Raw genomic sequence first — 57,671 nt, forward strand, 5'->3', positions numbered from 1 at the left:
AACCTGCGACCAATTGATTAAAAGTCAACTGCTCTACCAACTGAGCTAACGACCCACTTTTGCGTTGCTTTCGGTTTGTTTGATATCCCGTGGCAACGGCGGCATATATTACTGATTTCAGATTTGAGCGCAACAAAAATTTCGATGTAGATCACTCAACTGCTTATGATTCGCACGACACGACCAGAAATAATGCGACTTCTGGTCGTGTGTTATGCATTACATCGCGTTCAGACGTTTTTGCGCCTGTTTAGCGCCATCAGTACCAGGGTATTTACTGATAACCTGCTGGTACACGGCTTTCGCTTTCGCGGTGTCACCTTTATCCTGCATGATGACGCCGACTTTAAACATCGCATCCGCAGCCTTCGGTGACTTCGGATAGTTTTTCACCACCGAAGCAAAATAGTACGCCGCATCATCTTTCTTACCCTTGTTGTAGTTTAACTGACCCAGCCAATAATTGGCGTTTGGCAGGTAAGTTGAATCAGGGTAATTTTTGATGAAATTCTGAAATGCCACCATCGCGTCATCCTGGCGGGATTTATCCTGTACCAGCGCAATAGCTGCATTGTAATCAGTGTTTGCATCGCCGCTTTTCACCGGCGCGCCAGCATTCGCAGTACCTGCATCAGCTGTTGGCGTCGTTGATGCCGCAGCACCGCTTTGATCGCCGCTGGTTGATTGCGCCGCTGCACCACCGCTGCTGAGGCTATCGATCTGCAACAGGATCTGCTTTTGCCGCTCCACGACCTGATTCAATTGATACTGATTTTCCTGAATCTGACCACGCAGGGAGTCAATATCGGACTGATTATCAGAGAGTTGTTGCTGGAGTTGGGTTAAAAGCTGGCTGTGAGCATTAGAAATACGCTCAAGTTGAGTGACGCGGTCTTCGACCGAGCCTGAGCCGACACTACTGATTGGTGCCTGAGCAAAAGCGGCCCAAGGGGCCGCTATACCAACCAGTAACGACAGACTCAATAGTTGATGTCTGAAGTTACTGCTCATGCAATTCTCTTAGTAAACCAGTACCGCACGACGGTTTTTGGAGTATGCCGCTTCGTCATGACCCAGTACTGCAGGTTTTTCTTTACCGTAAGAAACGATGGAGATCTGGTCTGCAGAAACGCCTTTACCCTGCAGGTACATCTTAACGGCGTTCGCACGACGTTCACCCAGGGAGATGTTGTATTCCGGAGTACCACGTTCGTCCGCGTGACCTTCTACGGTGACTTTGTAAGACGGGTTGCTACGCAGGAAGTTTGCGTGTGCATCCAGCATTTGAGCGAAGTCAGAACGGATATCGTACTTGTCCAGATCGAAGTAAACGATGTTGTTCTGCTGCAGCTGTTGCATTTGCAGACGAGCCTGCTCTTCGGAAGACATATTGCCGTTGCTGCCGTTCGCATCCATACCAGTGCCGGCACCCAGCATGCCTTCGCTGCCGTCATTGCTGGCGTTCTTGTTGGAAGAACATGCCGCAATTGCCATAACAGGCAGAGCAATCATCAGCCCTTTCAGCACTTTGTTCAGTTGCATTTCAATGATTCCTTTACTATTCAATTAATTATTATCACAGATACGGCGACCAGGCAGGGAATTTGACCTGTCCATCAGTTGCCGGAAGACGCGCTTTGAAACGCCCATCTGTAGAAACCAAATTCAGCACGGATCCCATCCCCTGAGAAGAGCTGTAGATTACCATAGTGCCGTTAGGTGCCAGACTTGGCGTTTCATCCAGGAACGTTGACGACAGTACTTGTACGCCTCCCGTTACCAGATCTTGTTTGGCAATGTGCTGCTGCCCACCATTGGAGCTGACCATTACCATAAACTTACCGTCGCTGCTGACATCCGCATCCTGGTTCTGCGAACCTTCCCAGGTAATACGTTGTGGCGCACCGCCGTTGATATTCACTTTATAAACCTGCGGACGACCGGCCTGGTCAGAAGTAAATGCCAGGTTCTGGCTGTCCGGGAACCAGGTCGGTTCGGTGTTGTTGCTGCGACCGTCAGTCACCTGACGAATCTGACCAGAAGCCAAATCCATTACGTACAGGTTCAGGCTACCAGTTTTCGACAGAGCGAATGCCAGCTTGCTGCCGTCTGGCGAGAATGCAGGCGCACCGTTATGACGCGGGAATGAAGCCACCTGACGTACAGCGCCATTTGCCAGCGTCTGAATAACCAGCGCGGAACGACCGCTTTCGAAGGTGACATATGCCAGTTTAGAACCATCTGGTGACCACGCAGGAGACATCAGCGGCTGCGGTGAGCGATGAACCACAAACTGGTTGTAACCGTCATAGTCAGATACGCGCAGTTCATACGGGAACTGACCGCCGTTGGTCTGAACAACGTAGGCAATTCGGGTACGGAACGCACCTTTAATGCCGGTCAGTTTTTCAAACACTTCATCACTGGCGGTATGACCAGCATAACGCAGCCATTGCTTGTTAACTTTATAGGAGTTCTGAGCAAGTACAGTACCCGGCGCACCGCCGGTATCAACCAGCTGATAAGCAACATTGTAAGAGCCGTCAGGATTTGGAGTGACCTGACCTACAACGACAGCATCAATGCCCAGCGCACACCATGCAGCAGGTTGAACTTCCTGCGCACTACCCGGCTGCTGTGGCAGACGAGCGCGATCTAACGGATTAAATTTACCGCTGTTACGCAAGTCAGCAGCAACGATGCCACCAATATCTTCGGGTGCCGCGCCAGGCCCTGCCCACTGGAAAGGAACTACACCAATAGGACGACCGGAATCTACACCGCTGTCGATCACAATGCGGACTTCAGCGTGCAGAACTGATGCCCACAGTATGAGAAAACCAAATGCTACTCGTAATGCCTGCTTCATCATATCTCCCTTATCTGGACAGATAGCCCACGATAATTTAGCAGAATGTTAACAAACTCAAATACACAAAACTACCAGAACCCAGCGACAACCGATGTTTGATGTTAACCGCCGTGACGGTCAACATCGCGATTACGGCTTGAAGTCCAATGGTGCGTTTTTGAACACTTCATATACTGCCTGGCTTGGTGGTTTCGGGATCTTCGCAAGTTTAGCTGCTGCCAACGCAGCCTGACAAAGTGCGGGATCGCCACCTTCAGGTTTGATATCCAGTAACATGCCATCTGGCGCCAGTTTTATGCGCAGCGTACAGGTTTTGCCTGCATAGGACGATGCGTCATAGAACTTACTTTCGATAGCAGATTTAATCTGCCCGGCATAGTTATTGATATCTGCGCCTGATGCGCCATTGTTTTTAGTATTACCACTCCCGGCAGGCGAAGCATTGTTCCCTTTCGCCCCACCGCCGGTTTTCGGTGCATTCTTACCAGAGCTTAGCTCACCGAAAATATCATCTGCCTCTGCGGCAGCTTTTGCTGCAGCGGCTTTTTCAGCTGCTGCTTTTGCCGCTGCGGCTTTTTTGTCTGCGGCGGCTTTTTCTGCCGCTGCTTTCTTCTCAGCTGCAGCCTTTTCAGCAGCCGCTTTTTCTGCTGCTGCTTTTTTCTCGGCTGCGGCTTTCTCTGCTGCCGCTTTCTTATCAGCAGCCGCTTTTTCTGCCGCTGCTTTCTTCTCAGCTTCGGCCTTCGCTTTTTCGGCAGCTTCGGCTGCCGCTTTTTTTCTCGCTTCTGCTGCGGCTGCTTCTGCCGCTTCCGCTTTCTTCTTCAGCGCCGCAGCTGCTGCCTCGGCTTTTTTCTGTGCCTCAACAGCGGCTTTGGCAGCTTCTGCTTCCGCTTTTTTCTTCGCGTCTGCAGCCGCTTTCTTCGCTGCTTCTGCGGCTGCTTTGGCATCCGCTTCAGCCTTCGCTTTAGCATCTGCTGCCGCTTTCGCTGCCGCCTCTTCCGCTTGCTTCTGCTTTAACTCGGCCTGTTTAGCGGCTTCTTCAGCCTGCTTCTTCTGTTCCTGAGCAGCTAACCGCTCTTTCTCAAGTTGCTTCAGGCGTTCCTGTTCAGCCGCTTGTTTCTCACGCAGTTCTTCAGCTGCCTGCTGTTCCTTCATCTTGCGCTGCTCTTCGGAACGCTTCGCGCTTGATTCCTGGCTTTGCATACGCTTGTACTGCTCAACTACCGCACCTGAATCAACCATTACGGCATCGATGGACGAACCACCGCCGCCACCGGCTGAAGCTTCTATATTCTCATCGAACGAACTCCAGATCAGCGCCGCAAATAAGATGACATGCAGCACTGCTGAAATAATTATCGCCCGCTTGAGCTTGTCGTTTTGTTCGGTTGCCTTTGACACTCTCGGTTCCCAAAAACTGTTCGCCTGTTACCCGCTCTCTTTCAAGCAAGGAAAACGCAGATGCTTAGATAGGCTGCGTCATTAAACCAACCGATTTCACACCCGCACTGTGTAACAAGTTCAGTGCTTTAATTATTTCATCGTAAGGCACATCTTTTGCGCCACCGATCAGAAAGACCGTTTTCGGGTTGGCCTTGAAACGGCTGGACACTTCCGCCACCACCTGCTCTGGTGGTAAACGCTCCAGGCGATCTTTCTCAACCACCACGGTGTACTGACCAATACCAGACACTTCAACAATCACTGGCGGATTATCGTTACTGCTCACCGCCTGTGATTCAGTAGCGTCTGGCAGATCGACCTCCACGCTCTGGGTGATGATGGGCGCTGTCGCCATAAAGATCAGCAACAGCACCAGCAGTACGTCCAGCAACGGTACAATGTTGATTTCGGACTTGAGATCGCGACGACCTCGTCCACGCGCTCTGGCCATGGCTTACCCCTTGTTGCTCTCGCTAACGGTAAACGCCTGGCGGTGCAGAATCGCGGTAAACTCTTCCATAAAGTTGTCGTAATTCAGTTCCAGTTTGTTTACGCGCTGGTTGAGGCGGTTATAAGCCATTACCGCCGGAATTGCGGCGAACAGACCAATTGCCGTCGCAATCAACGCTTCTGCGATACCGGGCGCAACCATTTGCAGTGTTGCTTGTTTTACCGCCCCGAGGGCGATAAAGGCGTGCATGATCCCCCAGACCGTACCAAACAGACCAATATACGGGCTGATGGAGCCAACCGTACCGAGGAACGGAATGTGCGTTTCCAGATTTTCAAGTTCACGGTTCATGGAAATACGCATCGCACGCGACGCCCCTTCCACTACGGCTTCCGGCGCATGGCTATTGGCACGATGCAGGCGCACAAATTCTTTGAACCCGCTGTAAAAGATTTGTTCCGAACCAGTCAGATTATCCCGTTTTCCCTGGCTCTCTTGATAGAGGCGGGAAAGTTCGATTCCAGACCAGAATTTATCTTCAAACGCTTCAGCTTCGCGTGCTGCAGCGTTAAGAATACGGGTCCGCTGGATAATAATGGCCCAGGATGCGATTGAGAAACCAATCAAAATCAACATGATAAGTTTAACCAGAAGGCTAGCCTTCAGGAACAAATCAAGGATATTCATGTCAGTCACTGCTTAAACTCCGCGACAATAGACTTGGGAAGCGCACGAGGCTTCATTTTGAGTGGGTCAACGCAAACAACCAGAACCTCAGCTTCATTCAGCAAAGTATTCTCGGCGTTGACAATACGTTGCGTGAAAACCAAAGAGGTGCCACGCATTGATGTTATTTCAGTCTGTATTTCGAGCATATCGTCGAGCCGCGCAGGTGCGTAATATTCCACCGTCATTTTACGTACCACAAAGGCAACGCGTTCAGCCATCAGCGCCTGTTGACTGAAGTGATGGTGACGCAGCATCTCTGTGCGTGCTCTTTCATAAAAAGCGACGTAACTGGCGTGGTACACCACACCACCGGCATCGGTATCTTCATAGTAGACGCGAACCGGCCATCGAAACAGCGTTGTATTCACTTTACATCCCGGTAATGCAACAAAAGTTAGAACTTTTAAACGCTGCTACTATACGCGTGCGATTGAGGTTTGGGAATGAGGGCAAGTTAAGGGAGCGTAAAAATTTATGGACTGTTGAAGGTCCATAAATTTTTAAAGAGAATTCTGATTTAAAAGAAGAAGAAAATCAGCCCGACAATGAGAACAATATCGGCAAGCAGTGGGCAAAAAATCCCTTGCCAAAGAACCTTCTGCGGACGAAAACCCACGCCGTGAATCACGCCAGCACAGACGGCCCACATCAGCAATAAACCATGCCAGATTTCCAGTTCACTGGTCTTCGCGGCGAAACGTGATGGGTCCCAAAACATACATCCTGCTAACAGAAGTGCCATCACGAAGGAAAGCGCCCGCAGGGGGCGCTTGTCCATTACCGCATACAAAGTTGCGATAATTTTACTCATTAGCTGTCTTCTTGACCGGCTTTGCCTGATTCGACGTGCTCAAGCGCCAGCGCGGTGATTACCCCAAATGAACAGGCAAGAAGCGTTCCCAGAATCCATGCGAAATACCACATTATTAGCTCCTTACTTAGTACAGAGAGTGGGTGTTACGTTCAATGTCTTCTTTGGTGATACGTCCGAACATTTTCCAGTAACACCAGGTGGTGTAGAGAAGAATGATCGGAACCAGAACCACCGCAACCCAGGTCATGACGTTAAGCGTCAGCTGGCTGGAAGTTGCATCCCACATCGTCAGACTTGCATTCATCATGGTGCTGGACGGCATCACAAACGGGAACATTGCAATACCGGCAGTCAGGATGATGCAGGCCAACGTCAGGGAGGAGAACACAAACGCCCACGCGGCTTTATCCATACGTGCAGTCAGGATGGTCAGCAGCGGCAGAACAACACCCAGCGCCGGAATAGCCCACAGAATCGGCATATTGTTGAAGTTCACCAACCATGCGCCAGCTTCACGAACAACTTCTTTATTCAGCGGGTTAGATGCTGCGTAATGGTCCATTGTCGATTTAACGACATAACCGTCGATACCGTACATCACCCACACGCCAGCCAGTGCAAAGCAGACCAGTGTCACCAGCGCCGCCACCTGTGCAGTTGCACGGGTACGCAGGTGCAGTTCGCCCACGGTACGCATCTGCAGATAGGTCGCGCCCTGAGTAATGATCATCCCTACGCTCACCACACCAGCCAGCAGGCCGAACGGGTTAAGCAACTGGAAGAAGTTACCGGTGTAGTACAGACGCAGATATTCATCAACGTTGAACGGTACGCCCTGCAACAGGTTACCGAACGCCACACCAATCACCAGCGGCGGAACGAAGCTACCAATGAAGATGCCCCAGTCCCACATGTTGCGCCAACGGGTGTCTTCAATCTTGGAACGGTAATCAAAACCGACCGGACGGAAGAACAAAGACGCCAGTACGAGGATCATCGCGACATAGAAGCCGGAGAACGCAGCGGCATAGACCATCGGCCAGGCAGCGAACAGCGCGCCACCTGCGGTGATTAGCCATACCTGGTTACCGTCCCAGTGTGGCGCGATAGAGTTAATCATAATTCGACGCTCGGTGTCGTTACGACCGAGGAAACGGGTGAGCATCCCCACCCCCATGTCGAAACCGTCAGTGACTGCAAAACCAATCAGCAGAACGCCAACCAGCAGCCACCAGATAAAACGCAATACTTCATAATCGATCATTTGACGACTCCTGTCTTAGCGTGCCGGCTGAGTAGTCGTGGAAGACTGCTCAAAGTGATAGCGACCGGTTTTCAGGCTGCTTGGGCCAAGGCGTGCAAATTTGAACATTAAGAACAATTCTGCCACCAGGAACAGGGTATACAGGCCGCAAATCAGCACCATCGAGAAGATGAGATCGCCTGCAGTCAGTGACGAGTTCGCTACTGCGGTAGGCAACACTTCACCGATAGCCCACGGTTGACGACCGTATTCAGCAACGAACCAGCCCGCTTCTACAGCAATCCACGGCAGCGGAATACCGTACAGCGCGGCGCGCAGCAGCCACTTTTTCTCACCAATGCGGTTGCGGATTACACTCCAGAAGGAGAGCGCGATAATTGCCAGCAGCAGGAAGCCACACGCCACCATGATACGGAACGCGAAGTACAGCGGCGCTACACGTGGAATGGAGTCTTTGGTTGCCTGTTGAATCTGCGCTTCAGTCGCATCTGCCACGTTTGGCGTATAGCGTTTCAGCAGCAGACCGTAACCGAGGTCTTTCTTCATGCTATTGAACTGGTCACGTACAGCCTGATCGGTGGAACCAGAACGCAGTTGTTCGAGCAGAGAGTACGCTTTCATCCCGTTACGAATACGTTCTTCGTGCTGCACCATCAGTTCTTTCAGGCCGATAACCGGTGTATCCACGGAACGCGTTGCGATAATACCCAGCGCGTAAGGGATCTGGATCGCAAATTTGTTCGTCTGCTCTTCCTGATCAGGAATACCAAACAGAGTAAAGGCGGCAGGCGCAGGTTGAGTTTCCCACTCGGCTTCAATAGCAGCCAGTTTGGTTTTCTGCACATCGCCCATTTCGTAACCAGATTCATCACCCAGAACAATAACAGACAGGACGGCAGCCATACCGAAGCTGGCAGCGATAGCAAAGGAGCGTTTTGCGAAGGCGAAGTCACGACCTTTCAGCATATACCATGCGCTGATACCGAGGATGAACATCGCGCCAGTCACATAACCAGACGCTACAGTGTGAACGAATTTCACCTGAGCAACCGGGTTAAGCACCAGCTCGGAGAAGCTCACCATCTCCATACGCATAGTTTCGAAATTGAAATCGGACGCGATTGGGTTTTGCATCCAGCCGTTCGCAACCAGAATCCACAGAGCGGACAGGTTTGAACCGAGCGCCACCAGCCAGGTGACACACATATGCTGAACTTTACCCAGACGATCCCAACCGAAGAAGAACAGACCTACAAAGGTGGATTCGAGGAAGAAGGCCATCAGACCTTCGATTGCCAGCGGCGCACCGAAGATATCCCCCACATAGTGGGAATAGTAAGACCAGTTAGTCCCGAACTGGAACTCCATGGTCAGACCGGTTGCCACACCCAGAGCAAAGTTGATACCAAACAACTTGCCCCAGAACTTGGTCATATCTTTATAAATCTGTTTGCCGGAAAGGACGTAGACCGTTTCCATAATGGCCAGCAGGAACGCCATACCGAGCGTCAGCGGCACAAAAAGGAAGTGGTACATCGCGGTCAAGGCAAACTGTAAGCGCGACAGTTCGACTATATCTAACATCATGACTCCTTGCTCATCGCATGAAGACTCCGAGAGTGAACCCCGTTAGAAAGGGTCACACGCATGCCCCAATACAAAATTATTTGCTCGCCCCTATCGTTGCCATTTCATCAAAAGAGGAAAGACAATGATAAAAAAGTTACAAATATGTTAATGAATAAACCAAATTGATCCCGTAATTATATTACGCCGCAAAATCCTTACAATAAACAGGTTTTTATTGAGCAAAATTGCATTTTTCGACAGTGATCAATTTATAGCGAAATTGTCACCATCTCACCAATTTGATCTACGACAATTTATCGTGTTTTGCAGATTTTTTTCAAGAATTAAAAATTGATTTATATCAAAATCAATCAGATATGTTAATTGTGTGTGAACCATGAATCACTAACAGCCTTGTTGTTAATTTATTGTAAAATAATAATGCAACATAATTATCACAACAAAAAGACATAGATAAAAAACCAGTATTTTATTTAACAAAGTCACCTTATCAATTTTTTATAATCCTAATTGATTAGAGTAGCCAATTTGTTGCTATTTCACATAACAATTTTTTATCATAGTTAATTGATTGTTGTCTTTATGAGCGCCGAACTGTAAATCCGTTACTTATTGTTTCTCTGGTAATAATCACAAAAAGAAATAGATACCTTCGGTATAGTCAGATAGAACAAGAATTTTCAAAAGAATTTATATATGGCATTGATACTTCCCGATCTGTATTCAATGATTCCCTCAACGATTGAAAATCAAGAGAAATTGTTATAACAGGGATACGAAACAACAAAACGGAATTATAGCCAGGCGTTAGAAAACACAGGATATTCTCGGGTAACACGCCACTCTGTCTAAAAATATTAACTCTCTGCCTTACAAAGGATTCCCCATGAAGAAAGCAACACATGTGATTGGCGTTGATGCGATTGTACTCTCATTTATCTATGGATATAGCGATATCGACTCATCAAGCATGAACTGAGTGGTATTCAGCTCCATATGAACAGCAACCTGGTGGGTAAACATGATTTCGCCGTTGGAATCAAGGTTGTTCTGCAACATCTAACAGATTGCTTCAATCTGCCTGTTTTGGCTGTGTAATATTCTTAATTTAACCATTTGAATATGATGATATTGTAAGATATCAGAAATTTAATTATCTGGAGATACGGCTTTACGACTACTGAACCTTAAAGTAATAGTTGATAATTCAGTAGTACATCAAGTGATATAACTAATTATATTAAAAAAGTTTTTTATACAATCGCATTGTAAAGAAGCATCAGCTACTTATAAAGCCCCAAAAAAAATATATATATTAATTCATGCTGAAATAATATTTTCGACCGTAGTTCACGTTTGAAATGATTAATGACCTGCGCCTCTCACGCAGGTCAAATCAGGAAACTGTGTAACCGGCAAATAAAATGTTCGTAAACAGCGGGTATCATCAGTTGCCCTCAAAATACAGCTGATTTACATTTTTGCTTTTACACGTGCGATAGCCTCTTCATAAGAGGGCTTATTTTTTTCCGCATAGGCGAGTTGATAATGCTGCAATGCATCAGCGTTCTGTCCTGCAGTTTCATAAATTTTGGCAATGTTATAATAGGAGTTAGCGCGCGTTGTCGCCGCATTTGCTCCACTGGCTAACGAGATCGCTTTACGATTTGCCCAAATCGCTTCCGCTATGTTGTCATTTTTCTGATAAGCCAGACCCAGGTTACTAAATGCCTGTCCGTAATTGCCATCTAATTCTGTTGCCTGTTGGAAGAGTTGAATGGCTTGCTCAAGTTGACCGGTTTTGTAAACAGCTTCACCTTCATGATTATATTTTCTTACCAGTTGAGTATCTCCACTGTTTTGCATCGCGGGCGAAGCCGGAGTTGAAGAGCCCGTCGCAGGTATTATCACAGTGGCTAAATCCCTAACGCCTAATGTGGTGTCATTAAAATTGGCGCTGGTAACAGAGTTGATATCTTCAAACTCGCCGTCTGGATTGAGTTTAAACACGGTCCAGATGTTCCCTCGTTCTCCAGCAGGGACACTATAACTACGCACCAGGGAGCTCGGCAGAACAATTTTCTTCATGTATAAATCCTTTTACTGCATGGAGAAGAGATATTTCGCCGGGCATTATTGCGCAAGGGATGGGAAAAAAAGCAGCGGGAAAGCTTTTCGGATTAGCGCCCGAATAAAAACAAAAAAGGCCATCATAAGATGGCCAACCATGTCGAAACCGACAGCCCTTCGCCATTCCTGTAGAGGGAAGCGGCGAGGGCTATTTCTTATTACAGATATTTATTTCAGAACAGTTTTCAGTGCTTCACCGATATCAGCCAGGCTGCGAACGGTTTTCACGCCTGCGGCTTCCAGGGCAGCGAACTTCTCATCCGCAGTCCCTTTACCACCGGCAATGATGGCGCCAGCATGACCCATACGTTTGCCTTTCGGCGCAGTCACACCGGCAATGTAACCCACAACTGGCTTGGTGACGTGCTCTTTGATGTACGCAGCCGCTTCTTCTTCTGCGCTACCGCCGATCTCACCGATCATCACGATCGCTTCGGTCTGCGGGTCTTTTTCGAACATTTCGAGAATGTCGATAAAGTTAGAACCTGGGATCGGGTCGCCGCCGATACCCACACAGGTCGACTGACCGAAACCGTAATCCGTGGTCTGTTTAACCGCTTCATAGGTCAGTGTACCGGAACGGGAAACGATACCCACTTTACCCGGTTTGTGAATGTGACCCGGCTGGATACCGATTTTGCATTCACCCGGGGTGATAACGCCCGGGCAGTTCGGGCCGATCATACGAACGCCTGCTTCATCCAGCTTCACTTTCACGGTCAGCATATCCAGCGTCGGGATACCTTCAGTGATGGTGATAATCAGTTTAATGCCTGCATCGATGGCTTCCAGAATGGAGTCTTTGCAGAACGGCGCTGGTACATAGATAACAGAAGCAGTAGCGCCAGTGGCGGCAACGGCTTCACGCACGGTGTTGAACACCGGCAGGCCGAGGTGGGTGGTGCCGCCTTTACCTGGAGTTACGCCGCCAACCATTTTCGTGCCGTATGCAATGGCCTGTTCAGAGTGGAAAGTCCCCTGGCTACCAGTAAAGCCCTGGCAGATAACCTTGGTGTTTTTATCAATTAAAATGGACATTATTTCCCCTCCACTGCAGCAACAACCTGCTGAGCTGCATCCGTCAGACCTTTTGCTGCAATAATATTCAGGCCACTGTCAGCCAGTTTCTTCGCGCCGAGTTCGGCGTTGTTACCTTCCAGACGTACCACGACCGGTACGTTAACACCCACTTCCGCTACCGCGCCGATGATACCGTCAGCGATCAGGTCGCAACGAACGATACCGCCGAAGATGTTAACCAGAACGGCTTTCACTTTGTCGTCAGAGAGGATGATTTTGAACGCTTCGGTTACACGTTCTTTGGTAGCGCCACCGCCAACGTCAAGGAAGTTAGCCGGTTCGCCGCCGTGCAGTTTAACGATGTCCATGGTGCCCATCGCCAGACCTGCGCCGTTAACCATACAACCGATGTTACCGTCCAGCGCAACGTAGTTCAGTTCCCACTGTGCAGCCTGCGCTTCACGTGGATCTTCCTGCGACTGGTCGCGCATTTCGCGCAGATCAGGCTGGCGGAACAGTGCGTTGCCGTCAGCGCCCAGTTTGCCATCGAGGCAGACAAGATCGCCCTGTTTAGTAATAACCAGCGGGTTGATTTCGATCAGCGCCAGGTCGCGCTCCAGGAAAATGGTCGCCAGGCCCATGAAGATTTTGGTGAACTGCTGAACCAGTTTACCTTCCAGACCCAGTTTGAACGCCAGCTCACGTCCCTGATACGGCATCGGGCCAGTCAGCGGATCAAGCGCAACTTTGTGGATCAGGTGCGGGGTTTCTTCCGCCACTTTTTCGATTTCCACGCCGCCTTCGGTGGAGGCCATAAAGACCACACGGCGGGAACTACGGTCAACAACGGCGCCGAGATACAGCTCTTTAGCGATATCGGTCGCCGCTTCAACCAGAATCTGGTTAACCGGTTGGCCATTGGCATCTGTTTGATACGTTACCAGACGCTTGCCCAGCCAGTTCTCTGCAAAAGCACGGATGTCTTCTTTGCTGTTTACAACTTTCACACCGCCCGCTTTACCACGGCCACCAGCGTGAACCTGACATTTCACTACCCACGGACCCGCACCGATTTTTGAAGCGGCTTCTTCTGCTTCGCGCGGAGTAGTACAGGCATAACCCACTGGCGCCGGTAAGCCATAGCGGGCAAAAAGTTGTTTTGCCTGATATTCATGTAAGTTCATGTGTTCTGTCCATCCTTTAGTAATCGTTATCTTTTAAACCGTAGACCGAATATGACGTATCGTTTCCGGGCATTGTCGGTCACCCGTAGGCCTGATAAGACGCGCCAGCGTCGCATCAGGCTTCAATTGCCGGAGAAGGCGATAAAGCCTTATCCGGTCTACAGTGCAGGTGAGGCTTAAACTACTACACGTCCAGCAGCAGACGCGTCGGATCTTCCAGCAACTCTTTGATCGTTACCAGGAAGCCCACGGATTCGCGACCATCGATCAGACGGTGATCGTAGGACAGCGCCAGGTACATCATCGGCAGGATCTCAACCTGACCATTCACCGCCATCGGACGATCTTTGATAGCGTGCATACCCAGAATTGCGCTCTGCGGCGGGTTGATGATAGGTGTAGACATCAGGGAACCGAACACACCACCGTTGGTGATGGTGAAGTTACCACCGGTCAGATCTTCAACCGTCAGCTTACCGTCACGGCCTTTAACAGCCAGCTCTTTGATTTTCTTCTCGATATCTGCCATGCCGAGAGTATCGACATCACGCAGAACCGGCGTCACCAGACCGCGCGGCGTAGAAACCGCCATGCTGACGTCGAAATAGTTGTGGTAAACCACATCATCGCCATCGATAGAAGCATTCACTTCCGGGTAACGTTTCAGGGCTTCAACCACCGCTTTCACGTAGAAGGACATAAAGCCCAGACGGATGCCGTGACGTTTTTCAAATGCTTCACCGTACTGCTTACGCAGATCCATAATCGGCTTCATGTTGACTTCGTTGAACGTGGTCAACATGGCGGTGGAGTTTTTCGCTTCCAGCAGACGCTCTGCCACACGCTTACGCAGGCGAGTCATCGGGACACGTTTTTCGCTACGTGCAGCCAGTGCTGGTTGTGCCGCTGGAGCAGCAGCAGCCGGTGCAGACTCTTTCGCCGTGGCTTTCGCCAGATGTTTTTCCACATCTTCACGGGTCAGACGACCACCGACACCAGTGCCTTTAATCGCGCTAGCTTCGAGGTTGTGTTCAGCCAGCAGGCGACGGATCGCCGGGCTTAACGCGTCGTTGTTTTGCTCTTCCAGAGACGCCTGCTGGCGTTGTGCCGGAGTGGACGCTTTCTCTTCAGATTTGGCGCTGGTTTCTTTACCGGCGCTGTTGCCTTCACGCAGGCGACCGAGGATCTGACGAGACGTTACAGTTGTACCTTCATCTTCCAGAACCGCATCCAGAATGCCGTCTGCTGATGCCGGTACTTCCAGTACCACTTTGTCAGTTTCGATTTCTACCAGCACTTCATCACGTACGACTGCGTCGCCGGGTTTTTTATGCCAGGTTGCGACGGTGGCATCGGCTACGGATTCAGGCAGGTCAGGGACCAGAATATCTACGCTACTCATTGTGTATCCTTTATTTATTCGACGTTCAGCGCGTCATTAACCAGATCTTGTTGCTGTTTCTGGTGAACGGACATATACCCTACCGCCGGAGAGGCGGAGGCCGGGCGGCCTGCATAACGCAGAGAAGCCCCAAACGGAATCACTTCACGGAAATGATGCTGGCTGCAGTACCATGCGCCCTGGTTGAGCGGCTCTTCCTGGCACCAGACAAAATCCTTGACGTGAGCAAACTGCTGCAACACTTCCTGCATCGCTTTATGCGGGAACGGGTAGAGTTGCTCGATACGCACAATGGCGACATCGCGTTGATTGTTCTTACGGCGTTGTTCCAGCAGGTCGTAATAAACCTTACCAGAACACATCACGACACGCTTCACGCCCTTCGGATCAAGCTCGTCGATTTCACCGATGGCAGGCAGGAAGGTGCCGTTCGCCAGTTCTTCGAGGCTGGAAACCGCCAGCGGATGACGCAGCAGGGATTTCGGCGACATCACGACCAGCGGACGACGCATCCCGCGCAGCGCCTGACGACGCAGCATGTGGTAAACCTGTGCCGGGGTAGACGGTACGCAAACCTGCATGTTTTGCTCAGCGCAAAGTTGCAGATAACGTTCCAGACGCGCGGAGGAGTGCTCCGGTCCCTGCCCTTCATAACCATGCGGCAGCAGCATCACCAGGCCACACATCCGGCCCCATTTCTGTTCGCCAGAGGAGATGAACTGGTCGATAACCACCTGTGCACCGTTGGCGAAGTCACCGAACTGTGCTTCCCAGATGGTCAGGGTGCGTGGTTCTGCGGTGGCATAACCGTATTCAAACGCCAGCACAGCTTCTTCAGATAGTACGGAGTCCCAGACGCGGAACGCGCCCTGGCCGTTATGGATATGTTGCAGCGGCGTGTAAGTGGAACCGTTAGACTGGTTATGGATCACCGCGTGACGGTGGAAGAACGTACCGCGACCGGAGTCTTCACCCGACAGGCGAACCGGAATGCCTTCATCAACCAGCGTGGCGTAAGCGAGGTTTTCCGCGCCGCCCCAGTCGAACAGTTTCTCACCGGCAGCCATCGCCTGGCGATCGCCATAAATCTTGGCAACGCGAGACTGCATTTCAATGGCTTCTGGCACCGTGCTGATGCGTTTAGCCAGCTCCTGCAGGCGCTTCATCTCAACTTTGTTCGGGTACTCTTCGTCCCATTCGTGGTTGAGGTACGGCGACCAGGTGAAGGAGTGCATGTTCATCGGACGCCACTCTGCCACTACGCAATCGCCAGCATCCAGCGCATCGCGGTACAGGTTAACCATTTCGGTGGCATCTTCCAGCGTCGCCACTTTTTCCTGCTCCAGCTTGTCAGCGTAGATTTTGCGCGGCGTTGGATGTTTTTTGATTTTCTGATACATCAGCGGCTGAGTTGCGCTCGGCTCGTCGGCTTCGTTGTGGCCGTGACGGCGGTAGCATACCAGGTCGATGAAGACATCACGTTTAAAGGTGTTACGGAAATCGAGCGCCAGACGGGTCACAAAGGCAACGGCTTCCGGATCGTCCGCGTTAACGTGGAAAATCGGTGCCTGAACCATCTTGCCGATATCAGTACAGTACGGCGTCGAACGGGCATCCAGCGGGTTAGAGGTGGTGAAGCCAACCTGGTTGTTGATAACGATACGTACCGTACCACCAACTTCATAACCACGCGCTTTCGACATGTTCAGGGTTTCCTGAACCACGCCCTGCCCGGTCACTGCGGCGTCACCGTGGATGGTGATTGGCAGCACTTTGTTGCTGCTCGGCTCATCAAGTCTGTCCAGACGGGCACGAACAGAACCGATAACTACCGGGCTTACAATCTCAAGGTGAGACGGGTTAAACGCCAGCGCCAGGTGCACCAGGCCGCCATCGGTCTGGAAGTCAGACGAGAAGCCCATGTGGTATTTCACGTCGCCCGTGCCGAGGTGTTCTTTATGTTTACCGGCAAACTCGTCGAACAAGTCTTGCGGTTTTTTACCCAGCACGTTCACCAGCACGTTCAGACGACCACGGTGCGCCATCCCGAGAACCACTTCACGGGTGCCGCTGTTGCCCGCGTGGCGGATCATCTCTTTAAGCATCGGGATTAACGCGTCACCGCCTTCCAGCGAGAAGCGTTTTGCGCCAGGGAATTTTGCGCCAAGGTAACGTTCAAGGCCTTCAGCGGCGGTCAGTTCGCTTAAGAAGCGTTTTTTCTCTTCGCTATTGAACGTCGCGCGACCAGACTCGATACGCTGTTGGATCCAGCGTTTTTCTTCGGTGCTGGTTATGTGCATATACTCGGCGCCAATCGGGCCGCAGTAGGTTTGCTTGAGAGCTTCCAGCAGCTCGCCGAGTTTCATGGTCTCTTTGCCGCTGGCAAATGAACCGACGTTGAAGGTCTCCTGGAAGTCTGCTTCGGTCAGATCGTGGAAAGACGGATCCAGATCGGCCACTTTATCTTGCTGCCACAGTCCCAGCGGATCGAGATTCGCATGTTGGTGACCACGGAAGCGGTATGCGTTAATGAGCTGCAGGACTTTAACCTGCTTCACATTGGTGTCAGGGTCGGAGATCGTTGAAGAGTAACGTGAAGCGTCTTTCGCCAGGCGGCGGAAATATTCACGCGTTTGAGAGTGGAATTGATCCGGTTTGACTCCCGTACCAGGTAACTGCTGGAACGTCGAACGCCAGTTAGCGTCAACCGAGTCAGGATCGGTTAAGAAGTCTTCATAGAGCTGTTCTATCCAGCTCTGGTTTGCGCCAGAGAGGTAAGAAGAGTCCAACCAGGCTTTCAAAGCGCTGTTCTGCATCGTGATCCCTTAAGCATCTTTTTTATGCTTACTTCGCCGTGGATACTACCACGCACAGTGATGTGCGTGCCGGGGTTCACTTGTTGCGGACTTGTCGTGTTTTCTGCGTCCGCTAAGGAACCTTTAAAAACTGTCTTAGTGTCAGGGGCAGTTTTTAAAGATTTCCTGCATTTCTTTTCCAGGCCGGATAAGGCGTTTACGCCACATCCGGCACTGGTTGCCTGATGCGACGCTTGCGCGTCTTATCAGGCCTGGTATTTATGCATTACGTTGCAACAACATCGACTTGATATGGCCGATGGCACGCGTCGGATTCAGCCCTTTCGGACATACACTGACGCAGTTCATGATGCTGTGACAGCGGAATACACTGAATGCATCACTCAAACCGTCAAGGCGACTGTCAGTCTCGGTATCACGGCTATCAATCAGGAAACGATACGCCGCTAACAAGCCTGCAGGACCGATAAACTTATCGGGATTCCACCAGAAAGACGGACAAGAGGTTGAACAACATGCGCAGAGAATACATTCATACAGCCCGTCGAGTTTTTCACGTTGCTCTGGCATTTGTAAATGCTCACGAGCTGGTAGATTTTGTCCATTATTCAACAAGTAAGGCTTAATTTTCTCATATTGCGCATAGAATTGTCCCATGTCTACCACCAAATCGCGGACAACCGGTAAACCTGGCAACGGACGAATTACAATCTTCTTGCCCGGCTGGTTGAGTGCCGAAATCGGGGTAATACAGGCCAGACCATTCTTGCCGTTCATGTTCAGACCGTCGGAACCACACACACCTTCACGGCAGGAGCGGCGGAACGACAGGCTGGGATCTTTCTCTTTCAGCTGAATAAGCGCATCCAGCAGCATCATGTCGCGACCTTCTTCCGCTTCCAGGGTGTAATCCTGCATACGCGGAGCATCATCAACATCCGGGTTATAGCGATAAATTGAAAACTCGAGTCTCATTTTCCTGTCTCCGCATTAGTAAGTACGAATCTTCGGCGGGAATGCCGGGCGCAGTTTCGGTTCCATGTTGACGCTACGTCGCGTCATGGATTCCGACTCTGGCAGATACAGGGAGTGGCACAGCCAGTTTTCATCATCACGATCCGGGAAGTCGAAGCGGCTATGCGCGCCACGGCTTTCAGTACGGAAGTTGGCAGAAACAGCCGTTGCATACGCCGTTTCCATCAGGTTATCCAGTTCCAGGCATTCAACGCGCTGGGTGTTGAACTCGCTGGAAGTGTCATCCAGACGGGCATTTTTCAGACGCTCGCGGATCACTTTCAACTGCTCAAGCCCTTTCGCCATCGCATCACCTTCACGGAATACCGAGAAGTTATGCTGCATACATTCTTGCAGTGCTTTACGAATCGCCACCGGATCTTCACCGTTACGGTTATTATTCCAGCGGTTCAGGCGCTCCAGAGAAACTTCAACATCAGACTCGCTGGCATCGCGCAGTGCGCCCTGCTCGGCGATAGACTCTTGTAGATGCAGACCTGCCGCGCGACCAAATACCACCAGATCCAGCAGCGAGTTGCCGCCCAGACGGTTAGCACCGTGTACCGATACGCAAGCAATTTCACCCACCGCAAACAGGCCAGGGATCACCACATCTTCGCCCTTCTCGTTCACCGTCAGCGCCTGACCGGTCACTTTGGTCGGTATACCGCCCATCATATAGTGACAGGTTGGGATAACCGGAATCGGTTCTTTAACCGGATCAACGTGAGCGAAGGTACGGGAGAGTTCCAGGATACCCGGCAAGCGGGATTCGAGAACTTCTTTACCCAGGTGGTCGAGTTTCAGTTTTGCGTGTGGTCCCCACGGACCATCGCAGCCGCGACCTTCACGGATTTCGATCATGATGGAGCGCGCCACCACATCACGACCCGCCAGGTCTTTAGCGTTCGGCGCATAACGCTCCATAAAGCGTTCGCCATGTTTGTTCAGCAGATAGCCGCCTTCACCACGGCAGCCCTCGGTTACCAGTACGCCCGCACCGGCAATCCCCGTCGGGTGGAACTGCCACATTTCCATATCCTGCACCGGTACGCCTGCACGGATAGCCATGCCGACGCCGTCGCCGGTGTTAATGTGGGCATTGGTGGTAGACTGATAAATACGCCCTGCCCCGCCGGTCGCCAGCACGGTCGCGCGGGCTTTGAAGTAAACCACTTCACCGGTTTCGATGCACAGTGCGGTACAACCCACCACCGCGCCATCCTGGTTTTTCACCAGATCCAGCGCATACCATTCGGAGAAAATAGTGGTGTGGTTTTTCAGGTTCTGCTGATAAAGCGTGTGCAACAGTGCGTGACCGGTACGGTCAGCCGCTGCCGCTGTACGTGCCGCCTGCTCACCGCCGAAGTTTTTCGACTGGCCGCCAAACGGACGTTGATAGATACGACCATCATCAAGACGCGAAAACGGCAGACCCATGTGTTCCAGTTCCAGAATCGCTTCCGGCCCGGTTTTACACATATATTCAATCGCGTCCTGGTCACCGATATAGTCCGACCCTTTAACAGTGTCATACATATGCCATTCCCAGTTATCTTCATGGGTATTACCCAGCGCAACGGTAATACCGCCCTGCGCAGAAACGGTATGGGAACGGGTCGGGAAGACTTTAGAGAGCAGCGCACAGGTCTGGCCGCTCTGGGAAATTTGCAGCGCCGCGCGCATACCTGCGCCACCAGCACCAATCACAACTGCATCAAATTCTCTGACTGGCAATTTCATTACACACCCCACACCACAACGAATCCATAAATCACGTAAACCACCAGTGCAACGACAATCACCAGTTGCAGCATCAGGCGCAAAGCCAGCGGTTTAACGTAGTCGGTCAACACCTGCCACATGCCGATCCAGGCATGGATCAAGATGGAAAACAGCGCCAGCAGGGTGAACACTTTAGTGAACGCAGAGGCAAAGAAACCGATCCAGACTTCATATGTCAGTTCGCCACTGGTAGCGAAAAAACCGACCATATAAATGATGTAGAGCGTCAGGACGATAGCAGTAGCGCGAACGAGGATGAAATCATGTACGCCATTGCGTCCTAATGCGGAGGCGTTGCTTACCATACGAGGACTCCTGCAAGAATTGAAAGCACGACAGTAATGACAAAGGAGATTTTGGCGGAGCGTTTACCCGCTTCGAATGTTTCTTCCAGATAGCCAAAATCCATCATCATGTGGCGAATACCTACGACGACGTGATACGCCAGAGCGGTAAGGATGCCCCACATGATAAATTTGACGAAGAAGCTGCCCATAATGGCGGAAGCTTGCTCGAAACCTTCAGGGGAAGAGAGGCTGGTACCCAGAAGCCACAGCAGGATGCCCACTGCAACAAAGGTGATCACACCGGAAACGCGATGGAGAATGGACGCTATCGCCGTGACGGGGAACCGGATGGTCTGTAGGTCCAGATTAACAGGTCTTTGTTTTTTCACATTTCTTATCATGAATAACGCCCACATGCTGTTCTTATTATTCCCTGGGGACTACGGGTACAGAGGATAACTTTCTGTTACCTGGAGACGTCGGGATTTCCTTCCTCCGGTCTGCTTGCGGGTCAGACAGCGTCCTTTCTATAACTGCGCGTCATGCAAAACACTGCTTCCAGATGCGAAAACGACACGTTACAACGCTGGGTGGCTCGGGATTGCAGGGTGTTCCGGAGACCTGGCGGCAGTATAGGCTGTTCACAAAATCATTACAATTAACCTACATATGCTTTGTCGGGTTTTATCCAGAACAGTGATCTGAGTCACGATAACAACATTTATTTAATTTTTAACCATCTCATTTGACAATCATTCAACAAAGTTGTTACAAACATCATCAGGAAAAGCATATAATGCGTAAAAGTTATGGGGTCACTATTTCACCTAAGATTAACTTATGTAACAGTGTGGAAGTATTGACCAATCCATCCAGGACAGTTATTAGTGATAGACAGGTTTAATAATTCGGATTGCTAAGTGCTTGATTCGCCGTTTATTCGTCATCAATGAATCCTTTACCTGCAAGCGCCCAGAGCTCTGTACCCAGGTTTTCCCCTCTTTCACAGAGCGGCGAGCCAAATAACAAACGGGTAAAGCCAGGTTGATGTGCGAAGGCAAATTTAAGTTCCGGCAGTCTTACGCAATAAGGCGCTAAGGAGACCTTAAATGGCTGATACAAAAGCAAAACTCACCCTCAACGGGGATACAGCTGTTGAACTGGATGTGCTGAAAGGCACGCTGGGTCAAGATGTTATTGATATCCGTACTCTCGGTTCAAAAGGTGTCTTCACCTTTGACCCAGGCTTCACTTCAACCGCATCCTGCGAATCTAAAATTACTTTTATTGATGGTGATGAAGGTATTTTGCTGCATCGAGGTTTCCCGATCGATCAGCTGGCGACCGATTCTAACTACCTGGAAGTCTGTTACATTCTGCTGAATGGTGAAAAACCGACCCAGGAACAGTATGACGAGTTTAAAACTACAGTTACCCGTCATACGATGATCCACGAACAGATCACCCGCCTGTTCCACGCCTTCCGTCGCGACTCTCATCCGATGGCGGTCATGTGCGGTATTACCGGCGCGCTGGCAGCGTTTTATCACGACTCACTTGACGTCAATAACCCACGTCATCGTGAAATCGCCGCGTTCCGTCTGCTGTCGAAAATGCCGACCATGGCTGCGATGTGTTACAAATACTCCATCGGTCAGCCATTTGTTTACCCGCGCAATGACCTTTCTTACGCTGGCAACTTCCTGCACATGATGTTCTCTACGCCGTGCGAACCGTATGAAGTCAATCCAATTCTGGAACGTGCAATGGATCGTATTCTGATCCTGCACGCTGACCACGAGCAGAATGCTTCTACCTCTACCGTGCGTACCGCTGGCTCTTCGGGTGCAAACCCGTTTGCTTGTATCGCAGCAGGTATTGCTTCGCTGTGGGGGCCAGCTCACGGTGGTGCTAACGAAGCTGCGCTGAAAATGCTGGAAGAAATCAGCTCCGTTAAGCACATTCCGGAATTTGTTCGTCGTGCGAAAGACAAAAATGATTCTTTCCGCCTGATGGGCTTCGGTCACCGCGTGTACAAAAATTACGACCCGCGCGCCACCGTAATGCGTGAAACCTGCCATGAAGTCCTGAAAGAGCTGGGCACCAAAGATGACCTGCTGGAAGTGGCAATGGAGCTGGAAAACATCGCGCTGAACGACCCGTACTTTATCGAGAAGAAACTGTACCCGAATGTCGACTTCTACTCCGGTATCATCCTGAAAGCGATGGGTATTCCGTCTTCCATGTTCACCGTGATCTTCGCTATGGCACGTACGGTTGGCTGGATCGCCCACTGGAGCGAAATGCACAGTGACGGCATGAAAATTGCCCGTCCGCGTCAGCTGTATACTGGCTATGAAAAACGTGACTTTAAAAGCGATATTAAACGTTAATCGTTGATGACTGAGCAGTAAATTCATCTAACCCGCCCTTTTTATATGGCGGGTTATTTTTTGTTGGATAAAACACGAAAAATTGTAAAAATAAAATTAAAAAGTGGGCAAGGAACAAAAAACAAGCAGCTTACATAGCAATCAATATAATATCTTTTTAGGAATAATTGTCCTCTCCGTCCTGTTTATAACCTTCTGAATATTATGCATATCCATTTCTCACTTCTATTTTTAATAGCCAAATCAATTCACATCACAAATTAATTACTTTCGTATTTAGTAATACTAAATCTATTTTTAAGTAAAACTAAAAACACTCCACACGCAAAATCAGATAATCTGGCAGAGCTATACTATTTTTCTATTTCCTTAAAGGATTCTGTTATGTTTAAAGGACAAAAAACATTGGCCGCATTGGCCGTATCTCTGTTGTTCACTGCTCCTGTTTATGCTGCAGACGAAGGCTCTGGTGAGATTCACTTTAAAGGTGAAATTATTGAAGCTCCTTGTGACATTCATCCAGATGATGTTGATAAAAATATTGACCTTGGACAAGTCACGACGACCCACATAAACCGGGATCATCACAGCAATAAAGTGGCCGTCGACATTCGCTTAATAAACTGTGACCTGCCAAGTTCTGATAATGGTAGCGGTTCGCCGATATCCAAAGTTGCCGTAACCTTCGACGGTTCGGCTAAAACGACCGGGGCAACACCTCTGTTGAGTAATACCAGTGCTGGCGAAGCAACAGGTGTCGGCGTAAGACTGATGGACAAAAATGACACAAACATCGTATTGGGTACAGCTGCGCCAGACCTCGACCTGGATTCAAGCTCAACAGAACAAACGCTGAACTTCTTTGCCTGGATGGAACAAATTGATAATGCAGTCAATGTCACGGCTGGTGCCGTAACCGCTAACGCGACCTACGTTCTGGATTATAAATAAGCATAATTATGGCGGCGACGTAGCCGCCTTTCTGCAAATATTTATCAGGTATGGACACCGTGAATATTTATCGACTCTCTTTTATTTCCTGCCTGACGATGGTAATGCCGTCCGCGCTGGCGGTCGAATTTAACCTGAGCGTCCTCGACAAATCGATGCGTGATAGCATTGATATTTCATTATTAAAAGACAAAGGGGTGATTGCCCCCGGTGAATATTTTGTTAGCATTGCCGTTAATAATAACCAAATCAGTAACGGGCAAAAAATTAGCTGGCAAAAAAGCGGTGATAAAACCATTCCGTGCATTGATGAATCACTGGTGGATAAATTCGGTTTAAAACCAGACTTCCGTCAATCATTAATACAGAGAAATCAGTGTGTTGATTTTAGCTCGCATCCAGAAATACGCTTCAATTTCGATCAAACCAATCAGCAACTCAATATCACCATTCCGCAAGCGTGGCTGGCATGGCACTCAGAAAACTGGATGCCGCCATCAACATGGAAAGAAGGTGTAGCCGGCTTTCTGATGGATTACAACCTGTTTGCCAGCAACTACCGTCCACAAGGCAGTAGCAGCAACACCAACCTGAACGCTTATGGTACTACCGGTATTAACATGGGGGCATGGCGCTTACGCAGCGATTACCAGTTGAGCCGTTCCGAAAGCGACAATGCCCATGACCAGAGCGGCGGAATATCACGTACTTATCTTTTTCGCCCACTACCACAATTAGGTTCGAAATTAACCCTGGGCGAAACTGATTTCAGTTCCAATATTTTCGACGGTTTTTCTTATACCGGTGCGGCACTGACCAGCGATGACCGGATGTTGCCCTGGGAATTGCGCGGTTACGCCCCACAAATCAGCGGTATTGCGCAAACCAACGCCACCGTCACCGTAAGTCATTCGGGGCGAGTTATTTACCAGAAAAAAGTCTCGCCAGGCCCGTTTATCATTGATGACATCAATCAGTCTGTCCAGGGTACGCTGGATGTCAAAGTGACGGAAGACGATGGACGTGTGAACAACTTTCAGGTTTCGGCCGCCTCGACGCCCTTCCTGACGCGCCAGGGTCAGGTTCGCTATAAACTTGCTGTTGGTCAGCCGCGAACCTCAATGTCTCATCAAACTGAAAATGAAACCTTTTTTAGCAATGAAATGTCCTGGGGGATGCTCTCGAATACCTCGTTATATGGCGGTTTGCTACTCTCCGGAAATGACTATCATTCTGGCGCAATAGGCATCGGGCAAAATATGCTCTGGCTGGGAGCATTGTCATTTGATGTCACCTGGGCCAGTAGCCAATTTGATACCCAGCAGGACGAGCGAGGCTTAAGCTACCGTTTCAATTACAGCAAACAAGTGGACGCCACAAATAGTACGATTTCACTCGCTGCTTATCGCTTCTCCGATCGTCATTTTCACAGCTACGCCAACTATCTGGATCACAAATACAACGACAACGATGCACAAGACGAAAAACAGACGATCAGCTTATCAGTAGGCCAACCGATAACCCCTCTGAACCTCAACCTGTACGCCAACCTGTTACATCAGACCTGGTGGAACGCAAATACCTCCACGACTGCCAACATAACGGCAGGTTTTAATATTGATATCGGTGAGTGGAAAGATATATCAATTTCGACGTCATTCAACACAACCCACTACGAAGACAAAGATCGCGACAACCAGATTTACCTGTCGATTTCATTACCTGTCGGTAACGGTGGTCGAGTCGGCTATGACATGCAAAACAGTAGTAACAGCACTACACACCGCATGTCGTGGAACGATACGCTGGATGAACGTAATAGCTGGGGCATGTCTGCCGGAGCACAATCCGATCGCCCTGATAATGGCGCACAGGTGAGCGGCAACTATCAACACCTGAGTTCAGCCGGTGAATGGGATTTGTCTGGCACTTATGCCGCCAATGATTACAGCTCCGTCAGCAGTAGCTGGAGTGGTTCCTTTACCGCCACTCAATATGGCGCAGCCTTCCATCGCCGCAGTTCAACCAACGAGCCACGGCTGATGGTCAGCACCGACGGCGTGGCAAATATTCCGGTTCAGGGTAATCTCGACTACACCAACCATTTTGGTATTGCGGTAGTGCCGCTAATTTCCAGTTACCAACCTTCCACCGTGGCAGTCAACATGAATGATTTACCTGACGGCGTGACTGTTGCTGAAAACGTCATCAAAGAAACGTGGATTGAAGGCGCTATTGGTTACAAATCGCTGGCTTCCCGTTCTGGTAAAGACGTTAACATTATTATTCGCGACGTCAGCGGTCACTATCCCCCTCTCGGTGCCGATATTCAGCAGAATGGCAGCGGAATCAGTGTAGGTATGGTTAGCGAGGAAGGCCATGCCTGGCTTGGTGGAGTAGCTGAAAACCAGCAATTTACAGTGCTCTGGGGTGACAAACAAAGTTGCATTATTCATCTGCCAGAACGTCTGGAAGATACGACCAAACGCCTGATTTTACCTTGTCATTAATTAAGGAAAAGAGAATGACATTTATTAAAGGATTGCCCCTGATTCTGTTAGCCGTCAGCCTGGGTAGCCACGCTGCCGTGCAACCCGATCGCACACGAGTTGTGTTTAACGCCAACGACAAAGCCACCAGCCTGCGCATAGAAAACCAGAGTGACAAACTGCCTTACCTTGCTTATTCCTGGATAGAAAATGATAAAGGGGAGAAAAGCGACGATCTTCTGGTCGCTCTGCCACCAATACAGCGCCTGGAACCAAAAGCAACATCGCAGGTGCGGATTGTAAAGCAAGCGTCAACCACACAGTTACCCGGCGATCGTGAAACGCTGTTCTACTATAACATGCGCGAAATTCCGCCAGCACCGGATAAAAGCAGCGACCTGCGGCATTGCGCAAGAAAACAGGTGAACACGTAGAGCTACAGTTACAGGTTAGCCAGCAGGGCAACCAACTTACCCTGAAAAACCCTACCGCCTATTACCTGACGATTGCCTATCTTGGGCAAAATGATAAAGGTGTGCTCCCCGGTTTTAAATCGCTGATGATTGCCCCTTTTAGCACCGTCACAACGAATACTGGAAGCTATAACGGTAATCATTTTTACCTGGGTTACATGGATGATTACGGCGCATTACGGATGAATACTCTGAACTGTAACGGACAATGTCGTTTACAGGCGGTGGAGGCGAAGAAATGAGTACTGACAAGGGATTGTTGCTCATCATCTGTCTGTTATTTCTGCCGTTGAAGTCTGCGCTGGCGCTGAACTGCTATTTTGGCGCATCTGGCGGATCTGTAGAAAAATCAGAAGCTATTCAACCCTTTGCTGTGCCAGGCAATGCCAAACCTGGCGATAAAATCTGGGAATCTGACGATATTAAAATTCCCGTCTATTGTGACAACAATACTAACGGCAACTTTGAAAGCGAGCATGTTTATGCCTGGGTAAACCCCTACCCCGGAATGCAGGATCGCTATTATCAACTTGGCGTAACATATAACGGCGTTGATTACGATGCCAGTCTCGGGAAAAGCCGAATCGACACCAACCAGTGTATCGACAGCAAGAAAATTGATATCTACACACCAGAGCAGATCATTGCCATGGGGTGGCAAAATAAGATTTGTTCCGGCGATCCCAGCAATATTCATATGTCGCGTACATTTCTCGCGCGTATGCGGCTCTATGTTAAAGTTCGTGAAATGCCGCCGCATGATTATCAAAGTACGCTGAGCGACTATATTGTGGTGCAATTTGATGGCGCTGGCAGTGTTAATGAAGATCCTTCCGCCCAAAACCTGAAATATCACATTACCGGTCTGGAAAACATCCGTGTACTGGATTGCAGCGTTAACTTTTCTATTTCGCCTGAAACACAGGTGATTGATTTTGGTAAATTTAACGTACTGGATATTCGCCGTCACACGATGTCGAAAAGTTTTAGTATTAAGACGACGAAATCACAAAATGACCAGTGCACCGACGGGTTTAAAGTCAGTTCCTCGTTTTATACCGAAGAAACGTTGGTTGAAGAAGATAAAGCATTGTTGATTGGTAATGGCCTTAAACTACGTTTACTGGATGAAAACGCCTCGCCCTATACTTTCAACAAATACAGCGAATATGCCGATTTCACCAGCGACATGTTAGTTTATGAAAAAAACTTTACCGCCGAATTGTCATCCATACCAGGCACCCCCATCGAGGCTGGTCCCTTCGATACAGTAGTGCTTTTTAAGATTAACTATAACTGAGTTACCATGATGCCCTTTGCAGCCAGAAAGGGCATCTCTTTCAGATAATTGCTGATTTTCCTCTTTTCCTTGATTACCGTTATTTTTTCCAGGCCCGGCTTTCTTTATGCTGTATCGATACACCAAAGAGAAAATAATGAGGGAGCGAAGGATGCCAGTCTTGCAGTGGGGAATGTTATGTGTGTTATCACTTCTCCTTTCTATTGGTTTCCTCGCGGTACATCTCCCGGCGGCACTATTACTTGGGCCGATGATCGCCGGGATCATCTTCAGTATGCGCGGAATGACTCTGCAACTCCCTCGCTCCGCTTTTCTTGCTGCGCAGGCCATTCTTGGCTGCATGATTGCGCAAAACCTCACTGGCTCGATCCTCACTACTCTGGCCGTTAACTGGCCAATTGTGTTAGCCATTTTACTGGTGACGCTGCTTTCCAGCGCCATCGTGGGCTGGTTATTGGTGCGCTATAGCTCGCTACCGGGTAATACCGGCGCCTGGGGTTCTTCTCCTGGCGGCGCAGCGGCAATGGTCGCTATGGCGCAGGATTACGGCGCAGATATCCGTCTGGTGGCGTTTATGCAATATTTGCGAGTACTGTTTGTCGCAGGTGCGGCAGTTCTGGTTACGCGGATGATGCTGGGCGATAACGCTGAAGCGGTTAATCAACAGATCGTCTGGTTCCCGCCAGTCAGCATTAATCTCCTGCTTACGATTTTGCTCGCGGTCGTTGCCGGTACGGCGGGATGCCTGCTACGTCTTCCTTCCGGCACAATGCTCATCCCGATGCTGGCGGGCGCGGTACTCCAGTCTGGCGAGTTCATCACAATTGAGTTACCAGAATGGCTGCTGGCGATAGCTTATATGGCGATTGGTTGGCGAATTGGTCTGTGCTTCGATAAGCAAATCTTACTGCGAGCACTACGCCCGCTACCGCAAATCCTGCTGTCGATTTTTGCTCTACTGGCTATTTGTGCGGGTATGGCGTGGGGGCTGACCCGGTTTATGCATATTGATTTTATGACTGCCTACCTCGCCACCAGCCCTGGCGGACTTGATACGGTGGCGGTCATCGCCGCAGGGAGCAATGCCGATATGGCGCTCATTATGGCGATGCAAACCCTGCGCTTGTTCAGTATTTTGCTGACGGGGCCAGCCATTGCACGGTTTATTTCAACCTATGCGCCGAAACGTTCTGCCTAATGCTGGCAGCCAGGGCACCAGTAAAACGGGCGCGATGACAGCGTGGTTTTCTCAATGATGCCGCCACAGCGTTCGCACGGTTCGCCATCACGATGAAAAACCTTAAAGCGAAACAGCGCGCCATGATGTTTATTCTCATCCACCTGCCCCCGCGTAGCGTAAGAAAGACGCGGAATATCCAGTAGCGCGTGCGCGAGTGCATCCAGTTGCGCCTCGTTGAGCTCTTTCGCTTTATGACTTCCGGTCAATCCGACCTGCCAGAGGATCTCCACCCGCAAATAATTGCCAAGCCCTGCCAGAAACACCTGATCGAGCAGTAATCCGGCAAACTGCCGGTTACGAAAGCGCGGCGACAATAACCGTTCTTTCACTACCTCCGGCGTCAGATTCGGATCCAGCACATCGGGGCCAACGCGTTGTAAAAACGGATGTGTGGTCAGTTGTTCCGGCGTCAACATCTCAATATCCGAGGCGCTATAAAGCAGAATGGTTTTGTCAGCCGTTTGCAGTTTTACCCGCAATACTCGCGTGGTCTGCGGCTCTTCGCCGGTATCGACCACGCGCCAGACGCCGTAAAGCTGATTATGACTATAGAGCGTTAAGTCGTTGGAAAAATGAGTTAACAACGCCTTACCACGCGTTTCCACATGGGTAACGTGTTGACCGATAAGTCGTGATTGATAAGGTTTTAACTGCGGGAAGGCAAACCAGACATCAGTTAGAGGTTTGCCTTTGATCGCCGCCTCCAGGTTATCCGCTGCGCGGCGGATCTCCGGGCCTTCAGGCATGGTGATATCCTTTTTTCGTTCTTTGTTCAGCGGGATTATACTGCGACAACAATCCCCTTTTGGGTAAATGTAGCGCGTAGTCGGCGGGCGAACGCCAGTGCGTGCTCGCCGTCGCCATGCAGACAGACCGTTTGCGCCGTGACCGTTGCCCATTCGCCGGTGATACTTTTGACTCTGCCGTGTTGCACCATCTCCAACGTTTGCGCCAGCGCCTGTTCTTCGTTTTCAATCAACGCGCCTGACTGGCTTCGCGGCACCAGCGAGCCGTCAGCCTGATAGCCGCGATCGGCAAACACTTCCTCGCGCGTTGTCAGGCCATTACGCTTGCCTGCACGGATCAGCTCGCTTCCCGCCAGTCCAACGAGAATCAATGCCGGATCGCAAGCGTAAACCGCTCTGGCGATAGCGTCTGCCAGTTGTGCGTCTTTCGCCGCCTGGTTATACAACATGCCGTGCGGTTTGACGTGGCGCATCACGCCACCTTCTGCACGGACAATCACTGCCAGCGCGCCAATTTGATACAACGTCTGGGCGTAAACCGTTTCCGGCGGCAGTTGCATGGTGCTACGTCCAAAGTTTTCCCTGTCGGGAAAACTCGGGTGAGCGCCAATCGCGACACCATTTTTTATTGCTTCACGCACGCTTGCCTGCATGGTTTGCGCGTCGCCTGCATGAAATCCACAGGCAATATTGGCTGAGGAAACCAGCGTTAACAGTTCAGCGTCGCTGGCGCAGCCTTCGCCCAGATCGGCGTTCAGGTCAATTTTCATTGTGCAGCCGCCACGCTAATTGTTCGAAATAACGTTGCTGATCCTGGCGCGCTTTCAGTGCCTCTTCCAGCGAACACTGGACAAAATGAATGGGCTGTCCGAGTGGGATTTGCGCCAGATGGTACATGTCGACTTCAATAATGCAGGCAATGCGCGGGTAACCGCCGGTGGTTTGCGCGTCGTTCATCAGCACAATCGGCTGACCGTTATGCGGCACTTGCACCACACCCGGCAGCAAACCGTGAGATAACAGTTCGCGATCGGTGGTGCGTTTTAAGATTTGCCCCTGTAAGCGATAGCCCATCCGGTTACTTTGCGGGCTAAGTTGCCAGGGCGAACGCCAGAATGCATCCTGCGAGGCGCGATCGAACTCATGATATTCCGGCCCCGGCAAGGCGCGAATGCGGTTTCCCCACAGAAGCTGTTTAACGCCCTGCGCTTCCATAAAATCCCGCTTTGCTTTGCCAATCGGGAGTCGGTCACCATCCTTCAGTAAACGCCCTTCCAGCCCGCCAATCCCCACTTTGAGATCGGTACTGCATGACCCCATAACTGGCGGAACATCAATACCGCCTGCGACCGCCAGATAGCTACGAACGCCATGTTGCGGCCGTTTAAGGGTTAAACGCTGGCCTGCTTTCATCGGCAAGCGCCAGCCGGTCCAGACAGCGTTATCATCCAGCCGCGCTTCGCAACCTGCACCAGTCAGGGCAAACCAGCCGTCGCGTTCAAATTCAACCGTTAACTGACCGAGCGTGATTTCCAGTGCGGGAGCGTTGGCATCGTTACCCACCAGCAGATTAGCAATACGCAGCGCAGGCATATCCAGTGCGCCGCAGTGGCTGATACCCGACTGGCGAAAACCGTGACGACCACCATCCTGCACGGTGGTATACATCCCCGCACGAATAATTTTCAACATACTCCCTCCCTCTGCGGCACAAAGCGCACGCTGTCTCCCGGACATAATAAGATGGGTTCGTCCCGCGTCGGGTCAAATAAACTGAGCGAGGTATGGCCTATTAATTGCCACCCCCCCGGCGTTGCCAGCGGATAAACACCAGTCTGCGCCCCACCGATCCCGACAGAACCTGCCGGAACGAGCAAACGCGGTTCCGCGCGTCGCGGCGTGTGTAGTTGTTCCGGCAAACTACCGAGATACGGGAAGCCCGGTTGAAAACCTAAAAACCAGACCACGTATTCCACGGAGGAGTGCAATTCAACGACCTGTTTTTCACTCAACCCACAATGTGCCGCGACCACCGATAAATCCGGCCCGCCAGCACCACCGTAAACCACCGGGATTTCGATATGGCGTGACTCCGGTTCCAGCGCCTCACTCTCCTCCCACCAGCGTTGCAAACGCTCTATAGCATCCAGCGCCAGCGACTCAGGATTACGCAAAATCACCGTAATATTGTTCATGCCGGGAATGGCTTCCACCACATTCGGCATATCAACCAGACGCTGCGCCAGACGCCAGATCCGTTTCTGGCTAGCCAGCGTCACCGGCGGTTCCAGTTCCAGCACTACCGCCGTTTCACCTATCAGATAACAACGCGCTCGTTGCACTTTCGATCCCTCTGATTATTCGTTATGCCGGATTAGGAATATCAATAAAAGTCACTTCAAGATCGGTATTTTCATTCAGCCACTCGCTCAACGCGCGAATACCACCGCGTTCGGTGGCATGGTGACCTGCGGCATAAAAATGCAATCCCTGCTCGCGCGCCGAATGAATGGTCTGTTCAGAAACTTCGCCAGTAATAAATGCATCCACGCCAAAACGCGCGGCGCTATCGATAAAACTTTGTCCGCCGCCCGTGCACCAGGCGACGCGTTTCACCACCTCAGGTCCGGTATCGCCACACCATAACGGCTTGCGTCCCAGACGCGCTTCAATCCAGGAAGCCAGTTCCAGCCCCGGCACAGGCATGGTCAGTTCGCCCCACGGCACCAACGGCTCAATTTCGCCCATGACCGTGATCCCCAGTAACGCCGCCAGTTGTGCGTTATTGCCAAGCTCCGGATGCGCGTCCAGCGGCAGATGCCAGCCATACAGGTTGATATCATTCGCCAGCAATGTTTTTAAACGGTTACGCTTCATGCCGCGAATTACCGGGGATTCACCTTTCCAGAAGTAGCCATGATGCACAATGACCGCATCCGCGCCCAGACGCACTGCCTCATCGAGCAAAGCCTGGCTGGCGGTGACACCGGTAACAATTTTTTGCACCGTCTCTTTGCCTTCCACCTGCAAACCATTCGGCGCGTAATCACTTATCGCCGCGCTGTTCAGTTTCTCGTTAATCAGTTGTTCCAGTTCGGTGTTTTTCATCTTCGCGCCTTCCGTATTCTGATAGCTACACCGTTAACATAGCGTTACCTCGCCTGTTCGTCGATAGCCAATCTTTTGACATATTAAGAAACAAACAGGCGGCCAAAAGGCGCAAATTGTTTATCTCATCACACTACAGTTCATGTATATTTATGCAAACAGACAGCATATTGCATAAATAATCAGATCTGTATCAAGGTTTTAACTTTAAGGAAACACACGCACACCGCGCTTTTATTACGTGGCGTCGCATCCAACTGTGGAATTATCATGAATAAACACGCATCACAGCCGCGCGCTATCTACTACGTTGTCGCGCTACAAATCTGGGAATATTTTAGCTTCTACGGAATGCGCGCCCTGCTGATTCTCTATCTCACCAATCAGCTGAAATACAACGATACCCACGCTTACGCGTTATTCAGTGCCTACTGTTCACTGGTATATGTCACGCCAATTCTTGGCGGCTTCCTGGCCGATAAAGTGCTCGGCAACCGTATGGCGGTAATGTTGGGAGCGTTGTTGATGGCGGTCGGACATCTGGTGTTGGGCGCCAGCGAGATCCATCCGACATTCCTCTATTTATCGCTGGCGATTATCGTCTGCGGCTATGGCCTGTTTAAATCCAACGTCAGTTGCCTGCTTGGCGAACTCTATGAGCCAACCGATCCGCGTCGTGATGGCGGTTTCTCGCTGATGTATGCGGCAGGTAACGTGGGTTCTATTATCGCCCCAATCGCCTGTGGTTACGCCCAGGAAGAATACAGCTGGGCAATGGGCTTTGGCCTGGCTGCGGTCGGGATGATCGCCGGGCTGGTCATTTTCTTATGCGGCAATCGTCACTTCGCTCATACCCGGGGCGTTAATAAGGAGGTGCTGTGTGCGAAAAACTTTCTCCTGCCGAACTGGGGATGGCTGCTGGTTCTGCTGGTCGCAACACCTGCGCTGATTACTGTATTGTTCTGGAAAGAATGGTCGGTATACGCCTTAGTTGTTGCCACGGTGATTGGACTGGCGGTGCTGGCAAAAATTTATCGCAAAGCAGAAAACCAGAAACAGCGTAAAGAACTGGGGCTGATTGTTACCCTTACCTTCTTCAGTATGTTGTTCTGGGCCTTCGCACAACAGGGCGGCAGTTCGATTAGCCTTTATATCGACCGTTTCGTTAACCGCGATATTTTCGGTTATACCGTTCCGACCGCTATGTTTCAGTCGATTAATGCCTTCGCGGTCATGCTGTGCGGGGTGTTCCTTGCCTGGGTCGTGAAAGAGAGCGTGGCGGGTAATCGTACCGTGCGCATTTGGGGAAAATTTGCTCTTGGCCTCGGTCTGATGAGCGCCGGATTCTGCATTCTGACCTTAAGCGCCCGCTGGTCTGCGATGTATGGACACTCTTCCCTGCCGCTGATGGTTCTGGGGCTGGCAGTGATGGGCTTTGCCGAACTGTTTATCGATCCGGTAGCCATGTCGCAAATTACGCGTATTGAAATCCCCGGCGTGACCGGCGTATTAACCGGCATTTATATGCTGCTTTCCGGCGCGATTGCTAACTATCTGGCGGGCGTTATTGCCGATCAGACATCGCAAGCTTCGTTTGATGCTTCCGGAGCGATCAACTACTCCATCAATGCGTATATTGAAGTGTTTGATCAAATCACCTGGGGTGCACTGGCTTGTGTGGGGTTGGTGCTGATGATTTGGCTGTACCAGACGCTGAAGTTCAGAAATCGCGCGCTGGCGCTGGAGTCTTAATAAGCGCCTGATGCGACGCTGACGCGTCTTATCAGGTCTGTATGGCTCATTAAATTTGCACTATCAGGTAGGCCGGATACGGCGTTCACTTCGCATCCGGCATCTGGGCACAATTGCCTGACGCGTCTGTTATTTCCCTTTCCTCGCCGCCTCATACGCTGCCAGCGTTCGTAATCTGGCTTCTTTGTGATCGACAATCGGCTCTGGATAATCCAGCTTTACACCCACTTTCTGTGCCCATTTCCACGGCTCATGCACCGATTTTCCCGGCACATCGCGCAGCTCCGGTAACCACTGACGGATAAACCCACCCTCGCGGTCAAATTTCTCGCCCTGGGTTGTCGGGTTGAATATACGAAAATACGGCGCGGCATCAGTACCCGTAGAAGCCGCCCACTGCCAGCCGCCGTTATTGGCTGCCAAATCACCATCGATAAGCTGCGACATGAAATACCGCTCCCCTTCGCGCCAGTCGATCAACAAATCTTTCACCAGAAAACTGGCAGTGATCATCCGCAGACGGTTATGCATCCAGCCAGTGCTGTTAAGCTGACGCATGGCGGCATCGACAATCGGGTATCCGGTTTTGCCTTCCTGCCAGGCCTTTAAATGTGTGGGATTGCGCTGCCACTGCACGCGGTCGGTCCAGGCAATAAACGGACGATGTTTACACAGCGAGGGGTAATACGTTATCAGGTGCCGGTAAAACTCGCGCCATATCAACTCATTAAGCCAGACGCTACCCGCTCCACCGTCCAGCGCCTGCGGTTGTTCCGCCAGCAGGCGATGCAAACACTGGCGAGGCGATAATCCTCCCGTTGCGAGGCTTGCGGACAAACGGCTGGTGCCTTCTACTGCCGGAAAATCACGCTGTTGCTCATACTCTCCGGCACCGTTCTGGCAAAAATGGCGTAATTGCGCAATCGCCGCTTTTTCTTCCACCGGGAAATGCGCAGTATCGAAAGACTGACGAGGGTAATTCAGCGTAATGGATGGCGCGGGATCTATCGCTCCGCTACTACGGACTGTTGGTGCAGCGACGCACTCCGGCATCCCTTCCCGCAGCCGTTTCAGCCAGGCATTTTTAAATGGCGTAAATACTTTGTACATCTCGTGATTGCCGGCCATCACCGCGCCAGGTGGCAGGATCACGCTGTCATCAAATCCTTCACACACCACGTTACACAGCGTTCTCTCAACCAGAGCATCCCGCGCTCGCTCATTCACTTCATACTGATAGTTATAAAACAAATGGGTAACGCGGTTTTCCACGCACACCTGTTTAACCATTTCAACGCTGTCGGCAAAGTCATCCACTTCACGGAACAATAAAGGAATGCCTTTTTCTGCCAGCGCGATCTGTAGCCCGTTCAGTTGAGCATTGATAAATTCAGCCTGACGCGGCGACATGCTATGCGCCGCCCACTGGCGTGGTGTAGCGATATACAACGCCAGCACGCGTGCAGACGAATTGCGGCAGGCGGCAGCCAGCGCGAGATTATCGTGCAGACGTAAATCCTGGCGAAACCAGACCAGATGGGTGGTCATAAAACTCCTGCATGGCGCAAGTTAATAACACGCGGCCAAAGTTCGAAATAACGTTGCCCTGAAAGCCAGGCATTAGGATAAAGCGCCATATAGTGTTTGATACGCATCAGCGGCGCAAGAAGCGGTTGCTCGCCACATCGATAACTGTCGATAAGCGCCGCCAGTTGCTGACGTTCTGTGGAATCAAGATGCGGACGAAAATACCCCTGAACGTGCATCAAAACGTTGGTGTGATCGCGCGGGTTGGCGGGGTGAGATAGCAAAACGATTACGCGCTGGCGGTATTCATTGTAAAAATCGTCCAGATTTTGCCACTGATGAATATCTGCCACGAACGGGCCAAGTTTGCGGTACTCCGGCTGAGAATGCGCCAGAAATACGAGTTTATAGCGGCTGTGATAATCGTTGAGCATACCGCGCGTTAAGCCTCGCTCTTTAAGACGGTATAACTCGTGAAGCGCGGAGATACGGATTAGGGTGCTTTCATCAAAAAGTTGTTGATTCATTACTGCTCCTGAACGGTTTACAGGAGTAAGTGTAGACGGCGAAAACAAAAAAACCGCCAGCGTTTCCGCTGGCGGTTTTCAATGTATTCAGAACTTAGCAATCAATAAAAATCACCGGTCGCCTTTTCGGCCTGATCCATCCACACCGGTTTCTCGCTGGTTTTCGACCAGACGCGATGTAGGTAGCTGTAAAAGCGGGCTCGGTCTTTCCAGAAAAGCATGAAAGGCAGCGCCAGAACGCCCGCTGCAACCGCATAAGTACGGCGTAAAAAGATAAGCCATGCAGGATATTCTCTGTAGAGTTCCATACTTTTCTCCCCCCTTTTGTATCTACCCGGTGAATAGCACCGGAAAATGAATTTGTTTATCTGATGAAAATAGTACCGCCTTTTGTGTAATTTTACTACTCATCCGACCACTTATTTTTGCTTATTGATGGTTTATTTACATTCACCATGTAATTAAGTTACATAAAAGTTAAATCAATACTAACCATTAGTTAAATTGCGGTCTTTGCCATTTTTATACTTTTTTTACACCCCGCCCGCAGATTTTTGCGAAATCTTTGCAGCCAGAATTCTACCCTTCCGGTATCACTTTTAGGCCACTGGAGGTGCACTGTGAGTGCAGGCGTGATAACCGGCGTGTTGCTGGTGTTTTTATTACTGGGGTATCTGGTTTATGCCCTGATCAATGCGGAGGCGTTTTGATGGCTGCGCAAGGGTTGTTACTGATCGCCACGTTTTTACTGGTACTGATGGTGCTGGCGCGCCCTTTAGGCAGCGGGCTGGCGCGGCTGATTAATGATATTCCTCTTCCCGGTACGGCGGGCGTTGAGCGCGTACTCTTTCGCGCACTTGGCGTCTCTGGTCGCGAGATGAACTGGAAGCAATATCTCTCTGCCATTCTCTGTCTGAATATGCTGGGGCTGGCGCTACTGTATTTTATGTTGCTCGGTCAGCATTATCTGCCGCTTAATCCGCAGCAGCTGCCGGGGCTGTCGTGGGATCTGGCGCTGAATACTGCCGTCAGCTTTGTGACTAATACCAACTGGCAATCTTACAGCGGTGAAACCACGTTAAGCTATTTCAGCCAAATGGCGGGCTTAACGGTACAAAACTTTCTTTCTGCCGCCAGCGGGATTGCGGTGATTTTTGCCCTTATCCGCGCGTTTACCCGCCAGAGCATGAGCACGCTCGGTAATGCCTGGGTCGATCTGCTACGCATCACGTTATGGGTGTTAGCCCCTGTGGCGTTGCTGATTGCGCTGTTTTTTATTCAACAAGGTGCGCTGCAAAACTTTCTGCCCTATCAGGCGGTGACGACCATTGAAGGAGCACAACAACTGTTACCGATGGGGCCGGTGGCTTCTCAGGAAGCGATTAAGATGCTCGGCACTAATGGCGGTGGTTTCTTTAATGCCAACTCGTCACATCCGTTTGAAAACCCGACCGCACTGACCAACTTCGTGCAAATGCTGGCGATCTTCTTGATCCCAACAGCACTGTGCTTTGCCTTTGGCGAAGTGGCGGGCGATCGCCGCCAGGGACGCATGTTGCTGTGGGCGATGTCGATTATTTTTGTCATCTGCGTAGGCGTGGTGATGTGGGCAGAAGTTCAGGGTAATCCGCATCTGCTGGCGCTCGGCGCAGACAGTAACATCAATATGGAAGGTAAAGAGAGCCGTTTTGGCGTGCTGGTCAGTAGCCTGTTTGCGGTTGTGACCACGGCGGCTTCCTGCGGTGCGGTGATTGCGATGCATGATTCGTTTACCGCCCCTGGCGGCATGGTGCCGATGTGGTTGATGCAAATTGGTGAAGTGGTATTCGGCGGCGTTGGTTCTGGCCTTTACGGCATGATGCTGTTCGTCCTGCTGGCGGTGTTTATTGCCGGGCTGATGATTGGTCGCACGCCGGAATATCTGGGTAAAAAAATCGACGTGCGCGAGATGAAACTGACCGCGCTGGCGATTCTGGTCACCCCGACGCTGGTGCTGATGGGCGCGGCGCTGGCGATGATGACCGACGCCGGACGTAGCGCCATGCTCAACCCTGGCCCGCATGGTTTTAGCGAAGTGCTGTATGCCGTGTCGTCCGCCGCTAATAACAACGGCAGCGCCTTTGCCGGATTAAGCGCCAACTCACCGTTCTGGAACTGTTTACTGGCGTTCTGCATGTTTGTCGGTCGCTTCGGGGTGATTATCCCGGTGATGGCGATTGCTGGTTCGCTGGTGAGTAAAAAGAGCCAACCCACCAGCTCCGGCACATTGCCAACGCACGGCCCGCTGTTTGTTGGCCTGTTAATCGGCACCGTGTTGCTGGTTGGCGCACTGACCTTTATCCCTGCCCTGGCGCTTGGTCCGGTGGCGGAGTATCTCTCTTGATGATATTGAGTGAGCACTGAATATGAGTCGTAAACAACTGGCGCTATTCGAACCAACACTTGTCGTTCAGGCGCTGAAAGAAGCGGTTAAAAAATTAAGCCCGCAGGCGCAATGGCGCAATCCGGTGATGTTTATCGTCTGGATCGGCAGTCTGCTGACCACCGCTATTAGCATCGCGATGGCAAGCGGTGCGATGCCTGGCAATGCGCTGTTTAGTGCGGCAATTAGTGGCTGGCTGTGGATCACTGTGCTGTTCGCTAATTTCGCCGAGGCGCTGGCAGAAGGCCGCAGTAAAGCGCAGGCCAACAGTCTGAAAGGGGTCAAAAAAACCGCCTTTGCCCGTAAGCTGCGTGAGCCGAAATATGGCGCTGCGGCGGACAAAATTCCTGCCGATCAACTGCGTAAAGGCGACATCGTGCTGGTAGAGGCAGGCGATATCATCCCCTGCGATGGTGAAGTCATTGAAGGTGGCGCGTCGGTCGATGAGAGCGCCATCACCGGGGAATCAGCACCGGTGATCCGTGAATCCGGCGGCGATTTTGCCTCCGTCACTGGTGGCACGCGAATTCTTTCTGACTGGCTGGTGATCGAGTGCAGCGTTAACCCCGGCGAGACATTTCTGGATCGGATGATCGCGATGGTGGAAGGCGCACAGCGACGCAAAACGCCGAACGAGATTGCCCTGACCATCCTGCTGATTGCCCTGACCATCGTCTTTTTACTGGCAACCGCAACGCTATGGCCATTTTCTGCCTGGGGCGGTAACGCGGTCAGCGTAACGGTACTGGTGGCGCTGCTGGTCTGTCTGATCCCAACCACCATCGGCGGCCTGCTTTCAGCGATCGGCGTCGCCGGGATGAGCCGAATGCTGGGCGCCAATGTGATCGCCACCAGCGGACGTGCCGTTGAAGCGGCGGGCGACGTTGACGTTCTGCTGCTGGATAAAACCGGCACCATCACGCTAGGTAACCGTCAGGCGTCGGAGTTTATCCCCGCGCAGGGCGTAGAGGAAAAAACGCTGGCCGATGCCGCACAACTGGCTTCGCTGGCCGACGAAACGCCGGAAGGCCGCAGTATTGTGATCCTCGCCAAGCAGCGTTTTAACCTGCGCGAGCGCGATGTGCAGTCGCTCCATGCCACCTTTGTGCCATTTACTGCACAAAGCCGGATGAGCGGGATCAACATCGACAACCGCATGATCCGTAAAGGTTCTGTCGATGCCATTCGCCGCCATGTTGAGGCTAACGGTGGTCACTTCCCTGCCGATGTCGATCAAAAAGTTGATAACGTTGCGCGTCAGGGTGCCACGCCGCTGGTAGTAGTAGAAGGTTCCCGCGTGCTGGGCGTTATTGCGCTGAAAGATATCGTCAAAGGCGGTATCAAAGAGCGTTTCGCACAACTGCGCCAAATGGGCATTAAAACGGTGATGATTACCGGAGATAACCGTCTGACTGCCGCCGCGATTGCTGCGGAAGCGGGCGTCGATGATTTCCTCGCCGAAGCGACACCAGAGGCCAAACTGGCGTTGATTCGTCAGTATCAGGCGGAAGGCCGTTTAGTGGCGATGACAGGCGACGGCACCAACGATGCTCCGGCGCTCGCGCAGGCAGATGTCGCGGTGGCGATGAACTCCGGCACTCAGGCGGCGAAAGAAGCGGGCAATATGGTGGATCTCGACTCCAACCCGACCAAGTTGATCGAGGTGGTGCACATTGGCAAACAGATGCTGATGACCCGTGGCTCGCTCACCACCTTCAGCATTGCCAACGATGTAGCGAAATACTTCGCCATTATTCCGGCGGCGTTCGCGGCAACGTATCCGCAGTTAAATGCACTGAACATCATGCGCCTGCATTCGCCCGACTCCGCCATTCTCAGTGCGGTGATTTTCAACGCCTTGATTATCGTCTTTTTAATTCCTCTGGCGTTAAAAGGCGTGAGTTATAAACCGCTTACCGCTTCTGCCATGTTGCGCCGTAACTTATGGATTTACGGTCTGGGTGGGCTACTAGTGCCGTTTATCGGTATCAAAGTGATTGATTTACTACTGACCGTTTGCGGTCTGGTGTGAGGGTTACCATGAGTGGATTACGTCCGGCATTATCGACATTTCTCTTTCTGTTATTGATCACTGGCGGTGTTTATCCGCTACTGACCACCGCGCTGGGGCAATGGTGGTTTCCCTGGCAAGCCAATGGTTCGTTGATCCGTGAAGGTGATACGGTGCGCGGTTCGGCATTAATCGGGCAGAATTTTACCGGCAACGGTTATTTTCATGGTCGCCCGTCGGCAACGGCAGAAATGCCCTATAATTCACAGGCTTCTGGCGGGAGCAATCTGGCGGTCAGTAACCCGGAGCTGGATAAACTAATAGCCGCACGCGTTGCTGCATTACGGGCCGCTAACCCGGATGCCAGCACGAACGTTCCGGTTGAACTGGTGACGGCGTCGGCAAGCGGGCTGGACAATAACATTACCCCGCAAGCGGCGGCCTGGCAGATCCCACGCGTCGCGAAAGCGCGTAATCTCAGCGTTGAACAGCTCACGCAGCTGATCGCAAAATACAGCCAACAACCGCTGGTGAAATATATCGGCCAGCCGGTCGTCAATATTGTCGAACTCAATCTGGCGCTGGATAAGCTTGATGAATAACGAACCCTTACGTCCCGATCCCGACCGTCTGCTGGAACAAACTGCCGCGCCGCATCGGGGAAAGCTGAAAGTTTTCTTCGGTGCCTGCGCAGGCGTCGGGAAGACCTGGGCGATGCTGGCAGAAGCCCAGCGACTGCGGGCGCAAGGGCTGGATATTGTGGTTGGCGTGGTAGAAACCCACGGGCGGAAAGATACCGCCGCCATGCTGGAAGGTCTGGCTGTTCTGCCGCTGAAACGCCAGGCGTACCGTGGGCGGCATATCAGCGAGTTTGATCTCGATGCCGCCCTCGCCCGCCGTCCGGCGCTGATCTTAATGGACGAACTGGCGCACAGTAATGCGCCAGGTTCTCGTCATCCTAAACGCTGGCAGGATATCGAAGAACTGCTGGAAGCTGGCATTGATGTTTTCACAACCGTCAACGTTCAGCATCTGGAAAGTCTGAATGATGTGGTCAGCGGCGTCACCGGAATTCAGGTACGGGAAACCGTGCCCGATCCTTTTTTCGATGCCGCCGACGACGTGGTGCTGGTGGACTTGCCCCCGGACGATCTGCGCCAGCGGCTGAAAGAAGGCAAAGTCTACATTGCCGGGCAGGCGGAGCGCGCCATTGAACATTTTTTCCGCAAAGGCAATCTGATCGCCCTGCGCGAACTGGCACTGCGCCGCACTGCCGATCGCGTTGATGAGCAAATGCGCGCCTGGCGGGGGCATCCTGGCGCAGAGAAAGTGTGGCACACGCGCGACGCGATCCTTTTATGCATCGGGCATAACACGGGCAGCGAAAAACTGGTCCGCGCAGCGGCGCGGCTGGCGTCACGGCTGGGGAGCGTCTGGCACGCGGTGTATGTTGAAACCCCTGCCCTGCACCGCTTACCCGAGAAAAAACGTCGGGCAATTCTCAGCGCCTTACGTCTGGCGCAGGAGCTGGGCGCAGAGACGGCAACACTTTCTGATCCGGCAGAAGAAAAAGCGGTAGTACGTTATGCCCGTGAACATAATCTCGGCAAGATTATTCTCGGTCGTCCGGCCTCGCGCCGCTGGTGGCGTCGGGAAACGTTTGCTGATCGGCTGGCGCGCATCGCCCCCGATCTCGATCAGGTGCTAGTCGCGCTTGATGAACCGCCTGCCCGCACACTTAATAACGCGCCGGATAGCCGCTCTTTTAAAGACAAGTGGCGGGTACAGATTCAGGGATGCGTGGTTGCCGCCGCGTTATGCGCCGTTATCACCCTAATTGCCATGCAGTGGCTGATGGCGTTTGATGCCGCCAACCTGGTGATGCTGTATCTGCTTGGCGTGGTGATGGTGGCGCTATTTTATGGGCGCTGGCCTTCGGTGGTCGCCACCGTCATTAATGTAGTGAGTTTCGATCTCTTTTTTATCGCCCCACGCGGCACGCTCGCCGTCTCTGATGTGCAATATCTGCTGACCTTCGCGGTGATGTTAACCGTCGGGCTGGTGATCGGGAACCTTACTGCTGGCGTGCGTTATCAGGCGCGGGTAGCCCGCTACCGCGAGCAACGCACGCGGCACTTATATGAAATGTCGAAAGCTCTGGCGGTAGGCCGCAGCCCGCAGGATATCGCCGCCACCAGCGAACAATTTATTGCCTCCACGTTTCATGCTCGCAGCCAGGTGTTGCTACCTGATGACAATGGTAAATTGCAGCCGTTGACGCATCCGCAGGGAATGACGCCGTGGGACGATGCCATCGCGCAGTGGAGTTTTGATAAAGGCCTACCAGCGGGCGCGGGCACCGACACGTTACCCGGCGTACCGTACCAGATTTTGCCGTTAAAAAGCGGCGAGAAAACCTACGGGCTGGTGGTGGTGGAACCGGGGAATCTGCGCCAGTTGATGATCCCGGAACAGCAGCGCCTGCTGGAAACGTTTACGCTGTTAGTCGCCAATGCCCTTGAGCGGCTGACGTTGACCGCCAGCGAAGAACAGGCGCGGATGGCAAGCGAACGTGAACAGATCCGCAACGCCCTGCTGGCGGCGCTTTCGCATGATTTGCGCACTCCGCTCACGGTGCTATTCGGTCAGGCAGAAATCTTAACGCTCGATCTGGCGAGTGAAGGTTCTCCGCACGCTCGCCAGGCCAGCGAAATTCGCCAACATGTGCTGAACACCACCCGCCTGGTGAATAATTTACTCGATATGGCGCGAATTCAGTCCGGCGGCTTTAATTTGAAGAAAGAGTGGTTAACGCTGGAAGAAGTGGTCGGCAGTGCGCTGCAAATGCTGGAACCGGGTTTATCATCGCCCATCAACCTGTCATTGCCAGAACCACTGACTTTAATCCACGTTGACGGGCCACTCTTTGAACGGTTGCTGATTAATCTGCTGGAGAACGCGGTGAAATACGCGGGCGCACAGGCCGAAATTGGTATCGATGCCCACGTTGAGGGCGAAAATCTACAACTGGATGTCTGGGATAACGGCCCCGGTCTTCCGCCAGGCCAGGAGCAGACGATATTCGATAAGTTTGCTCGCGGAAATAAGGAGTCGGCAGTACCGGGCGTCGGGCTTGGGCTGGCAATTTGTCGGGCGATTGTGGATGTACACGGCGGCACCATTACCGCGTTCAACCGACCGGAAGGTGGTGCCTGTTTTCGTGTTACACTTCCCCAGCAAACTGCCCCTGAACTTGAAGAATTTCATGAGGATATGTGACAAACGTTCTGATTGTTGAAGATGAACAGGCTATTCGTCGCTTTCTGCGCACGGCGCTGGAGGGCGACGGTATGCGCGTCTTTGAGGCCGAAACGCTGCAACGCGGCTTGCTGGAAGCGGCAACCCGCAAGCCGGATTTGATTATTCTCGATCTCGGCCTGCCCGATGGCGATGGAATTGAGTTTATCCGCGACCTGCGCCAGTGGAGCGTAGTGCCGGTGATTGTGCTTTCCGCACGTAGTGAAGAGAGCGACAAAATCGCCGCGCTGGATGCCGGAGCTGATGATTACCTGAGTAAACCGTTTGGCATTGGCGAATTGCAGGCGCGTCTGCGCGTCGCTTTACGCCGCCACTCAGCTACCGCCGCACCCGATCCGGTAGTGAAGTTTTCTGATGTTACCGTCGATTTAGCGGCTCGTGTGATCCATCGCGGTGAGGAAGAGGTGCATCTCACCCCGATTGAGTTTCGCCTGCTGGCAGTGTTGCTCAATAATGCGGGAAAAGTGCTCACCCAGCGCCAACTCCTTAACCAGGTGTGGGGGCCAAACGCGGTCGAACACAGTCATTATTTGCGTATTTATATGGGACATCTGCGACAAAAACTGGAACAGGATCCCGCCCGCCCCCGCCATTTCATTACTGAAACCGGTATTGGGTATCGGTTTATGCTTTGAATATTTATTCATTTTTTGCACTTTTAAAAGAATTATTATTTTAAAATTAGCCCTGCTGAAACATTATTATTCAGCAGGATTAATGCACTAACAAAACACAAACAATTAAATTACAAAATCAAAAAAACAAAGCAATATTCTGTTTTGCACCATCCATACTTTATGATTAACAACTTTTAGTTTGACCATTTTTTTGATCTTCTTCATAGATTAGAGACATTTCCTGGATAGAATAATTTTACCTTCAACTGATACAGAAAAAGGTAAAGGAAAATGGAAAATAATAACCGTGCAATGCCCCATATAAGGCGAACAACTCATATTATGAAGTTTTCCCATCGCAATAGCTTTGACTTTCATTTCTTTAATGCCCGCTAGTCTTCTGACTAAAGGGCACCTCAAAATACAGGTCTCCCTGTCTTTAAGCATCACAGGTTAATACCTGTATCCCTGGTGCTCATACATTGCTAACCCTTTTATACCCTTATTAATTCAGATCGCTACGTCGCAATCTGGACAGGTAGAGTATTGCCAGTTACCGGGCTGGTCGGGTTATTGCATCTACAAAAAGCAAACTACTGATTTATTTATCAGGGGTGATGTTTTGCTTTTTTCCGGCGTTATCAATTTCTCTTTTGAGAAATTGAGGACCTGCTATTACCTGAAATAAAGAGATGAAAAATGTCAGAATTAAAAATTGCCGTTAGTCGTTCTTGCCAGAATTACTTTTCCACTCATCGTGTATGCGTGAACATTGACGAAAGTAATTATATTGACGTTGCTGCCATTGTTTTATCGGTCGATGATGTTGAACGTGGAAAACTCGATGAAATAGACGCTACTGGCTATGGCATTCCTGTATTTATTGCCACGGAAAATGAAGATCATGTGCCAGCAAAATACCTGTCACGTATTTCGGGTGTCTTCGAACATTGCGAAGCGCGGAAAACGTTTTACGGTCGCCAGTTAGAAACCGCTGCCAGCCATTATGAAACCCAGTTACGCCCACCTTTCTTCCGCGCACTGGTCGATTATGTCAATCAGGGTAACAGCGCATTTGATTGCCCCGGTCATCAGGGCGGCGAATTTTTCCGTCGCCATCCGGCAGGTAACCAGTTTGTAGAGTATTTTGGTGAAACTCTTTTCCGTTCTGACTTGTGCAACGCCGACGTGGCAATGGGTGACCTGCTGATTCATGAAGGCGCACCGTGTATCGCACAACAACACGCAGCAAAAGTGTTTAATGCCGATAAAACCTACTTCGTTTTAAACGGCACCTCCTCTTCAAACAAAGTGGTATTAAACGCACTGCTGACACCGGGCGATCTGGTGCTGTTTGACCGCAATAACCATAAATCTAATCACCACGGGGCGTTGCTACAAGCTGGTGCAACACCGGTTTATCTGGAAACAGCACGCAACCCGTATGGCTTTATCGGTGGCATTGATGCGCACTGCTTCGAAGAAAATTACCTGCGCGAACTGATTGCAGAAGTCGCACCGCAGCGGGCAAAAGAGGCGCGTCCGTTCCGCCTCGCGGTTATTCAGTTAGGCACCTACGACGGTACAATTTATAACGCCCGTCAGGTAGTGGATAAAATTGGTCATCTGTGTGACTACATTCTGTTTGACTCCGCATGGGTCGGCTACGAGCAGTTTATCCCGATGATGGCTGACTGTTCGCCGCTGCTGCTGGAGCTTAATGAAAACGATCCGGGCATTCTGGTTACGCAGTCAGTCCATAAACAGCAGGCGGGTTTTTCCCAGACTTCACAAATTCATAAAAAAGACCGCCATATCAAAGGACAACCGCGTTATGTACCGCATAAACGCATGAACAATGCCTTTATGATGCATGCCTCCACAAGTCCGTTCTATCCGCTGTTCGCGGCACTGGACGTCAACGCTAAAATGCATGAAGGCGTAAGCGGTCGCAATATGTGGATGGACTGCGTGGCGAATGGCATTGATGCCCGCAAACTGATCCTTGAAAACTGTCAGCATATTCGTCCGTTCGTTCCTGAACTGGTGGATGGCAAGCCATGGCAGTCATATCCCACCGCTGAAATTGCCAATGACCTGCGTTTCTTCCAGTTTGTACCAGGAGAACACTGGCACTCTTTTGAAGGCTACGCAGAAAACCAATATTTTGTCGATCCGTGCAAGCTGCTACTGACTACCCCAGGCATTGATGCACGTAACGGCGAATATGAGGCATTCGGTGTTCCTGCAACCATTCTCGCTAACTTCCTGCGTGAAAATGGTGTCGTTCCAGAAAAATGCGACCTTAACTCCATTTTATTCCTGCTGACTCCGGCAGAAGATATGGCCAAACTACAGCAGCTTGTCGCCCTGCTGGTACGTTTCGAAAAACTGCTGGAAGATGATGCGCCTCTGGCGGACGTACTGCCTTCCATTTACAAACAGCATGAAGCCCGTTACGCCGGTTATACCCTGCGTCAGTTGTGCCAGGAAATGCACGACCTGTATGCCCGTCATAACGTGAAACAACTGCAAAAAGAGATGTTCCGTAAGGAACACTTCCCTCGCGTCAGCATGAATCCACAAGAAGCTAACTACGCCTACTTACGCGGTGAGGTGGAACTGGTTCGTCTGCCGGATGCAGAAGGGCGTATCGCAGCCGAAGGTGCCCTGCCTTATCCCCCGGGCGTACTGTGTGTTGTTCCGGGTGAAGTCTGGGGCGGTGCAGTTCTGCGTTACTTCATTGCCCTGGAAGAAGGCATTAACCTGCTGCCAGGTTTTGCGCCGGAATTACAGGGTGTCTATATCGAAGAACATGACGGTCGCAAACAGGTCTGGTGCTATGTCATCAAATCAAGCGAAGCACAAAGCGCCCTGCTGAAGGGAGAAAAATTATGAGTCAGGCTAAAGCGAATAAAATGGGCGTCGTGCAGTTAACCATACTGACGATGGTCAACATGATGGGTTCCGGCATCATTATGCTGCCGACCAAACTAGCCGAAGTCGGGACGATCTCGATTATCTCCTGGCTAGTGACGGCTGTAGGATCAATGGCGCTGGCCTGGGCCTTTGCAAAATGCGGTATGTATAGCCGTAAATCAGGTGGTATGGGGGGTTATGCCGAATATGCCTTCGGTAAATCCGGTAACTTCATGGCGAACTATACCTACGGTGTGTCACTGCTGATTGCCAATGTCGCCATCGCTATTTCTGCCGTTGGCTACGGTACTGAGTTGTTTGACACAACCCTTTCGCCTGTTCAGATTGGTCTTGCCACTATTGCTGTGCTGTGGGTATGTACCGTGGCTAACTTTGGTGGTGCACGCATTACCGGGCAGATCAGTAGCATTACCGTGTGGGGTGTCATTATTCCGGTAATTGGCCTGTGCATTATCGGCTGGTTCTGGTTCAGCCCGACGCTTTACGCTGACTCCTGGAACCCGCATCATGCGCCCTTCTTTAGCGCGGTTGGTTCTTCCATTGCCATGACATTGTGGGCTTTTCTCGGTCTGGAATCGGCCTGTGCGAACGCTGAAGTGGTAGAAAACCCGGAACGTAACGTGCCAATTGCTGTTCTTGGCGGTACATTGGGTGCGGCAGTAATTTATATCGTCTCTACTAACGTGATTGCCGGAATTGTGCCAAATATGGAGCTGGCAAATTCAACGGCACCGTTTGGTCTGGCCTTCGCGCAGATGTTCACACCGGAAGTCGGTAAAGTGATTATGGCGTTGATGGTGATGTCCTGCTGCGGTTCATTGCTCGGCTGGCAGTTCACCATTGCCCAGGTGTTTAAATCTTCTGCCGATGAAGGGTACTTCCCGAAAATTTTCTCTCGTGTAACCAAAGTGGATGCACCGGTTCAGGGAATGTTGACCATTGTGATTATCCAGAGTGGGTTATCGCTGATGACCATTAGCCCGTCGCTGAACAGCCAGTTCAACGTGTTGGTTAACCTGGCCGTGGTGACCAATATCATCCCGTATATTCTGTCGATGGCGGCACTGGTGATCATTCAGAAAGCAGCTAATGTTCCGGCTGCTAAAGCGAAAGTGGCTAACTTTGTTGCCTTTATTGGTGCAATGTACAGCTTCTATGCACTGTACTCGTCTGGGGAAGAGGCCATGCTGTATGGCTCCATCGTGACCTTCCTCGGCTGGACACTGTATGGTCTGGTATCACCCCGCTTTGAACTGAAAAATAAACACGGTTAATAAAGCGAAGTAAAAAAGGGCGATCGAATGATCGCCCTTTGGGATTATTAACAAAGTGCTCGTTGTTCATGCCGGAGGCGGCGCAAGCGCCTTACCCAGCCCACAAAATCGCGCAAATTCAATATATTGCACTATCCTTGCAGGCCTGATAAGCGTAGCGCATCAGGCAGTCATAAGTAAAAAGGGCGATCTTCCGACCGCCCTTTTTCTTATTTAATGTGTTTACGCGTTTTTCAGAACTTCGCTAACAATCTCAACTGCTTCTTTCTCGATCTGCTTGCGATGTTCTTCACCAAGGAAGCTTTCGCAGTAGATCTTGTATGCGTCTTCCGTGCCTGACGGGCGCGCGGCGAACCATCCGTTGTCAGTCATCACTTTCAGACCGCCAATAGAAGCACCGTTGCCAGGCGCTGCGGTCAGACGCGCGGTGATCGGGTCACCTGCCAGGGTGCTGGCGCTCACCATTTCCGGAGACAGCTTAGACAGCGCCGCTTTTTGCGCGGAAGTCGCAGCTGCCTGCAAACGGTTGTAGCTCGGCGCACCAAAGCGTTTCGCCAGTTCGTTGTAGTGTTCCTGCGGGTTCTTACCGGTGACTGCGGTAATTTCCGCAGCCAGCAGACACATGATGATACCGTCTTTATCGGTTGACCACGGCGTGCCGTCGAAACGCAGGAAGGAAGCCCCTGCGCTCTCTTCGCCGCCAAAGCCGAAGCTGCCGTCGAACAGACCATCAACAAACCATTTGAAGCCTACCGGTACTTCCACCAGCTTGCGACCCAAATCGTTGACCACGCGGTCGATCATCGCAGAAGAAACCAGCGTTTTACCCACGGCAACATCTTTGCCCCACTGCGGACGATGCTGGAACAGGTAGTTGATCGCCACTGCCAGGTAATGGTTCGGATTCATCAAACCAGCCGGAGTGACGATGCCGTGACGGTCATAATCCGGGTCGTTAGCAAACGCCAGGTCGAACTTATCACGCAGTGCCAGCAGGCCCGCCATCGCACACTCAGAGGAGCAGTCCATACGGATCGCGCCGTCTTTATCGAGGTGCATAAAGCGGAAGGTTTGATCGACCTGATCGTTAACGATGGTCAGGTTGAGGTTGTAATATTCGCCAATGCGCTTCCAGTATTCGATACCGGAACCGCCCAGCGGATCAACACCCAGCGTCAGGCCAGCTTTCTGAATCGCCGCCATATCAACGATATCAGCCAGACCTTCCACAAACGGCTGCACCAGATCCTGCTCTTTCACATGACCGGATGCCATCGCTTCGTCGAGGGAGATACGCTTCACGCCTTTCAGGCCATCGGCCAGCAGTGCGTTAGCGCGGTCTTCCACCACTTTGGTGACGTTGGTATCAGCCGGGCCACCATTTGGCGGGTTGTATTTGATACCACCATCTTCCGGCGGGTTATGGGACGGCGTAATCACGATACCGTCTGCCAGCGGGCCACCTTTTTTGTTGTGAACCAGAATGGCATTGGAAACGGCAGGCGTCGGGGTGAAACCATTGTTTTCCTGCACAATAACGTCTACACCGTTCGCAGCCAGCACTTCCAGTACGGAAATGAACGCAGGTTCGGACAGGGCGTGAGTATCTTTACCCACATAGCAAGGGCCAGTGATGCCGTTTTTCGCACGTTCTTCAGCAATTGCCTGAGCGATCGCCAGAATGTGCGGCTCGTTAAAGCTGTGGCGCGCTGCACTGCCACGGTGACCGGAAGTACCGAATTTCACCGCGTGCTCCGCATTCCCTGCTTCTGGTTTCAGTACATAATATTGCGCCGTCAGTTGGGCGACGTTAATCAAATCACTCTGTTGTGCAGGTTGACCTGCACGATTGTGGATTGCCATTGCTTTGTCCTTTATCTGCAACGTTGTTTTAAATTGTCCCGCAAACCTTCTCAATCAATTCCGCCGGGAATTGCATCGACTGCATGATATGTTCAATCATGCTGCATTTACGGCCAGTGTTAGTGTTGGTGATCACCCAATACGGCGTGCCTAGCACATGTTTCGGCTTGGTCTGATTACCATTTTTCAGCAGCGTTTGTTCATCTGCCGCAAAGTAAACGCGCGTGCGACCGTGCAACGATTCCGTTGCCTCGGCAAACGCCTGGGCGTCAAGAGAATATAGTGTAGACAACAGCAGCATAAAGCGGTTGACCGCGCGCTTCTGCTCTGCGTATTCATCGGAAAGCAGAAGTTCACGCATCGCGCGTACTTTGTCTTTAATCGTTTTGATCGGCTTCGCTTCGACGATAGCAGGCGACGCAATGCGAACCTCTTTCGTCACCGGAGCAGCAGGCTGTGATGCGGCGGAAAATTTCAACATGCGCCGTAAAATGTCGGATGCGCTCTCGCCGATATGCTTAGTGTGGCTGGCAATATAGCTGTAGAGTTCATCATCAACTTCAATCGTTTTCATCTTAATCCAGTGCGGTGTCTTAGCTGAATACAAGTCGCCAGGAGTATATGAATAAATCCCGGCAGCGGATAGCGTCAAGCCTGGCTTGCAGAAAAACTCGGATTAAACCTTATTTGTTGCAGCCCTGTGGCACAATGGTCAACATAATACCCTAACCCGACTTCGCGAAAAAAAGAACTTTGCCATGAAATTGAATATCCGCGCGCAATCTGCACAAAACCAGCATAATAATTCTCCCATCGTCCTCGTCCACGGTTTGTTTGGCAGCCTCGACAACCTCGGCGTGCTGGCGCGCGACCTGGTGAGCGACCACGATATCATCCAGGTAGATATGCGTAACCACGGACTTTCACCGCGCGATCCTGTGATGAATTATCCAGCAATGGCGCAAGATCTGCTGGATACGCTGGATGCACAGCAGATCGAAAAAGCGACGTTTATCGGTCACTCTATGGGCGGTAAAGCCGTTATGGCACTAACCGCACTGGCACCCGATCGCATTGATAAACTCGTGGCTATTGATATTGCCCCCGTCGATTATCACGTACGTCGTCATGATGAGATTTTCGCAGCCATCAACGCCGTCAGTGAATCCAACGCGCAAACGCGACAGCAGGCAGCAGCGGTGATGCGCCAGCATCTGAATGAAGAAGGGGTGATTCAGTTTCTGCTGAAATCTTACGTTGATGGTGAATGGCGTTTTAACGTGCCAGTGTTGTGGGATCAGTATCCGCATATTGTTGGCTGGACGAAAATTCAGGCATGGGATCACCCTGCCCTGTTTATCCCCGGCAGTAATTCACCGTATGTCACTGAACAATATCGTGATGATTTACTGGCGCAATTCCCGCAGGCTCGGGCGCATGTGATTGCGGGTGCGGGTCACTGGGTACACGCAGAAAAACCTGATGCGGTACTGCGCGCCATCCGTCGCTATCTCAATGATTAACGCAACTGATTAAAAACCCAGCGTCTGCGTCGCTTTCCGCGCGTGGGCGTTGGCGTGACTCATCGCGCTGATGTATTATGGCGCGCTATCCATCCGGGCAGACGCCCGGCTGATTGTTTCCCCCGAAGTCACCAAGATCATGGCCAAAGAACAAACGGACCGTACGACATTAGATCTGTTCGCGCACGAGCGTCGACCGGGACGACCGAAAACCAATCCGCTTTCGCGCGATGAACAGCTGCGTATTAATAAACGCAACCAGCTAAAACGCGACAAAGTACGTGGTCTTAAGCGTGTCGAACTGAAGCTGAACGCGGAAGCTGTCGAGGCGCTGAATGAGCTGGCAGAGTCGCGCAATATGAGCCGTAGCGAACTGATCGAAGAGATTTTGATGCAGCAGTTGGCGGCACTGCGCAGTCAGGGCATCGTTTAAATTTCCACTTTCATGTAGCACAGTGTGCAGTCCTGCCCGTTTGCTGATTCCGCAAGACTGCCTGTTCTGCTATGATTGCCTTTATCCGTGGGCAATTTGCCACCCCCATTTCAATAAGTTTCAAGAGGTTATTTCACTCATGGCTATCACTGGCATCTTTTTCGGCAGCGACACCGGTAATACCGAAAATATCGCAAAAATGATTCAAAAACAGCTTGGTAAAGACGTTGCCGATGTCCATGACATTGCAAAAAGCAGCAAAGAAGATCTGGAAGCTTATGACATTCTGCTGCTGGGTATCCCAACCTGGTATTACGGCGAAGCGCAGTGTGACTGGGACGACTTCTTCCCGACTCTCGAAGAGATTGATTTCAATGGTAAACTGGTTGCCCTGTTTGGCTGTGGCGACCAGGAAGATTACGCCGAATATTTCTGTGATGCATTAGGCACTATCCGTGACATCATCGAACCGCGCGGCGCGACTATCGTGGGTCACTGGCCAACTGCGGGCTACCATTTCGAAGCGTCAAAAGGTCTGGCAGATGACGACCACTTTGTCGGCCTGGCTATTGACGAAGACCGTCAGCCGGAACTGACCGCTGAACGTGTAGAAAAATGGGTTAAACAGATTTCTGAAGAGTTGCATCTCGACGAAATTCTCAATGCCTGATGTGATGCGGTGTAGGCTAATGTCTACGCCGTATTAATAGATAACGCCAATCAAAATAATTGCTACAAATTTGTAACTTTTGCCGTAGTACCTGTACAATGTTCCAGTATTGAAGTGGCCTTGCCGATGTAAATGTAAGCTAAGCCACGTTTTTATTAACAATATTTGCCAGGGACTTGTGGTTTTCATTTAGGCGTGGCAATTCTATAATGATACGCATTATCTCAAGAGCAAATTCTGTCACTTCTTCTAATGAAGTGAACCGCTTAGTAACAGGACAGATTCCGCATGACTGATAACAATACCGCCCTAAAGAAAGCTGGCCTGAAAGTAACGCTTCCTCGTTTAAAAATCCTGGAAGTTCTTCAGGAGCCGGACAACCATCACGTCAGTGCGGAAGATTTATATAAACGTCTGATCGATATGGGTGAAGAAATTGGTCTGGCTACGGTATATCGCGTACTGAACCAGTTTGACGATGCCGGTATCGTCACCCGCCACAATTTTGAAGGCGGTAAATCCGTATTTGAACTGACCCAACAACATCACCACGATCACCTGATCTGCCTCGACTGCGGCAAGGTTATTGAATTTAGTGATGAATCTATCGAAGCGCGTCAGCGTGAAATCGCCGCGAAACATGGCATTCGCCTGACTAACCATAGTCTCTATCTTTACGGTCACTGTGCCGAAGGCGATTGCCGCGAAGATGAGCACGCGCACGAAGGCAAATAAGTCAGCCTGAACGAGAAAAGCCAACCTGCGGGTTGGCTTTATATTATTGGCATAGTGAGATTTGTTCGTGCTGGATGCGGCGTGAACGCCTTATCCGGCCTACAAATCATCTCAAATTCAATATATTGCATAAAAAGGTAGGCCTGATAAGCGCAGCGCATCAGGCAATTTAGCATTTGCCATAAGTCTCAAGCCAACCTGCGGGTTGGTTTTTTTATACCAGAGAAATAAGAACAAGCGAGAGTTACAGCCCTCGCTTTTTTTGTTTTTACTGCGTAGCGTTATTACTGCGAATTTCCTGCCAGACTTTATCGCAATCGGCTTTCACTGCCTGGTCGTTACCGGTTTGCGTTGCTCGCAGACACTGCTGATAATCCAGTACCCGCACACTTTCCTGGTCGGCAAACTGCTGATGTTGTTTCTCTTTCTTCAGCACGTTTAACACGCTCTGGCAGGCCTCAATTTTTTCCGGCGAGCCTTGTGCGGTATTGATACAGGCGCTGTATGCCTCTTTCAGACGGCTGTCTTCCTGTGGCGCGGTCGATTGCGCACAAGCCACCAGCCCCGATGCCATCATGGCGATGAGAATCAGTTTTTTCATAGCAAATTCCTCAAACATGCGGCAGGTGAAATGCCTGCCGCGTCGGGCGTCAGAAGATAGTGAACGGTGCGATAACCATGAATTTCACGTCACGCTCATCCTGGAAGATGTTGCCGTAACCGCCGCCCCAGCTTGGAATGTCGGAGTGGTTGTCGTATTCGGTGAAGTGCAGTTTGAACATCGTGCCTTTGGCGCGACCATCCTGAATGGTGTAGACCGCATCCAGGCTGTAAGCAGACTCTTCGATAGTCCGGTTTTTGTCGTAGTACGCATCCGGGCTGCTCTGCCAGGTCGCTGGTTTGGCATCCCATGCGTAAACGTAAGAAGCGCCGATGGCGAAGCCTGGAAGATTCCAGTTTTTCAGGTCATACATCGCACCGAAGAAGACCGCTTTTTCGCCGTTGGCGTTAAAGTCAGAGCGGTTATCCCACCAGATATCCAGGCGACCGTTCGAGGAAGCGTAGGTTGGAGTCATACGTTGCAGGAAGTATCCCTGCTGACCGTCAGCTTTAACCCAGGTGCCTTCGAGGCGCAAATCCACTACGTCAGCCGCCCGGTAGCCAAAGGTCAACGCCTGCAGCCAGGCGGTGCCGTCGTAAAGATCGTTGACGCTGCGATCGTCAACTTTGTCGCGCGTACCATAGAACTGATAGCTGGTAGTTAATGGGCTACCAGCGATATCAAATTTATAGCTGGCTTTAGCAAAATATTGATCGATATAACCTTCAGCCTGCCCAAACGCCGCTTCCAGTACGAAGTTATTTTTGAAGTCGTACTTCGCCCCGAGGGAGTGCAGATAATCAACTTTGGTAGTTTTGTCGTTCTGATAAAACTCATCCATTTCCAGATGCCACGGCGCTTTATATTCGTTAGTCCACATGTAGGAGAAACTCAATGCGCCGGCATCGCCGTAATCAAAATTAGCCCCGGCTTCCGCGCCCTGATAAGTACCCGGCATAAAACTCCAGTGCGGCGCTAACAGTGTCTGACCGGTTGGCTGAATATAACCTGCCCTCGCCCACACCGGACCGTATTTAAATTTTGCAGCTGCTTTATACAGGCTTATACCGCTTTTATCGCCGGACCAGTCTTCGTCATAGGCTTTATTACTTTTTGAAAACGCGATTTCGTTCGGGTGGGAGCTGTCGCCGTTTTCCGCCATTTCAATCGCCGTAAACGCGGCAATATCGAGGCCGAACATATCAGCAGCATAACCAGACTGAAAATCGAGGTTGGCGTTCCAGGTGGAGTGAGAAAGGTTGGTTTTGTATTTGTCGCCGTCGGTAACATCTTTACGGTCACGTTCACGCTGCCAGTAATAGATACCGCCGGTTAAGGTTGAATCGTCGATGAATCCTTCGGCGCGAGCCTCCGGTATTGCCATAAAGCCCGACATTGCTGTAACACCGGCGATAGCCAGCGCCAGCGTACTACGTTTGCCACTAAACGCACGCATGGGTTAATCCTCTTTGACGTATAAATTGCTGCACCACAGGTGAACAGCGAAAAAAATAAAAATTAAAAAAGTAGCGTTGAGAAAAGTCTCGCTGACTACAGGAACAGACTATTTTTCGCGACGCGAATTATCAATCTCTTTCTGTAACGAGAATGTAAGAACATGAGCAACCGCACATATTTTGATGATTTTTGTTACAGGATTTAAGTTTGCAGCAGAAGAGCTTGTAGAAGAAAAAATATGTGGCTTTCCAGTAGGATGAAAACGGTTACATTTTATTGAATTATGATTTGTGGTTTTAAATTTATTTTACGGATAAATTGCGAAGCGGAATTAATTCGCGATGATAAGCAGAAAAAACGCCGCAGAGCGCGGCGTTTGGGATTGTTTGTATGTTTCATGCCGGATATGGATATGGCGTAAACGCCTTATCCGGCCTACAAAACCACGCAAATTCAATACATTGCAGAGTTCACGTAGGTCTGATAAGCGTAGCACATCAGG

The 57,671-nt window shown here is 51.1% G+C and carries 52 protein-coding genes and 3 pseudogenes; 23 read left to right on the plus strand and 32 right to left on the minus strand.

What is annotated here, in order from left to right:
- Window positions 1-219 precede the first annotated feature (219 nt).
- The 20 genes and pseudogenes from cpoB to sdhC form a co-directional block, all read right to left on the minus strand.
- Window positions 220-1,011 (minus strand): cell division protein CpoB, encoded by a 792-nt coding sequence (gene cpoB, locus HEN21_RS15870; RefSeq protein WP_000097569.1) that lies wholly within the window; start codon window positions 1,009-1,011, stop codon window positions 220-222.
- A 9-nt stretch (window positions 1,012-1,020) separates the two neighbouring features.
- Window positions 1,021-1,542: a peptidoglycan-associated lipoprotein Pal gene (gene pal / locus HEN21_RS15875; protein WP_010352216.1), complete on the minus strand. Its 522-nt coding sequence runs from the start codon at window positions 1,540-1,542 to the stop codon at window positions 1,021-1,023.
- Window positions 1,543-1,576: 34 nt separating this feature from the next.
- Complete coding sequence (tolB, locus tag HEN21_RS15880; protein WP_176252626.1) at window positions 1,577-2,869, minus strand: Tol-Pal system beta propeller repeat protein TolB; 1,293 nt, start codon at window positions 2,867-2,869, stop codon at window positions 1,577-1,579.
- Window positions 2,870-3,001: 132 nt separating this feature from the next.
- On the minus strand, window positions 3,002-4,270 hold the full coding sequence (tolA, locus tag HEN21_RS15885; RefSeq protein ID WP_105286595.1) for a cell envelope integrity protein TolA: 1,269 nt from the start codon (window positions 4,268-4,270) through the stop codon (window positions 3,002-3,004).
- Window positions 4,271-4,334: 64 nt separating this feature from the next.
- Window positions 4,335-4,763 (minus strand): colicin uptake protein TolR, encoded by a 429-nt coding sequence (gene tolR / locus HEN21_RS15890; protein ID WP_000090097.1) that lies wholly within the window; start codon window positions 4,761-4,763, stop codon window positions 4,335-4,337.
- 3 nt (window positions 4,764-4,766) lie between these two features.
- Window positions 4,767-5,459, minus strand: coding sequence for a Tol-Pal system protein TolQ (gene tolQ / locus HEN21_RS15895; protein WP_000131314.1), 693 nt, complete (start codon window positions 5,457-5,459; stop codon window positions 4,767-4,769).
- Window positions 5,456-5,860, minus strand: a complete 405-nt coding sequence (gene ybgC / locus HEN21_RS15900; protein WP_001098384.1) for a tol-pal system-associated acyl-CoA thioesterase — start codon at window positions 5,858-5,860, stop codon at window positions 5,456-5,458. Before ybgC ends, tolQ begins: the two co-directional genes overlap by 4 nt.
- Window positions 5,861-6,009: 149 nt before the next feature.
- Window positions 6,010-6,303: a cyd operon protein YbgE gene (gene ybgE / locus HEN21_RS15905; protein ID WP_000034602.1), complete on the minus strand. Its 294-nt coding sequence runs from the start codon at window positions 6,301-6,303 to the stop codon at window positions 6,010-6,012.
- Complete coding sequence (gene cydX, locus HEN21_RS15910; protein WP_000270283.1) at window positions 6,303-6,416, minus strand: cytochrome bd-I oxidase subunit CydX; 114 nt, start codon at window positions 6,414-6,416, stop codon at window positions 6,303-6,305. The genes ybgE and cydX overlap by 1 nt, the downstream gene beginning before the upstream one ends.
- A 14-nt stretch (window positions 6,417-6,430) precedes the next feature.
- Complete coding sequence (cydB, locus tag HEN21_RS15915) at window positions 6,431-7,570, minus strand: cytochrome d ubiquinol oxidase subunit II (protein WP_000568269.1); 1,140 nt, start codon at window positions 7,568-7,570, stop codon at window positions 6,431-6,433.
- 15 nt (window positions 7,571-7,585) lie between these two features.
- The gene (gene cydA / locus HEN21_RS15920) at window positions 7,586-9,154 is read right to left on the minus strand and encodes a cytochrome ubiquinol oxidase subunit I (protein ID WP_010345240.1); all 1,569 of its coding nucleotides are present in this window, start codon (window positions 9,152-9,154) and stop codon (window positions 7,586-7,588) included.
- 1,479 nt (window positions 9,155-10,633) lie between these two features.
- A pseudogene (locus HEN21_RS15925) lies at window positions 10,634-11,239 on the minus strand (tetratricopeptide repeat protein); the annotation flags it as partial.
- A gap of 219 nt (window positions 11,240-11,458) precedes the next feature.
- Window positions 11,459-12,328 (minus strand): succinate--CoA ligase subunit alpha, encoded by an 870-nt coding sequence (gene sucD / locus HEN21_RS15930; protein WP_000025458.1) that lies wholly within the window; start codon window positions 12,326-12,328, stop codon window positions 11,459-11,461.
- The gene (gene sucC, locus HEN21_RS15935; protein WP_001048608.1) at window positions 12,328-13,494 is read right to left on the minus strand and encodes an ADP-forming succinate--CoA ligase subunit beta; all 1,167 of its coding nucleotides are present in this window, start codon (window positions 13,492-13,494) and stop codon (window positions 12,328-12,330) included. Before sucC ends, sucD begins: the two co-directional genes overlap by 1 nt.
- A gap of 184 nt (window positions 13,495-13,678) precedes the next feature.
- Entirely contained in the window at window positions 13,679-14,896 is a 1,218-nt protein-coding gene (gene odhB, locus HEN21_RS15940; protein WP_016159059.1) for a 2-oxoglutarate dehydrogenase complex dihydrolipoyllysine-residue succinyltransferase, read from the minus strand.
- 14 nt (window positions 14,897-14,910) lie between these two features.
- Window positions 14,911-17,712, minus strand: coding sequence for a 2-oxoglutarate dehydrogenase E1 component (gene sucA / locus HEN21_RS15945; RefSeq protein ID WP_016159060.1), 2,802 nt, complete (start codon window positions 17,710-17,712; stop codon window positions 14,911-14,913).
- A 258-nt stretch (window positions 17,713-17,970) separates the two neighbouring features.
- On the minus strand, window positions 17,971-18,687 hold the full coding sequence (sdhB, locus tag HEN21_RS15950; protein WP_001235265.1) for a succinate dehydrogenase iron-sulfur subunit SdhB: 717 nt from the start codon (window positions 18,685-18,687) through the stop codon (window positions 17,971-17,973).
- Window positions 18,688-18,702: 15 nt separating this feature from the next.
- On the minus strand, window positions 18,703-20,469 hold the full coding sequence (sdhA, locus tag HEN21_RS15955) for a succinate dehydrogenase flavoprotein subunit (protein ID WP_000775532.1): 1,767 nt from the start codon (window positions 20,467-20,469) through the stop codon (window positions 18,703-18,705).
- Window positions 20,469-20,816, minus strand: a complete 348-nt coding sequence (gene sdhD, locus HEN21_RS15960; RefSeq protein WP_000254365.1) for a succinate dehydrogenase membrane anchor subunit — start codon at window positions 20,814-20,816, stop codon at window positions 20,469-20,471. Before sdhD ends, sdhA begins: the two co-directional genes overlap by 1 nt.
- Window positions 20,810-21,214 carry a succinate dehydrogenase cytochrome b556 subunit gene (sdhC, locus tag HEN21_RS15965; protein ID WP_000263354.1) on the minus strand — a complete coding sequence of 135 codons (405 nt, stop codon included), beginning with the start codon at window positions 21,212-21,214 and terminating at the stop codon, window positions 20,810-20,812. The genes sdhD and sdhC overlap by 7 nt, the downstream gene beginning before the upstream one ends.
- 380 nt (window positions 21,215-21,594) lie before the next feature.
- On the opposite strand from sdhC, the gene HEN21_RS15970 reads away from it, so the two are divergent.
- From HEN21_RS15970 to HEN21_RS16000, 7 genes and pseudogenes are all read left to right on the plus strand, one after another.
- Window positions 21,595-21,702: a hypothetical protein gene (locus HEN21_RS15970; protein WP_122983127.1), complete on the plus strand. Its 108-nt coding sequence runs from the start codon at window positions 21,595-21,597 to the stop codon at window positions 21,700-21,702.
- Between the two features lie 205 nt (window positions 21,703-21,907).
- The gene (gene gltA / locus HEN21_RS15975) at window positions 21,908-23,191 is read left to right on the plus strand and encodes a citrate synthase (RefSeq protein ID WP_000785828.1); all 1,284 of its coding nucleotides are present in this window, start codon (window positions 21,908-21,910) and stop codon (window positions 23,189-23,191) included.
- 384 nt (window positions 23,192-23,575) lie between these two features.
- Complete coding sequence (locus tag HEN21_RS15980) at window positions 23,576-24,142, plus strand: fimbrial protein (protein WP_000472410.1); 567 nt, start codon at window positions 23,576-23,578, stop codon at window positions 24,140-24,142.
- Between the two features lie 50 nt (window positions 24,143-24,192).
- Window positions 24,193-26,652 carry a fimbria/pilus outer membrane usher protein gene (locus HEN21_RS15985; protein WP_176251688.1) on the plus strand — a complete coding sequence of 820 codons (2,460 nt, stop codon included), beginning with the start codon at window positions 24,193-24,195 and terminating at the stop codon, window positions 26,650-26,652.
- A gap of 14 nt (window positions 26,653-26,666) precedes the next feature.
- Window positions 26,667-27,346 (plus strand): annotated as a pseudogene (locus HEN21_RS15990) (fimbrial biogenesis chaperone).
- Window positions 27,343-28,404: a fimbrial protein gene (locus HEN21_RS15995; protein WP_000102196.1), complete on the plus strand. Its 1,062-nt coding sequence runs from the start codon at window positions 27,343-27,345 to the stop codon at window positions 28,402-28,404. The pseudogene HEN21_RS15990 and the gene HEN21_RS15995 overlap by 4 nt, the downstream one beginning before the upstream one ends.
- 151 nt (window positions 28,405-28,555) lie before the next feature.
- The gene (locus HEN21_RS16000) at window positions 28,556-29,602 is read left to right on the plus strand and encodes an AbrB family transcriptional regulator (RefSeq protein ID WP_176251689.1); all 1,047 of its coding nucleotides are present in this window, start codon (window positions 28,556-28,558) and stop codon (window positions 29,600-29,602) included.
- Here HEN21_RS16000 and nei read toward each other — a convergent pair.
- From nei to ybgI, 5 genes are read right to left on the minus strand one after another with little or no spacing between them, the layout of a single operon-like run.
- The gene (nei, locus tag HEN21_RS16005) at window positions 29,599-30,390 is read right to left on the minus strand and encodes an endonuclease VIII (protein ID WP_024257439.1); all 792 of its coding nucleotides are present in this window, start codon (window positions 30,388-30,390) and stop codon (window positions 29,599-29,601) included. The genes HEN21_RS16000 and nei overlap by 4 nt on opposite strands.
- A 35-nt stretch (window positions 30,391-30,425) precedes the next feature.
- On the minus strand, window positions 30,426-31,160 hold the full coding sequence (pxpA, locus tag HEN21_RS16010) for a 5-oxoprolinase subunit PxpA (protein ID WP_176251690.1): 735 nt from the start codon (window positions 31,158-31,160) through the stop codon (window positions 30,426-30,428).
- Window positions 31,150-32,082 carry a 5-oxoprolinase subunit PxpC gene (gene pxpC, locus HEN21_RS16015; RefSeq protein ID WP_176251691.1) on the minus strand — a complete coding sequence of 311 codons (933 nt, stop codon included), beginning with the start codon at window positions 32,080-32,082 and terminating at the stop codon, window positions 31,150-31,152. Before pxpC ends, pxpA begins: the two co-directional genes overlap by 11 nt.
- A complete protein-coding gene (pxpB, locus tag HEN21_RS16020; protein ID WP_176251692.1) occupies window positions 32,076-32,732 on the minus strand; it encodes a 5-oxoprolinase subunit PxpB in 657 nt (218 codons plus the stop codon). Before pxpB ends, pxpC begins: the two co-directional genes overlap by 7 nt.
- 22 nt (window positions 32,733-32,754) lie before the next feature.
- Window positions 32,755-33,498, minus strand: coding sequence for a radiation resistance protein YbgI (ybgI, locus tag HEN21_RS16025; protein WP_000798868.1), 744 nt, complete (start codon window positions 33,496-33,498; stop codon window positions 32,755-32,757).
- Window positions 33,499-33,768: 270 nt separating this feature from the next.
- Here ybgI and dtpD point away from each other — a divergent pair, with 270 nt between their 5' ends.
- Complete coding sequence (gene dtpD, locus HEN21_RS16030; RefSeq protein WP_001032671.1) at window positions 33,769-35,250, plus strand: dipeptide permease DtpD; 1,482 nt, start codon at window positions 33,769-33,771, stop codon at window positions 35,248-35,250.
- Between the two features lie 129 nt (window positions 35,251-35,379).
- On the opposite strand, the gene phrB is transcribed toward dtpD, so the two are convergent.
- From phrB to HEN21_RS16045, 3 genes are all read right to left on the minus strand, one after another.
- Window positions 35,380-36,798, minus strand: a complete 1,419-nt coding sequence (gene phrB / locus HEN21_RS16035; protein WP_105286587.1) for a deoxyribodipyrimidine photo-lyase — start codon at window positions 36,796-36,798, stop codon at window positions 35,380-35,382.
- Complete coding sequence (locus HEN21_RS16040) at window positions 36,795-37,304, minus strand: YbgA family protein (protein WP_001075791.1); 510 nt, start codon at window positions 37,302-37,304, stop codon at window positions 36,795-36,797. The genes phrB and HEN21_RS16040 overlap by 4 nt, the downstream gene beginning before the upstream one ends.
- A gap of 101 nt (window positions 37,305-37,405) precedes the next feature.
- Window positions 37,406-37,612 carry a YbfA family protein gene (locus HEN21_RS16045; protein ID WP_000424926.1) on the minus strand — a complete coding sequence of 69 codons (207 nt, stop codon included), beginning with the start codon at window positions 37,610-37,612 and terminating at the stop codon, window positions 37,406-37,408.
- Window positions 37,613-37,924: 312 nt separating this feature from the next.
- On the opposite strand from HEN21_RS16045, the gene kdpF reads away from it, so the two are divergent.
- The 10 genes and pseudogenes from kdpF (at window position 37,925) to potE (ending at window position 49,886) form a co-directional block, all read left to right on the plus strand.
- On the plus strand, window positions 37,925-38,014 hold the full coding sequence (gene kdpF, locus HEN21_RS16050; RefSeq protein WP_001272653.1) for a K(+)-transporting ATPase subunit F: 90 nt from the start codon (window positions 37,925-37,927) through the stop codon (window positions 38,012-38,014).
- Window positions 38,014-39,687, plus strand: a complete 1,674-nt coding sequence (gene kdpA / locus HEN21_RS16055; RefSeq protein ID WP_176251693.1) for a potassium-transporting ATPase subunit KdpA — start codon at window positions 38,014-38,016, stop codon at window positions 39,685-39,687. The genes kdpF and kdpA overlap by 1 nt, the downstream gene beginning before the upstream one ends.
- A gap of 22 nt (window positions 39,688-39,709) precedes the next feature.
- Window positions 39,710-41,758 carry a potassium-transporting ATPase subunit KdpB gene (gene kdpB, locus HEN21_RS16060; RefSeq protein WP_016231631.1) on the plus strand — a complete coding sequence of 683 codons (2,049 nt, stop codon included), beginning with the start codon at window positions 39,710-39,712 and terminating at the stop codon, window positions 41,756-41,758.
- 8 nt (window positions 41,759-41,766) lie between these two features.
- Window positions 41,767-42,339 carry a K(+)-transporting ATPase subunit C gene (gene kdpC / locus HEN21_RS16065; RefSeq protein WP_010352921.1) on the plus strand — a complete coding sequence of 191 codons (573 nt, stop codon included), beginning with the start codon at window positions 41,767-41,769 and terminating at the stop codon, window positions 42,337-42,339.
- Window positions 42,332-45,016 carry a two-component system sensor histidine kinase KdpD gene (gene kdpD, locus HEN21_RS16070; RefSeq protein WP_176251694.1) on the plus strand — a complete coding sequence of 895 codons (2,685 nt, stop codon included), beginning with the start codon at window positions 42,332-42,334 and terminating at the stop codon, window positions 45,014-45,016. Before kdpC ends, kdpD begins: the two co-directional genes overlap by 8 nt.
- Window positions 45,013-45,690, plus strand: coding sequence for a two-component system response regulator KdpE (gene kdpE, locus HEN21_RS16075; RefSeq protein ID WP_000186091.1), 678 nt, complete (start codon window positions 45,013-45,015; stop codon window positions 45,688-45,690). The genes kdpD and kdpE overlap by 4 nt, the downstream gene beginning before the upstream one ends.
- Window positions 45,691-45,877: 187 nt before the next feature.
- Window positions 45,878-45,997, plus strand: a pseudogene (locus tag HEN21_RS23465) (TonB-dependent receptor).
- The gene (gene speFL, locus HEN21_RS16080) at window positions 45,964-46,068 is read left to right on the plus strand and encodes a leader peptide SpeFL (RefSeq protein WP_107164369.1); all 105 of its coding nucleotides are present in this window, start codon (window positions 45,964-45,966) and stop codon (window positions 46,066-46,068) included. The pseudogene HEN21_RS23465 and the gene speFL overlap by 34 nt, the downstream one beginning before the upstream one ends.
- Before the next feature lie 303 nt (window positions 46,069-46,371).
- The gene (gene speF, locus HEN21_RS16085; RefSeq protein WP_176251794.1) at window positions 46,372-48,570 is read left to right on the plus strand and encodes an ornithine decarboxylase SpeF; all 2,199 of its coding nucleotides are present in this window, start codon (window positions 46,372-46,374) and stop codon (window positions 48,568-48,570) included.
- Window positions 48,567-49,886 carry a putrescine-ornithine antiporter gene (potE, locus tag HEN21_RS16090; protein ID WP_000075810.1) on the plus strand — a complete coding sequence of 440 codons (1,320 nt, stop codon included), beginning with the start codon at window positions 48,567-48,569 and terminating at the stop codon, window positions 49,884-49,886. Before speF ends, potE begins: the two co-directional genes overlap by 4 nt.
- Before the next feature lie 222 nt (window positions 49,887-50,108).
- On the opposite strand, the gene pgm is transcribed toward potE, so the two are convergent.
- Both pgm and seqA read right to left on the minus strand, forming a co-directional pair.
- Complete coding sequence (pgm, locus tag HEN21_RS16095; protein ID WP_001297249.1) at window positions 50,109-51,749, minus strand: phosphoglucomutase (alpha-D-glucose-1,6-bisphosphate-dependent); 1,641 nt, start codon at window positions 51,747-51,749, stop codon at window positions 50,109-50,111.
- 28 nt (window positions 51,750-51,777) lie between these two features.
- Window positions 51,778-52,323 carry a replication initiation negative regulator SeqA gene (seqA, locus tag HEN21_RS16100; protein WP_176251795.1) on the minus strand — a complete coding sequence of 182 codons (546 nt, stop codon included), beginning with the start codon at window positions 52,321-52,323 and terminating at the stop codon, window positions 51,778-51,780.
- A gap of 184 nt (window positions 52,324-52,507) precedes the next feature.
- On the opposite strand from seqA, the gene ybfF reads away from it, so the two are divergent.
- From ybfF to fur, 5 genes are all read left to right on the plus strand, one after another.
- The gene (gene ybfF, locus HEN21_RS16105) at window positions 52,508-53,272 is read left to right on the plus strand and encodes an esterase (RefSeq protein WP_176251796.1); all 765 of its coding nucleotides are present in this window, start codon (window positions 52,508-52,510) and stop codon (window positions 53,270-53,272) included.
- A gap of 139 nt (window positions 53,273-53,411) precedes the next feature.
- Entirely contained in the window at window positions 53,412-53,705 is a 294-nt protein-coding gene (ybfE, locus tag HEN21_RS16110; RefSeq protein WP_024165168.1) for a LexA regulated protein, read from the plus strand.
- Between the two features lie 139 nt (window positions 53,706-53,844).
- The gene (fldA, locus tag HEN21_RS16115) at window positions 53,845-54,375 is read left to right on the plus strand and encodes a flavodoxin FldA (RefSeq protein ID WP_001018618.1); all 531 of its coding nucleotides are present in this window, start codon (window positions 53,845-53,847) and stop codon (window positions 54,373-54,375) included.
- A 209-nt stretch (window positions 54,376-54,584) separates the two neighbouring features.
- Window positions 54,585-54,671, plus strand: coding sequence for a fur leader peptide (gene uof / locus HEN21_RS16120; RefSeq protein WP_001406816.1), 87 nt, complete (start codon window positions 54,585-54,587; stop codon window positions 54,669-54,671).
- Complete coding sequence (fur, locus tag HEN21_RS16125; RefSeq protein WP_000131706.1) at window positions 54,664-55,110, plus strand: ferric iron uptake transcriptional regulator; 447 nt, start codon at window positions 54,664-54,666, stop codon at window positions 55,108-55,110. The genes uof and fur overlap by 8 nt, the downstream gene beginning before the upstream one ends.
- Before the next feature lie 268 nt (window positions 55,111-55,378).
- On the opposite strand, the gene chiQ is transcribed toward fur, so the two are convergent.
- Together chiQ and chiP are read right to left on the minus strand one after the other, a co-directional pair.
- Window positions 55,379-55,711 carry a ChiQ/YbfN family lipoprotein gene (gene chiQ, locus HEN21_RS16130; RefSeq protein ID WP_000733591.1) on the minus strand — a complete coding sequence of 111 codons (333 nt, stop codon included), beginning with the start codon at window positions 55,709-55,711 and terminating at the stop codon, window positions 55,379-55,381.
- 49 nt (window positions 55,712-55,760) lie between these two features.
- A complete protein-coding gene (gene chiP / locus HEN21_RS16135; protein WP_001201181.1) occupies window positions 55,761-57,167 on the minus strand; it encodes a chitoporin ChiP in 1,407 nt (468 codons plus the stop codon).
- Window positions 57,168-57,671 lie beyond the last annotated feature (504 nt).

The organism is Escherichia sp. 93.1518 (assembly GCF_013368915.2).
Taxonomy (GTDB): domain Bacteria; phylum Pseudomonadota; class Gammaproteobacteria; order Enterobacterales; family Enterobacteriaceae; genus Escherichia; species Escherichia ruysiae.

Coding starts and splice junctions, on each gene's coding strand:
- ybgE (WP_000034602.1), bottom strand. CDS start 6,303: ATGAGTAAAATTATCGCAACTTTGTATGCGGTAATGGACAAGCGCCCC.
- sucC (WP_001048608.1), bottom strand. CDS start 13,494: ATGAACTTACATGAATATCAGGCAAAACAACTTTTTGCCCGCTATGGC.
- pxpC (WP_176251691.1), bottom strand. CDS start 32,082: ATGTTGAAAATTATTCGTGCGGGGATGTATACCACCGTGCAGGATGGT.
- fur (WP_000131706.1), top strand. CDS start 54,664: ATGACTGATAACAATACCGCCCTAAAGAAAGCTGGCCTGAAAGTAACG.
- nei (WP_024257439.1), bottom strand. CDS start 30,390: ATGCCTGAAGGCCCGGAGATCCGCCGCGCAGCGGATAACCTGGAGGCG.
- tolB (WP_176252626.1), bottom strand. CDS start 2,869: ATGAAGCAGGCATTACGAGTAGCATTTGGTTTTCTCATACTGTGGGCA.
- ybfF (WP_176251796.1), top strand. CDS start 52,508: ATGAAATTGAATATCCGCGCGCAATCTGCACAAAACCAGCATAATAAT.
- ybgI (WP_000798868.1), bottom strand. CDS start 33,498: ATGAAAAACACCGAACTGGAACAACTGATTAACGAGAAACTGAACAGC.
- uof (WP_001406816.1), top strand. CDS start 54,585: ATGATACGCATTATCTCAAGAGCAAATTCTGTCACTTCTTCTAATGAA.
- HEN21_RS15980 (WP_000472410.1), top strand. CDS start 23,576: ATGTTTAAAGGACAAAAAACATTGGCCGCATTGGCCGTATCTCTGTTG.
- cydX (WP_000270283.1), bottom strand. CDS start 6,416: ATGTGGTATTTCGCATGGATTCTGGGAACGCTTCTTGCCTGTTCATTT.
- cpoB (WP_000097569.1), bottom strand. CDS start 1,011: ATGAGCAGTAACTTCAGACATCAACTATTGAGTCTGTCGTTACTGGTT.
- HEN21_RS16040 (WP_001075791.1), bottom strand. CDS start 37,304: ATGAATCAACAACTTTTTGATGAAAGCACCCTAATCCGTATCTCCGCG.
- HEN21_RS16000 (WP_176251689.1), top strand. CDS start 28,556: ATGCCAGTCTTGCAGTGGGGAATGTTATGTGTGTTATCACTTCTCCTT.
- sucA (WP_016159060.1), bottom strand. CDS start 17,712: ATGCAGAACAGCGCTTTGAAAGCCTGGTTGGACTCTTCTTACCTCTCT.
- seqA (WP_176251795.1), bottom strand. CDS start 52,323: ATGAAAACGATTGAAGTTGATGATGAACTCTACAGCTATATTGCCAGC.
- pal (WP_010352216.1), bottom strand. CDS start 1,542: ATGCAACTGAACAAAGTGCTGAAAGGGCTGATGATTGCTCTGCCTGTT.
- speF (WP_176251794.1), top strand. CDS start 46,372: ATGTCAGAATTAAAAATTGCCGTTAGTCGTTCTTGCCAGAATTACTTT.
- cydA (WP_010345240.1), bottom strand. CDS start 9,154: ATGTTAGATATAGTCGAACTGTCGCGCTTACAGTTTGCCTTGACCGCG.
- HEN21_RS15995 (WP_000102196.1), top strand. CDS start 27,343: ATGAGTACTGACAAGGGATTGTTGCTCATCATCTGTCTGTTATTTCTG.
- ybfE (WP_024165168.1), top strand. CDS start 53,412: ATGGCCAAAGAACAAACGGACCGTACGACATTAGATCTGTTCGCGCAC.
- pxpA (WP_176251690.1), bottom strand. CDS start 31,160: ATGAAAATTGACCTGAACGCCGATCTGGGCGAAGGCTGCGCCAGCGAC.
- HEN21_RS15970 (WP_122983127.1), top strand. CDS start 21,595: ATGCGTAAAAGTTATGGGGTCACTATTTCACCTAAGATTAACTTATGT.
- sdhC (WP_000263354.1), bottom strand. CDS start 21,214: ATGTGGGCGTTATTCATGATAAGAAATGTGAAAAAACAAAGACCTGTT.
- chiP (WP_001201181.1), bottom strand. CDS start 57,167: ATGCGTGCGTTTAGTGGCAAACGTAGTACGCTGGCGCTGGCTATCGCC.
- fldA (WP_001018618.1), top strand. CDS start 53,845: ATGGCTATCACTGGCATCTTTTTCGGCAGCGACACCGGTAATACCGAA.
- speFL (WP_107164369.1), top strand. CDS start 45,964: ATGGAAAATAATAACCGTGCAATGCCCCATATAAGGCGAACAACTCAT.
- kdpD (WP_176251694.1), top strand. CDS start 42,332: ATGAATAACGAACCCTTACGTCCCGATCCCGACCGTCTGCTGGAACAA.
- HEN21_RS15985 (WP_176251688.1), top strand. CDS start 24,193: ATGGACACCGTGAATATTTATCGACTCTCTTTTATTTCCTGCCTGACG.
- sdhD (WP_000254365.1), bottom strand. CDS start 20,816: ATGGTAAGCAACGCCTCCGCATTAGGACGCAATGGCGTACATGATTTC.
- phrB (WP_105286587.1), bottom strand. CDS start 36,798: ATGACCACCCATCTGGTCTGGTTTCGCCAGGATTTACGTCTGCACGAT.
- odhB (WP_016159059.1), bottom strand. CDS start 14,896: ATGAGTAGCGTAGATATTCTGGTCCCTGACCTGCCTGAATCCGTAGCC.
- kdpB (WP_016231631.1), top strand. CDS start 39,710: ATGAGTCGTAAACAACTGGCGCTATTCGAACCAACACTTGTCGTTCAG.
- sdhB (WP_001235265.1), bottom strand. CDS start 18,687: ATGAGACTCGAGTTTTCAATTTATCGCTATAACCCGGATGTTGATGAT.
- sdhA (WP_000775532.1), bottom strand. CDS start 20,469: ATGAAATTGCCAGTCAGAGAATTTGATGCAGTTGTGATTGGTGCTGGT.
- tolR (WP_000090097.1), bottom strand. CDS start 4,763: ATGGCCAGAGCGCGTGGACGAGGTCGTCGCGATCTCAAGTCCGAAATC.
- gltA (WP_000785828.1), top strand. CDS start 21,908: ATGGCTGATACAAAAGCAAAACTCACCCTCAACGGGGATACAGCTGTT.
- potE (WP_000075810.1), top strand. CDS start 48,567: ATGAGTCAGGCTAAAGCGAATAAAATGGGCGTCGTGCAGTTAACCATA.
- dtpD (WP_001032671.1), top strand. CDS start 33,769: ATGAATAAACACGCATCACAGCCGCGCGCTATCTACTACGTTGTCGCG.
- HEN21_RS16045 (WP_000424926.1), bottom strand. CDS start 37,612: ATGGAACTCTACAGAGAATATCCTGCATGGCTTATCTTTTTACGCCGT.
- cydB (WP_000568269.1), bottom strand. CDS start 7,570: ATGATCGATTATGAAGTATTGCGTTTTATCTGGTGGCTGCTGGTTGGC.
- kdpA (WP_176251693.1), top strand. CDS start 38,014: ATGGCTGCGCAAGGGTTGTTACTGATCGCCACGTTTTTACTGGTACTG.
- kdpC (WP_010352921.1), top strand. CDS start 41,767: ATGAGTGGATTACGTCCGGCATTATCGACATTTCTCTTTCTGTTATTG.
- pgm (WP_001297249.1), bottom strand. CDS start 51,749: ATGGCAATCCACAATCGTGCAGGTCAACCTGCACAACAGAGTGATTTG.
- chiQ (WP_000733591.1), bottom strand. CDS start 55,711: ATGAAAAAACTGATTCTCATCGCCATGATGGCATCGGGGCTGGTGGCT.
- sucD (WP_000025458.1), bottom strand. CDS start 12,328: ATGTCCATTTTAATTGATAAAAACACCAAGGTTATCTGCCAGGGCTTT.